Raw genomic sequence first — 56502 nt, forward strand, 5'->3', positions numbered from 1 at the left:
GCGGCCGGCGCTCAGACCGTCGGCGCGTACGTCCCGAAGCTCCAGATGTTGCCCTCCGCGTCCCGCGCCATGTAGTCCCGGGAGCCGTAGTCCTGGTCGGTGGGCTCCATCAGGATCTCCACCCCGTGCTCCACGGCCCGGCGGTGGTGCGCGTCGACGTCCTCGACGACGACGTACACCCCCGTCGGGCCGGGCTCCTTGCCCATCGCCTGGTCGAACTTGCTCCCGGTGCCCCGGCTGCCGAGCATCACCACGCCGTTCCCGTAGGACAGCTCCGCGTGCCGTACGGAGCCGTCCTCCCCTTCGTAGACCGCGACCCGGTGGAAGCCGAAACCCTCCGTCAGCAGCTTGATCGCCGCCCTGGCGTCCCGGTACGTCAGCGCCGGGCTGATGGACGGTGTGCCCGCCATGACGATCACTCCCTCTCCTGAACCCGTGAACTCCTGGACCCGAATGTGATCCGGGACACAGTCTGGCAGGATCCGCCGGTGCTCGCGGCAGCCTGTGGACGGTCAGCCGAAGGTGTTGCACCGGGCCATGTCGCCCGTGCGGTAGCCCTGGTAGAACCACTGCTGCCGTTGCGCCGCCGAGCCGTGGGTCCAGCTCTCCGGGTTCACCCGCCCCTGCACCTTCTCCTGGATGCGGTCGTCGCCCACCGCCGCGGCCGCGTCCAGGCCGTCCCGGATGTCCTCGTCGGTCAGCCGGGTGAGCAGCGGACGGCCGGTGGTCCGGTCGGGGGTGGTCGTCGCGTTCCGCGCCCACACCCCCGCGTAGCAGTCGGCCTGCAGCTCCACCCTGACGGCGTTGCTGGCCGCGCCGACCCGGCCGTCCTGGGCCCGCTGCAGGGTCCCCAGCTGGTTCTGGATGTGGTGCCCGTACTCGTGGGCCACCACGTACGCCTGCGCGAAGGGCCCGCCGCTCGCGCCGAACGTGGTCTGCAGCTCCCGGAAGAAGCCGAGGTCCACGTATACCTTCCGGTCGACGGGGCAGTAGAACGGGCCGACCGCCGAGCTCGCCATGCCGCAGCCGGTGTTCACCCGCCCGTCGAAGATGACCGTCGGAGCCGGGCGGTACTGCCCGCCGCGCCGCGCGAACTCCTGCTGCCAGAAGTCCTGGGCGCTCCTCGCCACGAACAGCATCCGGCAGTCCTCGCGGGCGTTCGCGGCCGCCCCGGTCCCGCAGGCCCGCTCCACCTCCGAGGAGGAGGTGGACGTGGAGGTGGTGGGCGGCGCGGTGTCCCCGGAGGACAGCCCCAGCTGGTCCGGCCCCACGCCGAACAGCAGCCCCAGGATCACCGCGAGCAGACCGGCCAGGCCGCCGCCGATCGTGGCCTTCCCGCCCGGGATGCGGTTGCCCCGCACGTCCTGGACGTCGGACGTGTCCACATTGGCGTCGTCGTCGAACTGCATCCCGCACCGCCCTCCGCTCAACGTGTCCGCCGCTGCGGCGAGGACCACCTCGTTCATCCTGATACGCAGGCATATGGCGCGGGTCGCGGCGAGGGCCGAACGGGGGAGGGGCGCGTGATGTGCCGCCCCTGCCTCGGCACGGTCACGGCGGTCCGGCTACGCTCGGCGCCCGCGCCGTGCCACCGCGTGCGGGCGAGGGGCACACACCCGTACAGCGAAGACCCGGAGGCTCCGCATGACCACTTCGCCGGCCACGCCCGGACCCGACCAGGCGCCGGCCGACGACCCGTCCGGACCGGGCCGGGCATCCGCCGAAGGCGCGGACGCCGCCACGAGCGCGGACGCCGCCACGAGCGCGGACGCCGCCACGAGCGCGGACGCCGCCATGGGCACGGGGGCGTCCGCGGGCACGGACGCCCCCGCGGACGCCGACGCCCCGGCCGGCCCCGAGGGCGCCACCGCCCCCGCCCCCGCGACAGCCCCGCCGCGCGCCCCGCGGACCCGCCGCCCGCCCGCCCTGCCCGCCGTTACCGCCCTCCTCGCGGTCCTGGCCGTCGGCCTCGCCGCGCTGAGCCCCGCCACGCCCTACGGCGACCGGCTCACCACCCGGGACCCCGCCGCCGGCCCGGCCGGCGCCGCGGTCGGGCCGGCGCACCCCGAGCCCGCGTACCGGCTGGCACTCGACCGCGACGCGGTGCGCGCCCACGCGCCCGGCAGCGACCGGCCCGCCTGGACCTATGCGAGGGAGGGCCGTCACCCGGTCGCCGTCCGTTCCGCCCCCGGCCACGCCTTCACCCTCTGGGACGACGGAATGGTCACCGACACCGTCCGGCAGGCCGGCACCGGCACCCCCGTGGTCCGCTGGCACCGCTCCGCCCCCGGCGCCGGCACGGACGGCAGCCTGGCCTCCCTGGGCCCCGACGGACGGATGCTGGTCGTGGTCACCCCCGGACGGGCCCTCGGCTACCGCGCCGAGGACGGCGACCTGCGCTGGATCGTCACCGCCCGCAAGGGCTGCGCCTTCCGCCCCGGCGAGGCCCCGCCGGCCGTCGACCGGCTGCTGCTGCTCGCCCAGGACTGCGCCGACCCCGACGTCCCGTGGAACCTGCGGACCGTACCCCTGGGCGAGCAGGGCCGGATCAAGCCCCCGGCCGACCGGCGGCCCGAAAAGTAGTTGCGCGCCACCGGTAGAATGAATCCCATGGCAAATCTCCTCGCGGATTAGCGGCGTCGAAGCCTCGCGTACCGCCCCCCTTCCGCCGTCCCCACCGCCCTGGAGTATTTCCGTGATCACCGCCTCCGGCATCGAGCTGCGCGCCGGCGCCCGCATCCTCATCGAGAACGCGTCCTTCCGAGTCGCCAAGGGCGACCGCATCGGCCTGGTCGGCCGCAACGGCGCGGGCAAGACCACCCTCACCAAGTGCCTGGCCGGCGAGGGCCAGCCCGCCGCCGGCGCCATCGCCCGGTCCGGTGAGGTCGGCTACCTCCCGCAGGACCCCCGCACCGGCGACCTCGACGTCCTGGCCCGCGACCGGATCCTCTCCGCGCGCGGCCTCGACGTACTGATCAAGAAGATGCGGGCCAACGAGGACCGCATCGCCAACGGATCCGGCGCCACCCGGGACAAGGCCCTCAAGCAGTACGAGCGCCAGGAGACCGAGTTCCTGACCAAGGGCGGGTACGCCGCCGAGGCGGAGGCCGCCACCATCGCGGCCGCCCTCGGCCTGCCCGACCGGGTCCTCGGCCAGCCCCTGCACACCCTCTCCGGCGGTCAGCGCCGCCGCGTCGAGCTCTCCCGGATCCTCTTCTCGGACGCCGACACCCTGCTCCTCGACGAGCCCACCAACCACCTCGACGCCGACTCGATCGTCTGGCTGCGCGACTACCTCAAGACCTACCGCGGCGGCTTCATCGTGATCTCCCACGACGTCGACCTGGTCGAGACCGTCGTGAACAAGGTCTTCTACCTGGACGCCAACCGCTCGGTCATCGACGTCTACAACATGGGCTGGAAGCTCTACCAGCAGCAGCGCGAGGCCGACGAGAAGCGCCGCAAGCGCGAGCGCCAGAACGCCGAGAAGAAGGCCGCGGCCCTCAACGCGCAGGCCGACAAGATGCGCGCCAAGGCCACCAAGACGGTCGCCGCGCAGAACATGGCCAAGCGCGCCGACCGGCTGCTGTCGGGCCTGGAGGCGGTACGGGTCTCCGACAAGGTCGCCAAGCTCCGTTTCCCGGATCCCGCGCCCTGCGGCAAGACCCCGCTCACCGCGGAGGGCCTGTCCAAGTCCTACGGCTCGCTGGAGATCTTCACCGACGTCGACCTGGCCATCGACAAGGGCTCCCGGGTCGTCATCCTCGGCCTCAACGGTGCCGGCAAGACCACGCTGCTGCGCCTGCTGGCCGGCGCCGAGAAGCCCGACACCGGCGAGGTCACCCCCGGCCACGGCCTCAAGCTCGGCTACTACGCCCAGGAGCACGAGACCCTGGACCCGGACCGCACGGTCCTGGAGAACATGCGCTCCTCGGCGCCCGACCTGGACCTGGTCCAGGTCCGCAAGGTGCTGGGCTCCTTCCTGTTCTCCGGCGACGACGTGGACAAGCCGGCCGGGGTGCTCTCCGGCGGCGAGAAGACCCGGCTCGCCCTGGCCACCCTGGTGGTCTCCTCGGCGAACGTGCTGCTCCTCGACGAGCCCACCAACAACCTCGACCCGGCCAGCCGCGAGGAGATCCTCGGCGCGCTGCGCACCTACAAGGGCGCCGTCATCCTCGTCACGCACGACGAGGGCGCCGTGGAGGCGCTGGAGCCGGAGCGGATCATCCTGCTCCCGGACGGGGTCGAGGACCTGTGGGGTCCCGACTACCGGGACCTGGTCGCCCTCGCCTGAGGCCCGGTCCGGGCCGGCCCGTCCCGCTGATCCAATTGCTTCTGGATCATTCGGCTCACTGCTGATCCATCATCTGAGTGAGACGGTCTCGTACCCTCGCCCGCGGTCCCGGTACCCCGGTCGCGCACCCCCCGGTGCCCGGCCGGGGTTCTCCGTTTCCGGCGGTGGCGTCCTGACCTGGAGATTTATTCCTGCCCCCGGAGAATGTGACAGAGGTCATGCAGCGGAAGAGAAGATTCCGTTCTGCTCGGGCGTCCACTCCGCGGGAAATGCCGACGTACGGACCTTGCTGAATGGGTGGCCAGGAGGCCCGGGAGGGGTGATCATGAGAAGTCCAGAGCGCACTTCCCATGAGGAGGCACGGGTGGCCGAGACTCTGAAGAAGGGCAGCCGGGTGACCGGCGCCGCGCGCGACAAGCTCGCGGCAGACCTGAAGAAGAAGTACGACTCCGGTGCGAGCATCCGGGCGCTGGCCGAGGAGACCGGCCGGTCGTACGGGTTCGTGCACCGGATGCTCAGCGAGTCCGGAGTCACACTGCGCGGCCGCGGCGGTGCGACCCGCGGCAAGAAGGCGGCCGCGGCCTGACACCGGGCCGGGACCGCGGAAAGCCGAGGCAACAAGCAACCAGTGACCCCCGGTCGGCCACTGGGTCGACTGGGTGGTTACTGTGCAGTCACTTAGCGGAGGCTGCACAGTACCCACCCGGAGGCCCAGATGGACCTGTTCGACAAGGACGGCGTACGGCTCACCGTCGACGACACGATCGCCACGGTGACGCTGACCAATCCGGCCAAGCGAAACGCTCAATCTCCCGCGCTCTGGCGGGCGTTGACGGAGGCCGGTCGGTCGCTGCCGGGCACCGTCCGGGTCGTCGTCCTGCGCGGCGAGGGCAAGTCCTTCTCCGCGGGCCTGGACCGGCAGGCATTCACCCCCGAAGGGTTCGAGGGGGAGCCGTCCTTCCTCGACCTGGCACGCGGTTCCGATGAACAGCTGGACGCCACCATCGCGGAATACCAGGAGGCGTTCACCTGGTGGCGGCGGAACGACCTCATCAGCATCGCCGCCGTCCAGGGCCATGCCATCGGCGCCGGCTTCCAGCTCGCGCTCGCCTGCGACCTGCGCGTGGTCGCCGACGACGTGCAGTTCGCCATGCGCGAGACCAGCCTGGGCCTGGTCCCCGACCTCGGCGGCACCCAGCCGCTGACCGCCCTCGTGGGATACGCGCGCGCCCTGGAGATCTGCGCCACCGGCCGCTTCGTCCACGCGGAGGAGGCCGAACGCATCGGCCTGGCCAACCTGGCCGTCCCCGGCAGCGAGCTCGACTCCGCCGTGCGCGACCTCACCGCGGCCCTGCTGGCAGCCCCGCGTGAGGCCGTGATCGAGACCAAGGCCCTGCTCCGGGGCGCGGCCGGCCGCGGCTACGACGAGCAGCGCACCGCCGAACGCGCCGCACAGGCACGTCGGCTCCGGGACCTCGCGGGACTCGCCGACTGATCCCGCGGGTACGCCCTGCGGCGCACGGCCCCGGCGCCGGAACTCCCTCCGGCCGGGTGCCGTACGCCGCCCCGGCGCGCCCGCCGTCCTGCCGCGCGCCCTAGAAGCCGTGCCGGGCGCCGCCGTCCACCGGGAGCATCACGCCGGTGAGGTACGAGGCCGCCGGCGAGAGCAGGAACGCCGCCGTACGGCCGAACTCCTCGGGGGTGCCGTAGCGGCGCAGCGGAATGCGGGACTCGTTCGCGGCGCGGGCCGCCTCCGCGTCACCCGACAGCGAGTCCAGTTCCCGGACGCGGTCCGTGTCGATCCGGGCCGGCAGCAGGCCGACCACCCGGATCCCCCGCGGCCCCAACTCGTCCGCCAGGGACTTGGCGAAGCCCGCCAGCCCCGGGCGCAGCCCGTTCGAGATCGTCAGCCCGGGGATCGGCTCGTGCACCGACCCGGACAGCACGAAGCCGATGACCCCGCCCTCGCCCAGTTCGGCGGCCGCCTCACGGGCCAGCCGGACCGCCCCGAGGAACACCGACTCGAAGGCCGCCGCCCACTGCTCGTCCGTGCTGTCCGCGGCGAAGCCCGGCGCCGGGCCGCCCACGCTCACCAGCACGCCGTCGAACCGCCCGAAGTGCTCCCGCGCGGCCCCGATCAGCCGCCGGGCCGCCGCCGGGTCGGCGTTGTCCGCCGCCACGCCCACCGCGTTCGGGCCCAGCCGCTCCGCGGCCCCGGCCACGCGCCCGGGGTCCCGGCCGCTCAGCACCACCTTCGCCCCGTCGGCGGTCAGTTCGCGCGCGGAGGCGTAACCCAGCCCCCGGGTCGCACCGGTGACGACGTAGACACGGTCCTTCAGTCCAAGATCCATGCCCTACACGCTAACGGGCGGGGCTCCGCTCTCCGCGGCGGGCTGCGCCGCCGCGGCCTCCCGGTCGCGCTTCTCCCGGCGCACCAGCACCAGCCACCCCACCGGCACGCCCGCCGCGAACAGCCACCACTGCACCGCGTACGCCATGTGGGCGCCGATGGAGTCGTGGTCCGGGGCGGCCACCGGCTCCGGGCTGCCGTCCGCCGGGACCGGCCCGGTCAGCTCGAGGTACCCGCCGAGCACCGGCCGGCCCAGGGTCCGTGCCTGCTGCTCGCTGTTGATCAGCATCACCTGGCGGTCCGGCAGGCCCTTGCGGTCCTTGATGCCGCTGCCGCCGCTGGTCTCGTCCGCCTTGAGCCGTCCGGTGACGGTGACCTGCCCGGCCGGCGGGGCCGGCACCGGGGGATAGGCGCGCGGATCGTCGCCGCCGGCCACCCAGCCCCGGTTCACCAGGACCGCCCGGCCGTCCGCGAGGAGGAGCGGCGTCAGTACGTGGAAGCCGACCTTGTCGTCGTTCGAGGTCCGCATCCGGACCACGACCTCGTGCGCGGCGTCGTACGTGCCGGTGGCGGTGACGGCCCGCCAGTAGTCCCGGCGCGGAACCTCGTGCCCGGGGGAGGTGAGCCCGGTCACCGGGGCGGGCGCGGCGTCCAGGTTCGCCGCGATCAGTTCGTTCTGTGCGACCCGGTGCTCGTGGCGGTGGAACTGCCAGAATCCCAGCTTGACCATCGTGGGGATGAGGACGAGGGCGACGAGGGTGAGGCACACCCACTGCCGGGTCAGCACGAAGCGGTACACGCCCTCGACGGTACCCCCAGCGCCGGGGACGGCTGCGCGCGGGGCCGGGACCCGTTCCGCGCGCGGGCCCGGGAGCCCGTCCCGCGCGCGGGTCGCGTACGGGGTCAGACGCGGTCGACGATGCCCACCTTCCCTTCCGAGCGGGCGCAGTGCGCCCCGCAGTACCAGGAGCCCTCGACCTCGACGCCCTGTCCGATGATCTGGACCCGGCAGTGCTCGCAGATGGGCGCCATCCGGTGGATCGCGCAGGAGAAGCAGTCGAAGACGTGCACCGCGCCCTGCGCGTGCACCTCGAAGGACATGCCGTAGTCGTTTCCGCAGACCTCACAACGTGCCATGCGCCACAGAGTGGGACCGCGGGCCCCGGCGGGCCAGCGGGCGCCGGGCGAGTCGGCCGCGGCTCACCCGTCTGCCGGAGCCACGTCCCGAAGCAGCTGGGTGAAGGCGGCCTCGTCGACCACCGGTGTGCCGTACGCCTGCGCCTTGACCACCTTCGAGGTGGCCGAGTCGGGGTCGTTGGTCACCAGCAGGCTGGTCAGCCGGGACACGCTCGTCGCCACGTGCAGACCGGCCTCGACCGCCCGGTCCTCCAGCAGCTCCCGGTCCACCGAGGTGTCACCCGAGAAGGCGATCCGCATGCCCTGCTTGAGCGGGCTGCCGTCGGTGAACCGCCCCGGGTTCGGGTACGGGCACAGCGGCCGCTTCCGGGAGGGCCGCCAGCTGTTGCGGCCCGCCGCGTACCCCGCCTGGTAGCCGACCCGGGGCGCCGGCGGCGCGTCCGTCCACTCCGTCAGCGGCCGGCATTCCAGCAGCGGCAGCCGTACGCCGTCGCGCGCGGCCGCGTGCAGCGACGGGCGGAACGCCTCCGCCAGCACCCGGGCGTCGTCGAGCGCGTGGTGCGCGCGCTGCTGCACCACCCCGTAGTGGGCGGCGAGCGATTCCAGCTTGTGGTTGGGGAGCGGCAGGTTCAGCTCCTTCGACAGGGCGATGGTGCAGAGCCGCTGGCGGACCGGCGCGGCCGATTCGGCGCGCGCGTACTCCCGGGCGATCATCTGCCAGTCGAAGATGGCGTTGTGGGCGACCAGCACCCGGTCCGCCAGCCGGCCGGCGAACTCCTCGGCGATCTCACCGAACAGCGGGGCGCCGTCGAGCACCTCGCTCGTCAGCCCGTGGATCCACACCGGCCCGGGGTCCCGCTGCGGGTTGACCAGCGTGTACCAGTGGTCCTCCACATTGCCCTGCGCGTCGAGCCGGTAGACGGCGGCGGAGACTATCCGGTCGTCGCGAGCGAGCCCGGTGGTCTCCACGTCGACGACCGCGTACCCCTGGGGGTACGCGGTCGGCCACGTCGTGTCTGCGGTCGTACGGTCGTCGAGCATGGTCACAGAGCTTACGGGTCCCGACCGACAGCCGTGGCCGGGTTGTCCTCTCAGCCCAGTTCCCCCACCAGTTCCCCGGCGGTCACCCGGGCGAAGGACCCGGGCACTTCGGCCGGCCCCGGGAACAGCCGGTACGCCGTGCCCGAAGCCCCCCGGGGGGGCCGCTCCGGCGTGTACCAGGGCGAGGAACACCCGCTTCCCGGAGGCCGCTTCGGCGGCGCCGGCGTCGGCGTCGCGGTGCGCCCACCGCTCCTCCGGATCCAAGAGCGCACCGATCCTGGAGGCGAAGTCGGCCACGCCCTCGTCCGGGCGGCGGCGGTGCAGCCACAGCTCGTCGACGGTCCCCGGCCCGGCGGACCGGCGCACGACGGTCACCTGGCGGGAGCGGGCGGCCGCGCGCCACACCATCAGGTCCCAGAGGGTGACCCGCGACCCGCAGCACATCGGTGGCGGTGGTCAGCCGCGCCGCGAGCAGCGGCCGCGCGGCATCCTGGGTCTGCCACCGGCTCAGCAGGGTGCCGAGTACGAGCGCCTTGGTCTCCCGGACGGGGATCTCCTGGGGCAGCCAGTCCAGGCCGGCCGGTGCCCGGGGAAGCAACAGGGCCAGGTCCTCCCGGTCCTCGGGCGAGAGCGGGGTCTGCCGGGCGAGCAGCGAGGCGATCACCCGAGCGCAGTCGGCCGGCAGGTCCGTGCCGAGCCGGAGCAGCCGCAGCGGCCCCGCGGGCACTCCCTTGGCCCTGGAGGCGCCGCGGGCGTCCGGACGCAGGAAGGGATCGGCGGGGTCGACGCGGCGGTGGCAGACCGGGCAGCCGGTGTAGTCCGCGCCGTCCCGGCAGGCACGGCAGACGAGGTGGGCGCAGGGGGCGACGGGGTGGACCGTGCCGGTCGCGCGCCACGCAGCACGCACGGCTGCTCGGGCGCCTGCAGCAGCAGGGCGAAGACCCGGTCGACGTACCAGCGCTCCGTGTCGCGCGGGATCGAGAAGGGGAAGCGGCGGAAGAGCGGCCGGTGCACCCGGTCGGAGCCCATCAGCGCGTCCACCAGGGCGAGCAGCCGCGCCCCGCGCTATCTGCCGGGAGCCGCGAGCAGGGTCGAGACCAGGGCCCGTACGGAGAGCAGGAAGATCCGCTCCGGATCGGCCGGGCGGGCCAGCGCACGGGCGAGCGCGGGGTCGTGGGGGGCGGCGGCAGGATCCCAGAGCTCGCTCTCGGCGGGGGACTGGGCGGGGGAGCGTTCGCGATTGCGCTCGACCAGGAGGAATCCGATGATCTGGAACTGGATCGCGCGCACCGCGTCGGCGGCCCGCGCGCCGCGCAGCCCCGCGGCATGCACCTCGTGCACCAGGGCCTGCTGCACGGGCAGGAACATCCGGTCGGTGAGCCCGCGTTCGTGGACCATCGCGATCAGGTGGGGGCGCTCGCGCAGTTCGCGGCGCAGGGTCCGGGCCATCGACAGGATCCGGTCGGCGGGGGTGCGGCCGGCGGGGAGGATCGCGCCCATGTCCTGGACGGTCCGCTCCACCAGGGCGTCGAGGAGGGATTCGCGGTTGCCGACGTGCCAGTAGATGGAGGTCACGGCCGTGCCGAGTTCGGCGGCGAGCTTGCGCATCGTGAGGGCTGCCGGGCCGTGCTGCTTGACCAGGGACGCGGCCGCCTCCAGTACCTCCTCGCGGGTCATCGAGTTCCTCGCCATGGGGTGGCCGCCAATCTGTCGGAACGTCAGTTCTGGTGCGTGCAGCCCTCTTTACCCCTCATCGGCTGTCGGTGTAACTGTGTTACAGAACCGACGACGAAGGGTGGTCCACCCATGGCACGCGTACGGTACGGCGCGCGGACCGAAGCCGAGACGGCGGCCTCGCGCGAGAAGAGCTCCTCCCTCCCCGACATCTGGTCCACGGGCGTGGTCGCGGTCTGGGAGACCGACCCCGACGTGGTCGCGGCCGTGCTCCCGCCGCCGCTCAAGCCCACCGGCCGGCCACTGGTCCGCGTCAACATCAGCAAGGTCGACCTGCCCGGCTACCCGCTCGGCGCCGGATCGGTGGCCGTCGCCGCCCACCACGGAGGAGTGGACGGCTGGTACCCGCTGGTCATGCCGATGACCCACGAGCGGGCGCTGACCGGCGGCCGCGAGGTGTTCGGCGAACCGAAGAAGCTCGGCGAGGTCACCGTCGAGCGCGAGGGCCTCGTCGTCTCCGCCGCCCTCGCCCGGCACGGCATCGCCTTCGTGGAGGTCCGCGGCGCCGTCGACAGCGAACTCCCCCTCCCCGCCCCCGCGCAGAAGACCGACTTCTACTTCAAGTTCCTCCCCGCCGTGGACGGTTCGGGCTTCGACGGGGACCCCGTGCTGGTCCACTGCACCCGCAACGAGAAGGTCCGCAAACTGGAGCGGATCACCGGCGACGTGGTCCTCCGCGAGTCCATGTACGACCCGGTCGCCGACCTCCCGGTGCGCCGCCTCGTCGAGATCACCATCGGCGAGAAGACCACCGACCAGAAGGGCCGGGTCGTGGAACGGGTCAGTGCCCAGACCCTGCTCCCGTACGTCCACCAGCGCTACGACGACCCGCAGCAGGCATACGACGCACCCCCTCCGGGAAGCACCGAGGGGAGCGTGTGAGATGAAGCTCGAAGCAGGACAGGTGGCCGTGGTCACCGGAGCCGCCAGCGGCATCGGCCTCGCCATGGCCCGCCGCTTCGCCGCCGAGGGCCTCAAGGTGGTCCTCGCCGACGTCGAGGAGGGCGCCCTCGCCAAGGCCGCCGGCGAACTCTCCGCGGACGGCGCCGAGGTCTTCGCCCGGGTCGTCGACGTCTCCGAACGCGACAGCGTCCTCGCCCTCGCCGACGCCGCGTACGACGCCTTCGGCGCCGTCCACGTGCTGTGCAACAACGCCGGGGTCGGCTCCGGCGCCGAAGGCCGGATGTGGGAACACGAGCCCAACGACTGGAAGTGGGCCTTCTCCGTCAACGTGTGGGGCGTCTTCCACGGCATCCAGGCCTTCGTCCCCCGCATGATCGAGGGCGGCGCCCCCGGCCACGTCGTCAACACCTCCTCCGGCGACGGCGGCATCGCCCCGCTGCCCACCGCCTCCGTCTACGCCGTCACCAAGGCCGCCGTGGTGACCATGACCGAGTCGCTGTACGCCCACCTCAAGGCCGAGGGCGCGCGGATCGGCGCGAGCGTCCTCTTCCCCGGCCCGCACATGCTGCGCACCGGCCTGTGGGAGTCGCACCGCAACCGGCCCGAGCGGTACGCCAAGGAGCGCCCGCGCAAGACCCCGTACCGCAGCCTCGACCAGTACGAGGCCGCGATGAAGCAGGCCGGCCACGAGGTGAACTTCACCCCGGTCGAAGAGGTCGCCGACCACGTGGTCGAGGGCATCCGCGCCGACCGCTTCTGGATGCTGCCGGCCAGTGAGCACAGCGACCGGCAGATACGCGCCCGGTCGCAGTCGATGCTCGACCGCGCCAACCCCGCCTACCTGGAAAGCTTCATCCTCGACTGAGGGGCCCGACGTGCCTGACGAGACGTACGAAGACCCGTACCTGATCATCTCCTCCGACTGCCACGCGGGCCTGCCCACCGAGCAGTACCGCCCCTACCTCGACTCCCGCTTCCACGCCGCCTTCGACGAGTTCCTCGGCCAGCGGGACGCCCGCCGGGAGGAGGCCACCCGGCTGGGCATCCGCAACGAGGCCTTCGCCGAGAAGTGGTTCCACGATCACGAGGAAGGCCTCAAGGGCGGCTGGGACACCACCCAGCGGCTCAAGGAGCTCGACGGCGACGGGGTCGCCGCCGAGGTCGTCTTCCCCGACGCGGACGCCGTCGACAGCCAGACCGCCGCCCCCTTCGGGGTGGGCCTCGGCCTTTCCGGAGACCAGGACCCCGACCTCGGCATGGCCGGTGCACAGGCCCACAACCGGTGGCTCGCCGAGTTCGTGTCCCAGAACCCCGAACGGCACTGCGGCGTCGCCCTGCTCCCCATCACCGGGGAACCGGAGAAGGTCGTCGCCGAGATCCACCGGGCCAAGGAGTCCGGGCTCGGCGCGCTGATGATCCCCTCGATGTGGGTGGACAAGGCCCCGTACCACGACCGGCGCTACGACCCGGTCTGGGCGGCGGCGGCCGAGACCGGGATGCCGATCGTGACCCACTCGGGGGCCGCGCCCCGCCACGAGTACGGCGACCACCTCGGCATCTACGTCTCCGAGGTCACCTGGTGGCCCTCCCGCCCGCTGTGGTTCCTGCTCTGGTCGGGGGTCTTCGAGCGGCACCCGGGGCTGAAGTTCGGGGTCGCCGAATCCGGCTGCTGGTGGCTGCCCAACCAGCTCTGGTTCATGGACCGCCTCTACCTCGGTGCCCACGGCGGAAAGAAGCTCTCCCCGTTCGCGGAGCTCAAGCGCCCGCCGAGCGAGTACCTGGACCGGCAGGTGTTCGTCTGCGCCACCAACACCAAGCGGCGCGAGCTCGCCCAGCGGTACGAGATCGGCGTGGACAACATCCTGTGGGGCTCGGACTTCCCGCACCCCGAGGGCACCTGGCCCAACACCCGCACCTGGCTGAAGAACACCTTCCACGACATCCCGGTCGCCGAGACCCGCCGCATGCTGGGCCTGGCCGCGGCCGAGGTCTTCGGCTTCGACACCGAGAAGCTCGCACCCGTGGCCCGCCGGATCGGCCCGACCCCGGCGGAGCTGGGCCAGAGCCCCGACCAGGCGGCGGTGGAAGCCTCCTGGGCGCGCTCCCGCGAGACGGGCCGCCACTGGCTCACCGGCAACGACTTCCCGGTCATGGGGGTGTCCTAGCCATGGAAGACCGCTACACGGTCATCTCGGCGGACTGCCACGCGGGCGCCGACCTGCTCGACTACAGGCCTTACCTGGAGAAGAGGCACCACGACGACTTCGACGCCTGGGCGGCCTCGTACGTCAACCCGTACGAGGACCTCCTCGCCGACACGGCGGACCGGAACTGGAACTCGGCGCGGCGGCTGGCGGAACTGGAGGCGGACGGCATCGTCGCCGAGGTCGTCTTCCCCAACACCATCCCGCCCTTCTTCCCGAAGGCCTCGCTGATGGCGCAGCCGCCGACGCGGGCCGAGTACGAGCAGCGCTGGGCCGGCCTGCAGGCGCACAACCGCTGGATGGCGGACTTCTGCGCGGACGCACCGGGCCGCCGGGCGGGCGTGGCCCAGATCCTCCTCAACGACGTGGACGCGGCGGTCGCCGAGATCCGCCGCACCCGCGAGGCCGGCCTGACCGGGGGCATCCTGCTGCCCGGCGTCCCGCCCGGCTCGCCCGTCCCCGAGCTGTACTCCGCCGCCTACGACCCCATCTGGGCGGTCTGCGCGGAACTGGACGTGCCGGTCAACCACCACGGCGGCTCCGCGTCGCCCCCGCTGGGCGACGAACCGGCCGCCCGCGCGGTCTTCATGGTGGAGACCACCTGGTTCTCGCACCGCGCGCTGTGGCACCTCATCTTCGGCGGCGCCTTCCGGCGCCACCCGGCGCTCAAGCTGGTCCTGACCGAGCAGGGCTCCGGCTGGATCCCGGGCGTGCTGGAGATGCTGGACTACTACCACGGCCGGCTGGTGGGCGCGGCGACGCGGGCCGCGACCGCCGAGTCCAAGTTCGGCGCGGGGCTGGCGGAGGCGATGGGCAAGGGGCCGAGCGAGGTCTGGCGGGACAACTGCTTCGTCGGCGCCAGCTTCATGCGTCCGCACGAGGTCCCGCTGCGGGAGCGGATCGGCCTCGACAAGATCATGTGGGGCAGCGACTACCCGCACGACGAGGGCACCACCCCGTTCTCCCGCGAGGGCCTGCGCATCGCGTACGCGGGCCTCCCGCGGGAGGAGGTCGCGGCCATGGTCGGCGGCAACGCGGCCCGTGTGTACGGCTTCGACCTGCCGTTCCTGGACGCACTGGCCGCGAAACACGGTCCGCTGGTCGCGGAGATCGCGGAGCCGTTGACGGCCGTCCCGGCCGAAGCCACCAGCCCGGCCTTCGCCCCGGGGGGCTCGGTCCGGGTCTGGTGACCCCGTCTTCCCGCCGGGGCGGCTCAGAAATCCGTTCGCCTGAGCCGCTCCGGCGGGAACTGACTCGTTCCTTCAACCCTTGTGTCCGGCCCCACGGTCACCACCAGATTGTCGAGCCGGGCCAAGGGAGCGAGGTCAATGGCACCTGTGCATTCCGAGAGTAAGAGGTGCGTGAGGTTTGGCAGAGCCGCCAGCGCGCGGAGACTGCCGGTGAACTGGCACTTACTCAAGTCCAGAGACCGAAGGCCCGTGTAGGGGAGCAGCGAAGCCGGATCGAACGCGGCCTGTCCCAGCACTTGCAGCACGGTGAGCAGGGGTGGCGGCTCTCGTTTGAGCTGGGACAACTGCTTGTCGCCGGCGAGCGTGAGCTGCGTAAGGGCTGGCCAGCGCGTGAGGCCGAGAAGATCGATGTGGCGGGCGCTGCGCCACAGCTGGAATGACTTCAGGTCGGCGTCGCCAGGAATTTCACGGACTGCGGTGATGTCTGCCGCGAAGTCGATCGACAACGTGGTCAGCGCGTTGAGGGCGGCCAATGGTTGCAGCGATGTGCCCCCCTTCACGCGTGAAAGGTGCAGTTCGCGGAGTGGAAGCACTGAGATCGGGTCGATGTTGGACAAGGCTGGGCAAATATGCAGGCCGAGCATGTGCAGCTGGTCCATGGATGCGAGTGGATCGATGCTCGTCAACCATTCATTGCGGATGATCTGCATCCGCTGTACATCCCGACGATCGGTGAGCCGCTTCGGTAGCCCCAGATCGCCGACCAAACTCACCGAGTGCAGTTGCTTGAGTCGCGGTAGCGCATCAACCTGTTCCTGCGAGGTCACCAGGAGGAAGGCCTCCGTGAGCGGGGCCCCATCCAGAACCCCACCCACGTACTCGTTTGTGTCGAAGTGCTGCCAGGCTTCGGACAGCTGGACCGTTGCGCGCAGGCGGGTTTCGTGCCGGAAGCGGCTGATGACGGCCAAGGCCCGTGGCCCACCCACTTGTGCAGCGGTCCGGATGGTGGCTGCGGCTTCCCTCTCGTCCAGAGCATCCGGACCCCTCAGTAGGTCGAGCACCAGCTCCCCGGCTTTGGCCACCTCATCCGCGTCCGAAAGGCTTTGCGGCGGCAGTAGTCGTTTGGTGCGACTCTCGATCTCCGTGCGGACGGTCGGGTCCAATTCCGGCGCGTGCTCCAGACAGGCTGCTGCCAAGAGGACCAGACGACTGCGGGCGCCCTTGACCTTGTCCGCCCGCTTCAGCAGGCCGCGCAGGATGCGGGTGCGTTCGTCCGGGCGGGCATGGCCCACGGCCATGCGGACCACGTCGTCCCAGGTGTCGTCGTGGGCGTTCTTCACCAGTACGCCGAAGTCGCGCGACTCGACGGCCGCCTTGGCGCCCAGGTAGTCCTGGAAGGTGCGGTGGACGAAGTCCACCGACCCCTTCACCGGCTCGCGCAGCAGCCCGCTGCGGATCAGCAGGTGCGTGAAGACCTGCTCCGCGTCGCCCTGCTCCCGCACCTGCGGCATCGCGTCCAGCCACTCCGCCAACAGCTCGACGGCTTCGTCCCGGCTCGCCTCGACCTGGCCGTTGCGGATCAACCAGTAGGCGAACCGCTGGAGCAGCAGGATCTGTTCGTCCCGGGTGAGGTAGACGCCCTCGACCCCGCTGATCTCCCGCTCCGTGTCGCGCCGGACCAGGAGCATGTCCAGGGCGGCGTCGTACAGCTCCTTGCGGGCCCGGGGCAGGTGCATCCGCCGGTCGCGGTTCAGGGCGCACAGCAGCGCGCACATCAGGGGGTTGGTGGCCAGCCGGCCCAGGTCCCGGCGGGCGGACACCGCCTCCAGGAGTGATGCCTCGTACGCGTCGAGGTCCTCGCCCGGACACTCCGCACGAGCGGCCCGGTGCCAGTGGGCGACGAACGCCCCGATGTCATCCCGTTCCATCGGGAGCAGCGAGTGCGGACTGAAGCCCGTTCCGGCCAGCCAGTCTTCCGGCACAGCCGAGGGGCGGGTGGTGACCACGTAGCGGGCCGTCGGGAAGGCCGAGACCAGCGAGCGCAGCCAGTGCTCCGTACGGGTGCGCAGCCGTTGCGGGACCTCGTCCACGCCGTCGACCAAGACCAGTGCCCGGCCGCTCAGCATGAGGTCCTCGACCCAGCCGGACGGAGCCGACAGGGGTACGCCCGAGGCGCGGAGGAAGTCCTCCGGCATGGGCAGCGCCTCCGCCGTGGTGAACGACCGCAGCCGCAGTACGAACGGCATGCAACTGCTCCACGCCCCGTCCGCCTGCCGGGCCGCGTTGAGCGCCAGCCACTGCAGAAGGGTGCTCTTGCCCGAGCCCGCCGGGCCGCGCAGCAGTACCCGGTCCGCGGTGCCGAGCGCCTGTTCGGCCTTGACGGTCGTCCGGTGCATCCCCGGCTCGCCGGGCAGGAGTTGCTGCTCGCCGTTCACGCTGAGGCTGACGTAGGCGAGGTCCAGCGGCCATTCCTCCCGGGCTCGGGAGGTCGTCAGGCCGAAGAGCTGCAAGCGCCCGTGGGCCTCGGCCACGTACGCCGCGTACCGCTCCTCGAAGGCGTGCGCCGCCCCGTCCGGGCGGTCCGCCAGCCGGTCCACTGCCCGCGCCAGCTCGCCCGTCCGGCGCACCAGCTCCACGTCCGCCCGGGCGCCGAACCCCGGCAGGGTGGTCAGGTACTCCACCGCGTGCGCGCAGCACAGCCGGATCAGGTCCCGGCAGGCCGCCTCGGCCGGTCCGCTCAGGCCGGCCGACGCCGGCACCGGCAGCCCGGCCGCCAGGGCCGCCGGGTCCAGGTCCGCCGCGAAGAGGGCGTCGGCGTCCACCGGGCCCAGCGCGGCGAAGGCATCGGCCGCCGCGTCCAGTGCCGCCAGCCGTTCGTGTTCCGGAAGGCGTGACGCCGCCTCGCCCAGCCGGTCCGCCAGCGCCGCGGCGAGGCGGCGGAGCTCCGGTTCGCCCAGCGCGGGCGGGCGCCGCCATGGCGGTGCGGGCCGCACCGGATCGGCCGCCACACCGGCGCCCGGGGCCCGGCCCAGTTTCGCCCGTGCCAGGGCCGTCGCCGCCGTTCCCGCCGCCCGTAAGACGGCCGTCTCGAACCCCGTCATGCACCCTCCCCTTGTACCCGCGGTAACCCGCACGGATACTGATCGGTAACAACCCCTAGCGGCACCCCGGAACCCGCCCCTAAGGTGCGCCCATGCCAAACCTGCCCGATGTCGTGCTGTGGTCCATACCCGCCTTCGTCCTGCTCACCGTCATCGAGATGGTGAGCTATCGGCTCCATCCCGACGAGGATGCCGCCGGCTATGACAAAAAGGACGCGGCCACCAGTCTCACCATGGGGATCGGCAGCATCGGCTTCGACCTGCTGTGGAAGATCCCGGTCGTCGCCGTCTTCACCGCGGTCTACGAACTGACCCCGCTGCGCGTGCCGTTCCTGTGGTGGACCGCCCTGCTGATGCTGCTCGTCCAGGACTTCCTCTACTACTGGCAGCACCGGCTCCACCACGTCATCCGCATCCTGTGGGCCTGCCACGTGGTGCACCACAGCAGCCGCAACTTCAACCTCACCACCGCCCTGCGCCAGCCCTGGACCAGCGCCACCACCTGGTGGTTCTACCTGCCGATGGTGGCGCTCGGCGTGCACCCGGCGGCGATCCCGTTCTGCTACGGCATCAACCTCCTCTACCAGTTCTGGGTCCACACCGAGCGCATCGGCAAGCTGCCCCGCCCATACGAGTACGTCTTCAACACCCCCTCCCACCACCGCGTCCACCACGCCTCCCAGGGCGGCTACCTGGACCGCAACTTCGGCGGGATCCTGATCCTCTGGGACCGGATGTTCGGCTCCTGGGTGGGGGAGACCGAGCGGCCGGTCTACGGGCTCACCAAGAACGTCAACACCTACAACCCGCTGCGGGTGGCCACCCACGAGTACGCGGCCATCGCCCGAGACGTACGCGCCGCCCGCACCTGGCGCGAGCGCGCCGGCCGGGTCTTCCGCGGCCCCGGCTGGCAGCCCGCCCCCGCCCCCGCCCCCGCCGGCGCACCGCAGCCCGCGCAGGCCGCCGCGCCGCAGCCCGCCCCCGCCGCCGAAGGCGCCCCCGCCCCCGCAGCCTCCGAGAGCGCCGCGTGACCGCCGCCGCCCGCCGGGTCCCTTCCTGGGCCGCCGCCCGTACGCCCGCAGGACTGGCGGCCGCCCGGCGCCGCGACCGGATCGGCCGGGCCGCGCTGATCGGCTTCGCCCTCGCCACCGCCGGCGACCTCGGCTCACTGCTGGCCGGCTGGGACCCCGGGCACCTGCTGTTCAAGCCGCTGCTCATGCCCCTGCTCATCGCCCACGTCCTCACCCTGGGCGCGCCCCGCCTGCTGGTGGCCGCGCTCGCCTTCGGGTGGGGCGGGGACCTGGCGCTGCTCTTCGACGCCGACGCCGCCTTCCTCGTCGGCATGAGCTCCTTCGCCCTGGGGCACGTCTGCTACCTCGTGCTCTTCGGGAAGCGGCCCGCGCCCCTGCCCCTCGGCGTGGCGTACCTCCTCGCGCTCGTCGGGACGATCTCGCTGCTCTGGGCCGACCTGCCCGCCGAGCTGCGGATCCCGGTGGCCGGTTACAGCCTGCTGCTTGCCGCCATGGCCTTCCGGTCGAGTGCCCTCGGCGTCCGGGCCGCGCTCGGCGGAGCGCTGTTCCTGCTCTCCGACACCCTCATCGCCACCGGTGTCGCCGAGTGGCCCCAGCTGCCCCGCCCCGACTTCTGGATCATGCTGACCTACCTCGTGGCCCAGTACCTGCTGGCCACCGGGGTCCTGGGCGCCGCGCCCCGGGATCCGGCCGCCCCGGCGACGGGACGGGCCACCGCCGGTGGGGGCGTACGGTAGGGAGGTCATACAAGACTGAACCACCTGAGCCGGAGGACTGCACCACCATGCGAGCCACCGTCATCCACGCCCCGCACGACATCCGCGTGGAGGAGGTGCCCGATGCCGCGATCCGGCAGCCCGAGGACGCCGTCGTCCGCGTGCTCCGCGCCTGCATCTGCGGCAGCGACCTGTGGGCCTACCGCGGCAACGCCGCGCGGCAGCCCGGCCAGCGCATCGGCCACGAGTTCCTCGGCGTGGTCGAGGAGACCGGCCCGCAGGTCACCGGGCTGCGCGCCGGTGACCTGGTCGTCGCCCCGTTCATGTGGTCCGACGGCACCTGCGACTACTGCTCCGAGGGCTTGCACACCTCCTGCGTGAGCGGCGGATTCTGGGGCTCGGTCGGGCACGACGGCGGCCAGGGCGAGGCCGTCCGGGTCCCGCACGCCGACGGCACCCTGGTGAAGCTGCCCACCGACGCCGCCTCCGACGACCACCTGCTGACCGGACTGCTCGCGCTCTCCGACGTCATGGGCACGGGGCACCACGCGGCCCTGGGCGCCGGCGTCCGCGCCGGGTCCACCGTCGCGGTGGTCGGTGACGGCGCGGTCGGGCTGTGCGGCGTCCTGGCCGCCAAGCGGCTCGGTGCCGAGCGGATCATCGCCCTGGGCCGGCACGCCGCCCGTACCGACATAGCCAAGCTGTTCGGTGCCACCGACGTGGTCGCGGAGCGCGGGGAGGCCGCCGAGGCGGCCGTCCGCGAGCTCACCCGTGGACAGGGCGCGCACTCCGTCATCGAGGCCGTGGGCACCGAGCAGTCCATGCGCACCGCGGTGAACATCACCCGCGACGGCGGTGCCATCGGCTACGTGGGCGTGCCGCACGGCAGCGGCACCGGCCTCGACCTCGGTGTCATGTTCGACCGGAACATCACCCTGCGCGGCGGAGTGGCCCCCGTCCGCGCCTACATCCCGGAGCTGCTGGAGGACGTCCTGTCCGGCGCCATCGACCCGGCTCCGGTGTTCGACCGGGCGGTGGGCCTGGAGGAGGTGCCGGACGGGTACCGCGCGATGGACGACCGCAGCGCGCTGAAGGTCCTCATCACGCCGTGATGCCCACGGTCCCCCGCAGGGCGTGAGCGGGGCGGGGCCGGGCGGGATGTTCCCCCCCCGGCCCCGCCCGTGCCTTCAGGATCAGACGGCCCCCTGACCGCCGGATCGCCGCCGTACCGCTACTTGACCGCGTTCAGCGCGTTGACCAGGCCGTGGCCGTAGTAACCCGTCTGGCCCCACTTGCTCTGGCAGGTGGTGGCGTCGATCAGGTTGCCGGTGTTGTCGTAGACCTTGTCCGGGCAGGCCAGCTTGTCGGCCTGGGCCTTCAGCATCCGCTGCAGCTGGGCCGGCGTGGCGCCGGGGTGGGCGCTCTTGAGCAGCGCGGCGACGCCCGCGACGTGCGGCGCGGCCATCGAGGTGCCCTGCTTGTAGCCGTAGCCGCCGCCCGGGACGGTGGACAGCACGCGGCCGTTGGCGTCCGGGGTAGCCGGGGTCTGCCACTTGTCGCCGCCCGGTCCTGCCACGTCCACCACGCCGAGGCCGTAGCTGGAGTAGTAGGACTTCAGGCCCTTGTCGCCGGTGGCGGAGACGGTGACCACGCCCGGGAGCTGCGTGGGCATGTCAAGGCAGACCTTGGGGTCGATGGTCCGCGGCACCGGGGTGGCGTCGTCCGGGCTGCTGTCGTCGAGGATCGAGTCGCCCGCCAGGTCGTGGTTGGAGTTGCCGGCCGAGGCGACGTGCAGGACGCCCTTCTTCTCGGCGTACCGGGTCGCCCGGGTGAGGGCCTCGACCAGGGCGCCCTGGTCGGCGTCCGCCTTGCAGTTGTAGAGCCAGGGGTCGACGTAGTAGCTGTTGTTCGTCACCTCGATCCCCTTCTCGGCGGCGAACATGAAGCCGCAGACGACCGCCTCGGTGAAGAAGAGGCTGGTGCCGGGCTCGCTCACCTTGATGCCGGCGACCTTCACGCCCGGCGCGACACCGCTGATGCCTATGTCGTTGCGGGCGGCGGCGATGGTGCCGGCCACGTGGGTGCCGTGGTCGCTGCCGTCGGCGTACGGACGCCAGGCGCCCTCGGAGGTGTCGGCGACGCCGCCCACGCAGTTGGCCGACTGCTCGCGCGAGAAGTTGGGGGCCAGATCGGGGTGGGTGTCGTCGACACCCGTGTCGATGACACCGACGGTGACGTCCCGGCTGCCATCGTTGATCTTGTGCGCCTGGTCGGCCTTGATCGCCCGGAGGTCCCACTGGTTGGCCTCGAGCGGCTCCTCGCCCGGCGCGGCCGCCGCCGCGGCCTTGGCGGCGTCGGCCGCGCTCAGCTTCTGCGTGGCGCCCTCCTCGGTGGTCTGCACCGGGGTGAGCGGGGCCGTGCGGGTGGCGCCGACCGACACGAACAGGCTCCGCTGGGCCCGCAGCTGCTTGGCGAAGTCGGGGTTCTGGGAGTGCGCGACGACGACGCCGATCTGCTCATACGCCGTCACCACCGTTCCGCCGGCCCGCTCGATGGCCTTCTTGGCCTGCTTCGCCGTCCCGTACGCGGTCAGGTTCGCCACGTAGGACAGCTTCGGGCCGGTGGCCGGTGCGGCCGTCACGCCCGAGTCTTCCGCGGGAGCCGCGGTGGCGGACACCGCGGGCAGGAAGGCGAGCGAGGCCGTGAGGGCCAGGCCGACCGGTACCGCGAGGGCGCGCGAGCGGCCGGATCCCAGATGAGCCATGGGTTCTCCACATCATCCGTGAAAAAGCCGTCCTGACGCGGGTTGCGTCGGACGGGTTCATGACAGGTGAACCTAGCTGTCGCGTTCGTGTTTGCGCCATCAGTTCGACGAAGAGTTCCTGCGGAAGTTCCGGAAGTCACAGCGGGGGGTGAACCGCCGCCGTCCGGGTTCCGTGCCGTTGCACAGGGGGGACCGCACCATCAACCCCCCCACGGAGGTCGTTTTGTCAGCCGTTCCCACCGCATCCGCGTCGCAAGGAGAACCTCCCGTGACCACCGAAGCAGCGCCGCCGCCCGGCGGCCCGGACACGCAGCCGGCCGTCCTCCCGGCCGAACGCTTCGCCGCCGTCCAGGCCGGCCCCGAGTTCGGCGAACTGCGCCGCACCTACCGCTCCTTCGCGTTCCCGCTCACCGCGGCCTTCATCGCCTGGTACCTGCTCTACGTGCTGCTGTCCAACTACGCGGGCGGCTTCATGGGGACCAAGCTGTTCGGCAACGTCAACGTCGCACTCGTACTCGGCCTCGGGCAGTTCGCCACCACCTTCCTCATCGCCTGGTGGTACTCCCGGCACGCCGCCGCCAAGCTCGACCCGCGGGCACAGGCCATCAAGCAGCGGATGGAGGCCGGAGAATGAGCGCCGCACACGCCTACCACCTGGCCGCCGGCGGGGCCTCCGAGCACCGGCCGCTGATCATCACCCTCTTCGGGCTGTTCGTGGTCGCCACGCTGATCATCACGATCTGGGCGGGCCGCCAGACCCGCGGCGCCGCCGACTTCTACGCCGGCGGCCGCCAGTTCACCGGCTTCCAGAACGGCCTGGCCATCTCCGGCGACTACATGTCCGCGGCGTCCTTCCTCGGCATCGCCGGCGCCATCGCCCTCTTCGGCTACGACGGCTTCCTCTACTCCATCGGCTTCCTGGTCGCCTGGCTCGTCGCGCTGCTGCTCGTCGCCGAGCCGCTGCGCAACTCCGGCCGCTACACCATGGGCGACGTCCTCGCCTACCGGATGCGCCAGCGCCCCGTCCGCACCGCCGCCGGCACCTCCACCATCGTGGTCTCGATCTTCTACCTGCTCGCCCAGATGGCCGGCGCCGGGGTGCTCGTCTCGCTGCTGCTCGGGATCAAGAGCGACGGCGGGAAGATCGCGATCGTCGCCCTGGTCGGCGTCCTGATGATCGTCTACGTCTCCATCGGCGGCATGAAGGGCACCACCTGGGTCCAGATGGTCAAGGCCGTCCTGCTGATCGCGGGCGCCCTGCTGATCACCTTCATGGTGCTGTGGAAGTTCAACTTCAACGTCTCCGACCTGCTCGGCGAGGCCGCCGAGAACAGCGGCAAGGGCTCCGCGTTCCTGGAACCCGGCCTGAAGTACGGCGCCACCGGGACCTCCAAGCTGGACTTCATCTCCCTCGGCCTCGCCCTGGTCCTGGGCACCGCCGGCCTGCCGCACATCCTGATCCGCTTCTACACCGTGCCCACCGCCAAGGCCGCCCGTAAGTCCGTCAACTGGGCCATCGGCATCATCGGCGCCTTCTACCTGATGACCATCGCCCTCGGCTTCGGCGCCGCCGCGCTGCTCAGCCGGACCGAGATCATCGACTCCAACCCCTCCGGCAACACGGCCGCCCCGCTGCTCGCCCAGGAGATCGGCGGCGGCCCCGACTCCACCGGCGGCGCCATCCTGCTCGCCGTGATCTCCGCCGTGGCCTTCGCGACCATCCTCGCGGTGGTCGCCGGCCTCACCCTGGCCTCCTCCTCGTCCTTCGCGCACGACATCTACGTCAACGTGATCCGCAAGGGGCAGGCCACCGAGAAGGAAGAGGTGCGGGCGGCCCGCTGGTCCACCGTGGTCATCGGCGCCGTCGCCATCGGCCTGGGCGCCCTGGCCCGCGACATCAACGTGGCCGGCCTGGTCGCCCTCGCCTTCGCCGTCGCGGCCTCCGCCAACCTGCCGACGATCCTCTACAGCCTCTTCTGGAAGCGGTTCACCACCCGGGGCGCCCTGTGGTCGATCTACGGTGGCCTGATCTCGTCGGTGGTGCTGGTGCTGTTCTCACCGGTGGTGTCCGGCAATCCCAAGAGCTCCATGTTCAAGGGCATGGACTTCCACTGGTTCCCGCTGGAGAACCCCGGCCTGATCTCCATCCCGCTGGGCTTCCTGCTGGGCTGGCTGGGCACCGTCCTCTCGAAGGAGAAGGCCGACCCCCAGAAGTACGCGGAACTCGAGGTCCGGTCGCTGACGGGAACCGGGGCGCACTGAGATCCTCCGAACACCGAGCGTGGCCGCGTCGTACGGAAGTACGACGCGGCCACGTTACGTCTCGTTCATTCGGCGACGTCAGCCGGCCACACGGGTCGCGTAGTCTCGATCTCATCGGATACCTGCCGGGACACCCCCGGAAGCACCTCACACCGGACAGGGGAGGAGGCCCACAGTGCTTCTCGACACCTACGGCCGCGTTGCCACTGACCTGCGCGTCTCGCTCACCGACCGGTGCAACCTGCGGTGCACGTACTGCATGCCCGAAGAGGGCCTGCAGTGGCTGGCCAAGCCCGATCTGCTGAGCGACGACGAGATCGTCCGGCTGATCGACATAGCGGTCACCTCCCTCGGCGTCACCGAGGTCCGCTTCACCGGCGGCGAGCCCCTGCTCCGCCCCGGCCTGGTCGGCATCGTCGAGCGGTGCGCCGCCCTGGAGCCGCGCCCCAGGATGTCCCTCACCACCAACGGCATCGGCCTCAAGCGGACCGCCACCGCCCTCAAGGCGGCCGGCCTGGACCGGGTCAACGTCTCCCTGGACACCCTGCGGCCCGAGGTCTTCAAGACCCTCACCCGGCGCGACCGGCACAAGGACGTCATCGAGGGCATGGCCGCCGCCCGGGACGCCGGCCTCACCCCCGTCAAGGTCAACGCCGTCCTGATGCCCGGCCTCAACGACGACGAGGCCCCCGACCTGCTCGCCTGGGCCATCGACCAGGGCTACGAGCTCCGCTTCATCGAGCAGATGCCGCTGGACGCCCAGCACGGCTGGAAGCGCAGCGGCATGATCACCGCCGGCGACATCCTCCAGTCCCTGCGCACCCGCTTCGAGCTGACCGAAGAGGGCCAGGAAGCCCGCGGCGCCGCTCCGGCGGAGCGCTGGATCGTCGACGGCGGCCCGGCCACCGTCGGAGTCATCGCCTCGGTCACCCGGCCGTTCTGCCGTGCCTGCGACCGCACCCGGCTCACCGCCGACGGCCAGGTCCGTACCTGCCTGTTCGCGACGGAGGAGTCCGACCTGCGCGCAGCCCTGCGCTCGGGCGCCACGGACGAGGAGGTCGCCGAGCTCTGGAAGAAGGCGATGTGGGGCAAGAAGGCCGGCTCCGGCCTGGACGACCCCAGCTTCCTCCAGCCCGCCCGCCCCATGTCGGCCATCGGCGGCTGACCGCCGCAGGCCGGTCCCTCAGGAGCCTTCCGGCTCCTCCCACTCCTCGAACCTCACGACGTCCTTGAGGAACCCGCGCACGCCCAGGAACTGGGACAGGTGCTCGCGGTGCTGCTCGCACGCCAGCCAGGTCTTGCGGCGATCCGGCGTGTGCAGTTTCGGGTTGTTCCAGGCCAGGACCCAGACCGCAGCGTCGCGGCAGCCCTTGGCGGAGCAGATCGGGGTGGCCGGTTCGTCGGCGAAGAGGTTCACGCCCCAACCCTAGAAGACGGCGTGAAGACGGGATCACCCGATACGCGCCCCCGGACATGACGACGCCGAGCAGCCACGGGGGGAGCTGCCCGGCGTCGATACGTCGCTCCGACGGGGGATGCGGAGCGCGTAGGCAGTATGTCACGCAGGACCCGGTGCGGTGCACCGGAACTTCATGATTGATCTGAGCTTTTCTTGAGGTTTCCCGCTTCGAGGGGCGGATGTACAGGTGAGGGGATGAAGTTCGAGGGCAGCGCCGGGGTGTTCTCCCGCCCCGCGTTGGCGATGACCACGGCCACGTACGGCAGCAGCGCGCCCGCGATGAGCGTCACCACCGCCACATGGCGCTCCACGTTCCACAGGATCACGGTGAGTATCACCGACAGGGTCCTGATCGACATCGAGATCACATAGCGGCGCTGCCGCCCCCGTACGTCCTCCTGGAGCCCCAACCGGGCACCGGTGATCCTGAAGACCTCGGCTCCGTTCCGCTTCTTCACCCCTCCACCGTACGCCGGGCCCCTCGCGCCGGGGAGAGGGGGTCCTCCGAACGGGGTCGCCCGAAATGCGCGCTTCGCCGATCGGCTCGAAACTGGGCCCACATGCGCACATCGCGCCCCGAGGAGGCGACATGAGCTGGTTGTGGGCGATCATCGTCGGATTCGTGCTGGGCCTCATAGCCCGGGCCATCCTGCCCGGGAAACAGCACCAGCCACTGTGGCTGACGACCCTTTTCGGCATCGTCGGGGCCATCCTCGGCAATGCCGTCGCCGGCTGGATCGGGGTGCGCGAGACGGCGGGCATCGACTGGATCCGGCATCTGCTGCAGCTCGCCGGGGCCGTGCTCATCGTCGGACTCGGCGACATGATCTACATGTCCTTCCGCGGCAAGCGCACCGCCTGACCGGCGCGGGACGCGAAGACGCAGGCATGGCGAAGGGGCCGGTACGGACGGATCGTCCGCACCGGCCCCTCGCCGTGCGTCACCTCGGGACGGTCCCGGTCAGATGCCGGTGACCTCCACCGCGGCCAGGTTCTTCTTGCCCCGGCGCAGCACCAGCCAGCGCCCGTGCAGCAGGTCCTCCTTGGCGGGGACCGCGTCCTCGGCGGTGATCTTCACGTTGTTCACGTAGGCGCCGCCCTCCTTCACGGTGCGCCGCGCGGCCGACTTGCTGGCCACCAGGCCGGTGTCGGCGAACAGGTCCACCACCGGCGCCAGTCCGTCGGCCGTGGCCTGCGGCAGCTCGGACAGGGCGGCTGCCAGCGTGGCCTCGTCCAGATCCGTCAGGTCGCCCTGCCCGAACAGCGCCCGGGACGCGGCGATCACGGCGGCGCACTGGTCGGCGCCGTGCACCAGGGTGGTCAGCTCCTCGGCCAGCGCCCGCTGCGCGGCGCGCATCTGCGGCCGCTCGGCGGTCTGCGCCTCCAGCTCCTCCAGCTCCGCGACGGACTTGAAGGACAGGATCCGCATGTACGTCGAGATGTCCCGGTCGTCCACGTTCAGCCAGAACTGGTAGAACGCGTACGGAGTGGTCATCTCCGGGTCCAGCCAGACGGCCCCGCTCTCGGTCTTGCCGAACTTGGTGCCGTCCGCCTTGACCATCAGCGGGGTCGCCATCGCGTGCACGTGGGCGTCCGGCTCCACCTTGTGGATCAGGTCGAGGCCGGCCACCAGGTTGCCCCACTGGTCCGACCCGCCCTGCTGCAGGGTGCAGCCGTGCCGCCGGTACAGCTCCATGAAGTCCATGCCCTGCAGCAGCTGGTAGCTGAACTCCGTGTAGCTGATGCCCTGGTCGGACTCCAGCCGGCGGGCGACCGAGTCCTTCGTCAGCATCTTGTTGACGCGGAAGTGCTTGCCGATGTCCCGCAGGAACTCGATCGCGGACATGCCGGCGGTCCAGTCCAGGTTGTTCACCATGGTGGCCGCGTTCTCGCCCTCGAAGGACAGGAACGGTTCGATCTGCGCCCGCAGCCGGTTCACCCAGTTCGCGACCGTCTCCGGGTCGTTCAGGGTGCGCTCGGCGGTCGGCCGCGGGTCACCGATCTGCCCGGTGGCCCCGCCGACCAGCGCCAGCGGCCGGTTTCCGGCCTGCTGGAGCCGGCGCATGGTGAGCACCTGCACCAGGTGTCCCACGTGCAGCGAGGCCGCGGTCGGGTCGAATCCGCAATAGAACGTGACCGGGCCGTCCGCGAACGCCTTGCGCAGGGCCTCTTCGTCGGTGGACTGCGAGAACAGCCCGCGCCACTTGAGTTCGTCGACGATGTCGGTCACGGTCGTGACTCTCCTTGGGATGGAGTGAGTAGGGGTGCGGATGAGGGTTCCCGCACATTCTAGGTGGTCAGACGCCCTGACTTACCGAACTCATGTTGAAATCGGGGATACGCAGAGCGGGCATCGCGGCCCTGGTGAACCAGTCGCTCCATTCGCGCGGCAGGGTCTTCTCGGTCCGCCCGGCCTCGGAGGCCCGGGAGAGCAGGTCCACCGGCGACTCGTTGAACCGGAAGTTGTTCACCTCCCCGGCCACCTCGCCGTTCTCCACCAGGTACACGCCGTCCCGGGTCAGACCGGTCAGCAGCAGCGTGGCCGGGTCCACCTCGCGGATGTACCAGAGGCAGGTGAGCAGCAGGCCCCGCTCGGTGGCGGCGACCATCTCCTCCAGCGACTTCTCGCCGCCCGCGTCCAGGATCAGGTTCCCGAAGCCCGGGGAGAGCGGTTGCCCCGTGAGCTCCGCCGTGTGCCGGGTGGTCATCAGCCGGGCCAGCTCGCCGTCCTTGATCCACTCGGTGGTCGGCACCGGCAGGCCGTTGTCGAACACCGAGGCGTCGTCGCTCGAGCTGTGCGCGATCACGAACGGTGCGCACTCCAGTCCCGGCTCGGCCGGGTCGCTGCGCAGGGTCACCGGGAGCCGCGAGAGCTTCTCGCCGAGCCGGGTGCCGCCGCCGGGCTTGGAGAAGACCGTGCGGCCCTCCACCGCGTCCCGGGCCGTGGCCGACCACATCTGGTAGATGAGCAGGTCGGCCACCGCGGTCGGCGGCAGCAGGGTCTCGTAGCGCCCGGCGGGCAGTTCGATCCGCCGCTCCGCCCAGCCCAGCCGTACGGCGAGCTCGGCGTCCAGCACGGTCGGGTCCACGTCCGAGAAGTCCCGGGTCGAGCGGCCGGCCCAGGCCGAGCGCGGGCGGCCGTCCGCGGCCGGGGCCTTGGCGTTGACCTCCAGGGTGCCGTTGGGCTGGTCGTGCCGGAGCCGGAGGCCGGTGGAGGTACCGAGGTAGCTGGAGACCAGCTCGTGGTTGGCGAAGCCGTACAGCTCGCGGCCGCCCGCGCGGGCCCGGGCGAAGGCCTCGCCCAGCGCCGGCGCGAACTTTGCGAACACCGCCGAGGAGGTCTCCGCCGGGGCCTCGGTGAAGCCCGGGGACGCCGGGGTGCCGGTGACCAGCGGCTGCGCGTCCTCGGCCGGGCCGGCCGCCTTGGCGGCCGCCTCGGCGGCGCGGACCAGCGGCTCCAGATCGGCGGCGGTGACCGCGCCGCGGGAGACCACGCCCGAGGCCGTGCCCTCCTTGCCGTCCACGGTGGCGATCACCGTCAGGGTGCGGCCGCGGGTCACCCCGTTGGTGGTGAGCGCGTTGCCCGCCCAGCGCAGGTTCGCGGTGGACTCCTCGTCGGCGATGACGACGCAGCCGTCGGCCGTGGACAGCTCCAGGGCCCGCTCGACGATCTCGTGCGGCTTGGTGTGGTTCGGCGCCATCAGCGTCCCGCCTCCTGCGTGGTGTTCAAGATGTTGACGCCGCGGAACAGCGCGGACGGGCAGCCGTGCGAGACCGCCGCGACCTGGCCCGGCTGGGCCTTGCCGCAGTTGAAGGCACCGCCCAGCACGTAGGTCTGCGGGCCGCCGACGGCCTCCATCGATCCCCAGAAGTCGGTGGTCGTGGCCTGGTAGGCGACGTCGCGCAGCTGGCCGGCCAGCCGCCCGTTCTCGATCCGGAAGAACCGCTGCCCGGTGAACTGGAAGTTGTAGCGCTGCATGTCGATCGACCAGGAGCGGTCGCCGACCACGTAGATCCCGCGCTCCACCCCGCCGATCAGGTCCTCGGTGGACAGCCCGCCCGGATCCGGCAGCAGCGACACGTTCGCCATCCGCTGGACCGGCACGTGGCCGGGGGAGTCGGCGAACGCGCACCCGTTCGACCGCCCGAGGCCCGTCAGCTTCGCGATCCGCCGGTCCAGCTGGTAGCCGACCAGGGTGCCGTTCCGCACCAGGTCCCAGCTCTGGCCCTGCACGCCCTCGTCGTCGTACCCGATCGTGGCCAGGCCGTGCTCGGCGGTCCGGTCACCCGTCACGTTCATGATCGGGGAGCCGTACCTCAGCTTGCCCAGCTGGTCGAAGGTGGCGAAAGAGGTGCCCGCGTACGCCGCCTCGTAGCCCAGCGCCCGGTCGAGCTCGGTGGCGTGCCCAATGGACTCGTGGATGGTCAGCCACAGGTTCGAGGGGTCGACGACCAGGTCGTAGCGGCCGGCCTCGACGCTCGGCGCGCGCATCTTCTCGGCGAGCAGCTCCGGGATCCGCTCCAGCTCGCCGTCCCAGTCCCAACCGGTCCCGGTCAGGTACTCCCAGCCGCGGCCGGTCGGCGGGGCGATGGTCCGCATGGAGTCGAACTCGCCGGTCTTGTCGTCCACGGCCACCGCGGTGAGCTGCGGGTGGACCCGGACCCGCTGCTGGGTGGTCACGGTGCCGGCCGTGTCCGCGTAGAACTTGTTCTCGTGCACGGCGAGCAGCGAGGCGTCCACGTGGGCCACCCCGTCGGCCCGCAGCAGCCGGGAGCTCCAGTCGGCCAGCAGGGCCGCCTTCTCCCCGTCCGGCACCTCGAACGGGTTCACGTCGTAGGCGGAGATCCACGTCCGGTCGGCGTGCACCGGCTCCTGGGCCAGCTCCACCCGCTCATCGGAACCCGCCGCCTTGATCACCTCGGCGGACAGCTGCGCCATCGCCACGGCCTGCGAGGCGACCTTGGCCGCGCCGTCCATGGTGAGGTCCACGCCCGAGGCGAAGCCCCAGCTGCCACCGTGCACGACCCGGACCGCGAGGCCGAGATCGGTGGTGTCGGAGCCGCCGGAGGGCTTGGCGTCGCGCAGCCGCCAGGAAGCGCTGCGGATCCGCTCCAGCCGGAAGTCGGCATGCTCGGCACCCAGCGCGCGGGCCCGGGCGAGCGCCGCGTCGGCGAGCGCCCGCAGGGGCAGCGCGGTGAACGCCGCGTCGATGGTTTGGGGCACGGAAAGTCCTCCCAGGTCGGGAATGGTCGCTCCGATCATGTCGCGCCCGGGGCCGCCGTGCCTACCACTTTCTGTAGGGACTCGACAGAGCCCGTCGCGAGGCCCTGTCGATGCCCGATTCCTCGAACGGCGGAGCGGACCGCTAGGTTTTCGGTATCCAGACCGCTAGCGAAAGGGTGATCCGTTGAGCCGCTCGGTTCTCGTCACCGGAGGAAACCGGGGCATCGGCCTCGCCATCGCCCGCGCCTTCGCCGACGCCGGCGACAAGGTCGCGATCACGTACCGCTCGGGGGAGCCCCCGGCCGAGCTCGCCGAGCTGGGCGTGCTGGCGGTCCGCTGCGACATCACCGACTCCGAGCAGGTGGAGAGCGCCTACAAGGAGATCGAGGAGAAGCACGGCGCGGTCGAGGTGCTGGTGGCCAACGCCGGCATCACCAAGGACACGCTGCTGATGCGCATGTCCGAGGACGATTTCACCTCGGTCCTCGACACCAACCTCACCGGCACCTTCCGCGTGGTCAAGCGTGCCAACCGGGGCATGCTCCGGGCCAAGAAGGGCCGTGTCGTCCTGATCTCCTCGGTCGTCGGCCTGCTCGGCTCGGCCGGCCAGGCGAACTACGCCGCCTCCAAGGCCGCGCTCGTCGGCTTCGCCCGCTCCCTCTCGCGCGAGCTGGGCTCCCGTAACATCACCTTCAACGTTGTGGCCCCGGGCTTCGTGGACACCGACATGACGAAGGTGCTCACCGACGAGCAGCGCGCCGGCATCGTGTCGCAGGTCCCGCTGGGCCGCTACGCGCAGCCGGAGGAGGTCGCCGCCGCGGTGCGCTTCCTCGCGTCCGACGACGCCTCGTACATCACCGGAGCCGTCATTCCCGTTGACGGCGGATTGGGCATGGGTCACTGATCAACATGAGCGGAATTCTCGACGGCAAGCGCGTCCTGATCACCGGTGTGCTGATGGAGTCCTCCATCGCCTTCCACACCGCGAAGCTGGCTCAGGAGCAGGGCGCCGAGGTCATCCTCACCGCGTTCCCGCGACCCACGCTGACCGAGCGCATTGCCAAGAAGCTGCCCAAGCCCGCCAAGGTCATCGAGCTCGACGTCACCAACGACGAGCACCTGGGCCGCCTGGAGCAGCTGGTCCGCGACGAGCTCGGTGGCCTCGACGGCGTCGTCCACTCCATCGGCTTCGCCCCGCAGGACGCCCTCGGCGGCAACTTCCTGAACACGCCGTTCGAGTCGGTCTCCACCGCCATGCACGTCTCGGCGTTCTCGCTGAAGTCCCTGACCATGGCCTGCAAACCGCTGTTCCCGGCGGAGGGCGCGGCCGTCGTCGGCCTCACCTTCGACGCGCAGTTCGCCTGGCCGCAGTACGACTGGATGGGCCCGGCCAAGGCCGCGCTGGAGGCCACCAGCCGCTACCTCGCCCGCGACCTGGGCAAGGAGAACGTCCGCTGCAACCTGGTCTCCGCGGGCCCGATCGGCTCCATGGCCGCGAAGTCCATCCCGGGCTTCTCGGAGCTGGCCGACGTGTGGAACCACCGCTCCCCGCTGGACTGGGACATGGCCGACCCGGAGCCGGCCGGCCGCGGTGTCGTCGCCCTGCTGTCGGACTGGTTCCCGAAGACCACCGGCGAGATCGTGCACGTCGACGGCGGCGTGCACATGATGGGCGCCTGACCGTCCGGTCTCCCGGGCGAGTGATCGCCCGTACGGGTCAACCCCGCGCACAGCCGTGAAGGGCCGCGCCTCCTCAGGGAGGTGCGGCCCTTCGTGTTGCCGCGGCCTCCGGCGGGAATTTCCGAGTCGATAAAAGGGGTGAATGCCTGCAAACTGGCCGGGCCGGGATCTTCCCGGCGCGCCGTGGGGAGGAGGGCCAGCGAGTGCGTGCGAGGCGGAGCCGGACGGTCCCCCTGCTGGTCACCTCGGTCGTCCTGACCGGTCTCCTGATCCCGGGGGCGCTCGCGCAGCCCCCCACCGGTGACCCCGCGCGCCGCCCCGGCGGCACGGTGCCCGGCGCCGTGGAACAGCCGCTCCAGGCGGACGGGGCCAGTGTGAACGTGGCCGAACTGCCCGTGGAACCCCCCGCCCAGCCCGCCCGCCTCCCGGTCGAGGAGCTCTTCGGCGCCGACTGCCGCACCGCCATCAGCGGCTCCTCCGTCACCGCCTACTGCCACAACCCCTACCCGGAGACCGACCTGGTCCGGCTGCACGTCGAGTGCGACCGCTGGTGGGACCTGGACGGGGACAGCGCCCCGGTGGCCGTCGACCCGGCCGCCCGGGTGGAGGTCGCCGGCCGGTGCTGGAAGGAGGTCCGCTCGGCCTGGGTCAGCCACCGGCGGGGCTGACCGGCCCTACTGCCTGCCGAGGCAGGCGAACGGGTAGCCCGCCGCCTCCGAGGCCGCGGTGTCCGCGTCCCCGCGCCGGATCGCCTCGATCAGCCGCCCGTGGTCCAGGTGCGACTCCGGCGTGAGCTCCGTGCCCACGTCCCCGCGCAGCCAGTCGCGGATCAGGTCGCCCAGGTCCGCGTACAGCTCGATCAGCACCTCGTTGCCGGAGGCGCTGACCACCGCCATGTGCAGGGCGACGTCCGCCGCGATGAACCGCTCCGCGTCCCCCGACCCCCACGCCTCCTCGCGGCGGGCCAGCAGCGCGTCCAGCTGTACGAGGTCCCGCTCGGTGCGCCGCTCCGCCGCCAGCCGGGCCGCCGAGGACTCCAGGGTCGACCGCAGCTCCGCGATGTGCCGCGGGTCCGCGCCCGCGAACCGGCGGTGCATCACCCCGGCCAGCTCGCTGGTGGCGAGCACGTAGGTGCCGGATCCCTGCCGGATGTCCAGCAGGCCGTTGTGCGCCAGGGCGCGGACCGCCTCGCGGACGGTGTTGCGCGCCACCCCCAACAGCTCCACCAGTTCCGGTTCGGTCGGGATACGGCTCCCGACCGGCCACTCGCCCGAGGTGATCTGGTTCCGCAACTGGGCGATCACCTGGTCGGCCAGCGCGGAGCGCCGGGGCGAGGTCAACGGCATGAGAGGAGTCCCCTTCGGTTTCTTCGGTGTCACTGCGGAGTCTTCGGTGTCACTGCTGACGTGTCAGTGTGGAGCTGGACAACCAATCATCCCATGATTCTATGATGGTTCAATGCGCGACGAAGAGATACCCGTTCTCGACCGGCCCTCCGCGGCCTCCGGCACCCTCGCGGCCACCTCCCCGGCCGCCCCCGCCGACCCCACCGCTCAGGCGGCCGGCCCGGCGCAGCCGGCCTGGCTCGCCCCGGTCCTCCTCGTCGGCATCGTGCTCGCCGCCCTCAACCTGCGGCCCGCCATCACCAGCCTGGGCGCCCTGTTCGAGGAGGCCCGTACCGGGCTCCACATGAGCGGCACCGTCGCCGGACTGATCACTTCCGTCCCGGCCCTGTGCTTCGCCGTCTTCGGCGTCACCGCGCCCAGGCTCTCCCGCCGCTTCGGCGCGGCCGCGGTGGTCTGCGCCGGCATGGCCATGGTCGCGACCGGCCTGCTGATCCGCCCCCTCATGGACGGCGCCGCGGGCTTCCTCGCCTTCAGCGCCCTCGCCCTGGCCGGCATCGCGCTCACCAACGTGCTGCTGCCGGTGATCGTGAAGAAGTGGTTCCCGGCCAGGCTCGGCACCATGACGGGCCTCTACTCCATGGCCCTGGCCGCCGGCACCTCCCTGGCCGCCGCCACCACCGTCCCCCTCACCAAGGGCCTCCTGCACGGCAACTGGCGCGCCGGCCTGGTGGTCTGGGCCGGGCTCGCGGCGCTCGCCGTCCTGCCCTGGCCGGCCGTACTCCGTGCCGACCGCCGCGATCGGGCCGGAGCCGCCGTTCCGGCCGGCGCCCCCGCCCCCGCGGCGGGCCCGCGCGTGCTGCGCAGCCGTACCGCCTGGGCCCTGGCCTGCTACTTCGGACTCCAGGCCACCAGCGCGTACATCACCATGGGCTGGCTGCCGCAGATCTTCCGCGACGCCGGGGTCTCCGCCGGCACCGCCGGCGTGCTGCTCGCCGTCACCATGGTGATGGGCGTCCCGCTCGCCTTCGTCATCCCCGGCCTCGCCGGACGGATGCGCCACCAGGGCCCCATCGCGGTCACCCTCGGCGCCTTCGGCCTCGTCGGCTACCTCGGCCTCTACCTGGCCCCCGTGGCGGGCGCCTGGGTCTGGGCCCTCCTCCTCGGCGTCTCCAACTGCGCCTTCCCCCTCGTCATCACGATGATCGGACTGCGCGCCAAGTCCCCGGCCGGCGTGGTCAAGCTGTCCGCCTTCGCCCAGTCCGCCGGCTACCTCATGTCCATCCCCGGCCCGCTGCTCATCGGCACCCTCTACCAGCACGGCGGCGGCTGGGACCTGCCGCTGGCCGTGATGGCCGGGCTCCTCGTGCCGCAGATCGTGCTGGGCGTCCTGGCCGGCCGGGACCGCACGATCGAGGACGAATGCGGCATGCGAGACTGACGGACATGCCCGTTCTCGAACCGAACCCCCAGAACAGCCACAGGAAGCTCGGCATTCTGCTGGGCGCGATGCTCGGCGTCACCGTGCTCATCGCCATCATCGCGACCATCGCCGCACCCTGAGCAGCCTCCGCCCGCCAGCACGGTGGGGCTGACCCCACCATCCCCTAGGGGGTCAGGCTCAGGGTGAACTCGGGTGGGACCCCGATGGGAACCGCCGCCGTGGATCCGTAGATTCGCAGGTGAAGGCGCGCGACGACGCGCGCGACCGGCGGGGGACACCAGGAGGCGGCGATGGCGGCAACGATCCGGCCGGCCCGCGGCAACGACGCGCAGGCCCGGCTCACCTGGTGGGGCATGGCCCTGCCCGCCCTGGCCTTCTCGCTCCTCCTGCTCCTGCTCCTCGGCGGCCCGGCGGAGGCGGGCACCGCCTCCGGCACCCCCGACACCTCCGTGCTCGGACTGCTCGCCCAGGAGATCCTCCGGCTCCTGCGCTGACCGCCGCCACCCCTCCCGGGACACCTGGGCCGACCCGCCCGACCCCGGCCCCCGGAGCGCACGGCCCGGCCGTCGGGCGGCCGCCCGGCCAACTGCCCCGTCGGCCGTCCCGGCCAACTGCCCCGAGGACGCCCCGGCCGCATGCCCGACACCGCCCCGACCGGAGGTCGGAGGTCAGTCCACCCGGCTGCCCGACGGTGCACGGCCCCGCTGTCCGGCTTGCTGCCCGAGGCTGCCGCGGTGGTGTGCGGCCCGGCTGTCGGGCGGTCGCCCGGCCAACTGCCCGGGCGGCCGTCCCGGCCAAGTGCCCTGTCGGCCGTCCCGGCCAACTGCCCTGAGGAGGCCGCGGCCGTACGTCCGAGGCCGCCTCGACCGGAGGTCCTCGGGCACTCCACCCGGACTGCCCGAGGACACCCGCCGGGGCGCCCCGGAGCGCATCCGCCCCCGGCGGGTGAGCTCCTTCAACACCCTGCGCCCGACGGTCGCTTTCGTGCGAAGCTGGGTCCCATGAGCGCCGATACACCCCGCAGGATCGTCATCCTCCGGCACGCCAAGGCCGACTGGCCCCAGGTCGCCGACCACGACCGGCCGCTGGCCGACCGCGGCCGGCAGGAGGCCGCGGCCGTCGGCCTGAAGCTGGCCGAGATGGGCATCGACTTCGACCTGGCCCTCTGCTCCACCGCCGCCCGGACCCGGGAGACGTGGAAGCTCGCCGCCCAGCAGCTGCCGCACCGGCCGAAGACCGTCCATGAGGAGCGGCTCTACGAGGCCTCGCTCGGCGAGCTCATCGCCCTGCTCAACGAGACCCCCGACGATGTCTCCGACCTGCTGGTCATCGGCCACAACCCCGGGATGCACGCCCTCGCCGACGCCCTGGCCGGCCGGGCCGAGGGCGACACCCTGCAGCGGCTGACCCTGCGCGGCTTCCCGCCCGCCGCCCTGGCCGTCCTCACCTTCACCGGCTCGTGGAAGTCCGTGGAGCACGGCGTCGGCACCCTGGCCGAGTTCTGGACCCCGCAGGACCACTGACCTCCGGCAGCAGGCAGCACGCAGCAGGCAGACGGAAGCCCGGACCGCCATCGTGCGTCCGGGCTTCCGGGTGTCCGGCAGTCGGCCGGCAGCGCCGGGAGCGGTGCGGTGCCCAGTCGGGTTCGGCCCGTGAGCGAGGTCGGGGCGCGAGCGAGGCTGCGCGCGCCCGTGCGGGCCGGGGTGCCCGCCTCCCCCGGCCCCGAGCTCCCGGCTTCGCTGGAACAGAGGGACCCCATGGCCCTGCGGCACGCCTGCCCACACGGCGGGCGGGGTACGGCAGCCGTGCCCGCACGGGCGTGGCAACGGCCGACACCCACCCGGCGGCGGGAGCCGACCGACTCGCCCCCGCGGACACCTGCGCGGCGGCCGCAAGCCCGGTAGCCCGGTAGCCCGGTAGCCCGGCGGCCGGGCGCGAACCCAGTGGCCGAGCGGCCCGCGGTCCTGGCGGACCCCAAGGTCCTGGCGGACTCCAAGGTCCTGGCGGACTCCAAGGTCCTGGCGGACTCCAAGGTCCTGGCGGACTCCAAGGTCCTGGCGGACCCCAAGGTCCTGGCGGCCGGGCAGGCCCAGCCGCCTCAGCGGCCGACCGGCCAGGTGGCCAGGGGTCCGGCGGCCGGGCGGACGCAGTGGTCCCTGGCAGCCGGGCGGGCTGCGCCGCTCAGCGGCCCTCCGGTCAGGCGGCCCCTCCGGTCAGGCGGCCCCTCCGGTCAGGCTGGCCCACGGCCCTGGCGGACCTGCCGGCCAGGTGTCCGTTCGGTGGCGTGGCGGACGCAGCGGTCCCGGCAGGCCGGGCGGACGCAGTGGTCCCGGGCGGCCGGGCGGACCGAGCGGCTCACCGGCCGCCGGGCTCACCGGCCGCCGGGCCCACCGGCCGGGCGGCCGGTGGCCGGGTCGGCCCCGTGGTTCCGGCTGCCGGGCGCCGAGCCCATCGCTCAGCGTGCCGCCAAGGGAGGCCCACCCACGGTCCGCGCCTCCCACAGCTCCGGGTAGAACCGTCGGTGCACCGCCGCCCGCAGGTGGGCCACCCCGCTGCTGCCGCCCGTCCCGGGAGCCCCACCGATCTGCCGCTCCACGAGCAGCGCGTGGCAGGCCCGCCACTCCGTCCAGACCTCGTCGAGGTCGACCAGCGCCTCCACCAGCTCCGACAGTTCGGCGTGGTCCGCCGGACCGCCCTCGTCCGGCAGGAGCGCGAGCCGCTCGAACGCCGTCCGCCGCTCCGCCCGCGTCTCCACCGGGAACCCCGCCTTGTCCAGCAGTGCCACGAACGCCTCCCACACGGTGGGCTCCGCCAGCCGCCCGCGCAGCCGTTCCCGTTCCCCGTGGCCCAGCCCGGCCAGCGCCCGGGCGCCGTGTTCCCCGCGCACCCAGTCGGCACCGCACAGCGCCGCGATCTCAAGGTACTGGGCGGACTGCGCGCCGCTGCTGCGGCCGAGCACCCCGCGGAAGGCGTGGAACTCCCGAGGAGGCATGCCGCGCAGCGGATGCATCCCGTCGATCAGCACCCGGGTGATCCCCGCGCACCGTACGAACCGGGCCCGGGCCGTTCGCGGATCGCCCCGCAGGATGCGGTCGCGGGCGTCGGCCAGCTCCGCCAGCAACTGGCCGAACCACAGCTCCTGCACCTGGTGCACGGTGATGAACAGCCGTTCGTCGTGCACCCCGTCGGCCAGCGGCGCCTGCAGCGCCAGCAGCTGGGGCAGCCGCAGGTACTCGGCGTAGGTGACCGATCCCGCTCGGGTGTCAGACATCGGTGTCCTCCGGTGCGCGCAGGCCGTACGAGGCGAACGCGTCCGCCACGCCCGGCAGGTCGAACGCGCCGACCTGGGCGCAGAGCCGCAGGGTGGAGCGGGAGACGGTCTGGATCCGGCCGACCCCCGCGTCCCCGCCGTAGCTGTCCGCGATCACGGCCTCCGTGCGCTCCTCGTCCAGGCCTGCCAGCCGCAGCGACACCCGCACCGGCTCCACGTCCCAGTCCAGCGCCGCGCGGATCATCGCGGGCAGTGCCCGGGCCGCGAGGACGCGACGGCGCCCGTCGAGCCTGGCCCACAGCTCCAGGAAGAAGGCGGAGAAGAACCGGTGGTGGCGGCCCTCGTCCTTGGCGTGGTCGCGCATCAGCTCGCGGACCGTGCTCACCACGTTCGGGTCCTGCGGGACCTCGTTGAGCACCGCCGTGATCAGCGTCTCGAACACCACCGCCTGCAACTGCCCGGCGAGGACCGGGTCCTCGGGCAGCAGCCGCCGGCCGCTCTCCTGCAGCGCCGTGACGAAGCCGCCGTAGTCGACCTCGGGCACGGCGATGCCGGTGACGGCGGCTATCTGGTCGGCCAGGTCGAGGCTGTAGAGGGCGTGGTAGCCCTCGTCGCAGTACACCTTGAAGGCGTCCATCCGCAGGGCGGTGGGGAAGTGCAGGCCGGTGGTGCCGTTGGCGACCGGCTCGGCGGCCCCGTTGACCACCCGGGTCTCCAGATGGGTGGTCGAGTGCAGGAACTGGTAGAGGTGGCGTACGCAGACCTCGCGGACCCGCTCCGGGGCCAGCGCCTTCACCTCGGGGTGGGACAGGTGCGGGACCAGGGCCTCGGGGAAGAACACCCGGCCCTGTTCGGCCTCGGCGTGGAAGATCCGCCGTACTCCGCCGCGTACCCCCGCGGTCTCGTACCAGCGGTCGAGGGGACCCGGTGCGGTGCTCATGCGCGGTCTCCGTTCGGTGCGGCGGTGCTCGGCGTGACGGTGTTCGGCGCGGCGGTGTTCGGTGCGGACAGGAGGACGGGGGCGGTGCGTACGGGGCGGGGTGCGGCCGGGGTGCCCAGGTGTGCGGCGATCCGGCGGACCGCTTCGGCGATCAGCGGCGCCTCGACGGCGTGGCACAGCCGGAACCAGCCCGGTTCCGGCGAGCGGAACGCCCCGCCCGGCAGGATGCTGACCCGCGCCGTCCCGAACAGCTCGCGCCACAGTCGCTGTTCGGCCTCGAAGCCGGCGCCGGGAAGCCACCGGCGCAGGTCCAGCCAGACCGAGAAGCCGGCGTCGGCCGGGGCGTACGGGATCCCGTACGCGTCGAGCAGGCCGCACAGGTGCCGGTACGAGCCGGCCAGCCGCTGTCGGCCCGCCTCCAGGAAGGCCCCGACCCACTGGGGGTCGGACAGCAGCCCCGCGAGGGTCTCCTGGGTGGCGGTGGAGACGGGCGCGAAGTAGGCCATGGCGCGTGCCGCCGCCAGGACGCCGGGGCTGCGGGTGTGCAGGACCCCGGCCTTCAGGCCGGGCAGTCCGAAGTCCTTCGCGAAGCCCCAGACCACATGGGTGCGGTGCGCCCAGTGCGGGTTGACGGCCGGGTCCGCGGCGCTGGTGAAGCCGGGTCCGCCGAACACCGAGTGGGCGTAGATCTCGTCGGAGACCAGGTCCACGTCGTGTTCCCGGACCACGCGCAGCAGCTCGGCGAGGACCTCGGGCGGGTGGGCCTCGCCGACCGGGTTGGAGGGGGAGGAGAGCGCGACCGCGCGGACCGTGGTGCCCGCCGCCCGGGCCTCCTTCAGCGCCCGGTCGACGGCACCGGCGGTCAGCCGGAACCCGTCGGCGGGGGAGAGCGGTGCGGGCAGCACCCGGGCACCGGAGCGGCCGCCGAGGTCGGTGTCGAAGGCCCCGTAGTAGGGGGCGGGCACCACGATCGCCTCGCCCGGATCGCACAGGACGGAGGCGATGGCGTCCAAGGCCCCGGTCGCCCCGCTGATCACGACCAGCTCGTCCGGGTCCAGGGGCGTACGGAAGCTGCCGGAGAGCAGCGCGGCGACGCGTCCGCGGAGGACTGCGGAGCCGTGCAGCGGGGCGTAGCGGGCGGTCGCCTCGGTCATCGGGGGCAGGGCGGCCAGCCGGTCCCGGAGCAGGTCCCAGAGCAGGCGGTTCTCCGCGGTGCCCAGGTTGAGGTAGCCGTCCGGGTTCCGGCGGGCGTCGTACGGGTCGGCCTCCGCGCGGAAGTGGGCGTCGGCGATGGCGGGGGTGTCGGCGAGCAGCCGGGCGGCCTGGCGGGACACCATCAGGACCTCCCGCTGACGGTGCCGGCGGCGGTGAGCAGGCCGGGGTTGACCCCGAGGCCCATGGAGGCGTCGATGACGGCGCCGTGCAGCGGAGCGGAATGCTCGCCGGCCAGCCACCACACCTGCTCCGCGATCTCCTCGGAGCGGATCATGCGGCTGCCGGGCAGCCGGGCGGTGAGGGCCTCGCGCTCCTGGTCGGAGAGCCGGTCCAGGGTGCTGGCCTGGAACATCGTGGTCTCCACGGCACCCGGGCAGAGGGCGAAGACCTGCACCGGGGTGTGGGCCAGTTCGGCGGCGAGGTGCCGGGTCAGATAGGTGAGGGCGGCCTTGCTCATCCCGTCGGCGGGGTGGAAGCCGGGGAACTGGAAGATCCCGCCGCCCACACTGGAGATGTTGATGATCTTGCCGAAGCCGCGTTCCAGCATGCCGGGGAGGAGCTGCTCGGTGAGCCAGAGCGGGCCGACGGCGTTGATCTGGAAGAACGCGGAGGCCGTGGTGTGCCGGGGGCCGTCGGCGTACTGCTCGATGGTCTTGGAACCGACGGCGGCGTTGTTCACCAGGACGTCGACCGGCCCGGGTAACTCCTTCAGGAGCCGCTCGTGGTCGGCCCAGTCCCCCTGGTCGAAGGGGAAGGCCTCGACCTTGGCGCGTCCGGTGAGGGCGAGCTCCTCCACCAGTGCCTCGGCCCGGTCCCGGCCGTTCCGGTAGGTGAACCAGACCGTCCAGTCGTCTTGTTGGGCGAATTTCTGCACGCAGGCCCGCCCGATTCCCCCCGAACCCCCGGTGACGAGCATGGTTCGAGTCATCATTCCGCCCCCTGAACGATCAAGAAGGATCGTTGACCTCTACCGCGGTCGCGGCAGCGCGATCACAGTATTTCTCGCGAGGGGCGAGGGAATAGGGCGACTTTGGCCACCACTTGTCCGAATTATCTCTTGTGCTCAGGCGGCTTCGTAGGGGTTTGAAACCGCCCGACGCGGCCCCCCGGGGGGAGCCGAACCGGCCGGGCGAGTGGCCGGAACCGAGGAGCGCCCGACCGGAAGTCCCGGTCGGGCGCTGCGGTAAAAACCAACCACCCGGTGTTGTAATCCCTGGTGGGTGAAGGGGCCCTACGCCAGATCGGCGGCTTCGACTTCCTCGCGGGTGATCCCCAGCAGGTACAGCACGGCGTCGAGGAAGGGCACGTTCACGGCGGTGTGCGCGGCCTCCCGCACCACCGGCTTCGCGTTGAAGGCCACACCCAGTCCGGCGGCGTTCAGCATGTCCAGGTCGTTGGCCCCGTCGCCGATCGCCACCGTCTGCGCCAGCGGCACGCCGGCCTCCTTGGCGAACCGGCGCAGCAGCCGGGCCTTCCCCGCCCGGTCGACGATGTCGCCCGTGACCCGGCCGGTCAGCTTGCCGTCCACGATCTCCAGCGTGTTCGCCGAGGCGAAGTCCAGCCCGAGCCGCTCCTGCAGGTCGTCCGTCACCTGCGTGAACCCGCCGGACACCACACCCACCTGGTAGCCGAGCCGCTTCAGCGTCCGCACCAGGGTGCGGGCACCGGGCGTCAGCCGGACCTCGGAGCGCACCTTGTCCACCACGGACGCGTCCAGACCCTCCAGCAGGGCCACCCGGGCGTGCAGCGACTGCTCGAAGTCCAGCTCGCCGCGCATCGCGCGGGCCGTCACCTCGGCCACCTGCTCCTCGCATCCGGCGTGCGCCGCGAACAGCTCGATGACCTCGTCCTGGATCAGCGTCGAATCCACGTCCATCACCACCAGGCGCTGCGCCCGCCGGTGCAGACCGGCCGACACCACGGCCACGTCCACCCCGATCTGGGCGGCCTCGGTGGCCAGCGCGGTCCGCAGCGGCTCGGTCTCGGCGCCCGAGACGGCGAACTCCACGGCCGTCACCGGATACTTCGCGAGCCGGAAGATACGGTCGATGTTGCCGCCGGTCGAGGTGATCCGGGCGGCGATGGCGGCCGTCGACTCGGCGGTGAGCGGGTGGCCGAGCACCGTCACCAGGGAGCGCCCGCTGCCGCGCGGCCGGTTGTCACCGGTGCCCGAGATGATCTCGGCCTGCAGTTTCAGGGACTCGGCCCAGCTGTGCACGGTCGCCCGCAGCTCGCCCTCGGAGCCGGCGGCCGGCTTGGTGACGAGGGCGCACAGCACGATGCGGCCACGGGTGACCACCTGCTCGATGTCGATCACGTCGACCGAGTAGGCGGCAAGGGTGTCGAACAGCCCGGCGGTGATCCCGGGACGGTCCTTGCCGAAGATCTTGACGAGGAGGGTGGGGACGTCGAAGGTCTGCGAAGCGCTCATGGTCCGCTCACCGTATCCCGTCCGCCCGCGGAGTGGTCACCCCGTCTCACTCCTCGTCGCCCGAGCGGTGGCCTCACCGGCCCGGCCCCGCCGACCACTCCGCTGCGGCTTCCCCCGGACTCCGTCCGGGGGCCGCCTTCGCCCGTGGAACGCCTGCCCACACCGGGGCGGGGTGGGGCTGCGGCGCAGCCGCACTCGTCAGGGGCGCGGGGAACTGCGCGACCGGCCCCACCGGCCGACAGGCCCGGTACGACGGGGTCGCCCGGACCGGGGGTGGGGTCTGGGGCCGAGGCCACCGTTTCGGGGAGGGCCGGGGTGGCGGAATCGCCCCGCAGGGCCCGTCAGCCCGCCGCCGCCGACTACGGCGGTGGTGGCGGCGGTGGCGGTGGCGGTGGCGGTGGTGGTGGCGGTGGCGGTGGCGGCGGAGCGAACGCCGGCCGCCGTACCGGCCATGGCCGAGCCGTGACCGTCACCGTCCCGGGAACCGTCAGGTTCCGGAACAGGCGGAGGCTTCGGAGCCCGGCTCCGGTGACGGCCCGGAGTCCGGCTGCGGTGACCGCCCGGACCTCGGCTCCGGTGACGGCCCGGAGTCCGGCGTCGGTGACGGCCCGGAGCCCGGCTGCGGTGATCGCCCGGACCGCGGCTTCGGCAGCGGCCCGAGCGCGGCTCCGGCGATGGCCCGGAGCCCGGCTGCGGCGAAGGCCCCCGCCGTGAGCGCAGCCGTCGTCCAGCGGGCAAGCGCCCCCGCGCCCGGAAGCAGCCCCCGAGGTCGACCTCGCCGTGCCCGGGCGCCCCCGCCTTCCCGGGCACACGGGGCAGACCTGTCGGCGCGGGCGCCGGCAGCGCCGGTCCCTCCAGGGCACCGCGTCGAGCCCGTCAACCCAGGGCCGCCCACCGACGCGGTGAACACCACCGCCACCGCCATCGCCCCCGCCCGCGCGGCGAGTCCACCGGTCCGGCCGGTACGTACCGACCGCGAGAACAGCCCCGCCGGCACCAGCGCGCCCACCGGCGAGCCGCCCAAGGGGGTGACGTCCAGGGGCACTTCGGCGGTTGCACCCGAGCTCCCGGGCGCTGGCACCGAGACCCGCGCGCCAAGGCAGTGCCGAACTGCCCGTCGCGGGCACCACCACGGCCGCGGTCCGCGCGAGCGGCGAACCGCCCGCCGCGTCCGCACCCATCAGCCGCAGTCCCGGCCCGGCGGTCACCGCCGTCGCCACGACCGACCACCGACCAGCCCACCGGGGCCACCGACGACAGCGCGACTCCGCCCAGGCGGATCCGGCCCGTCAACCACCCCCGGCTGCCGTGGCGGTGCGAGAAGTCCCCTATCGCACTTTCCGGGCGTCTTTCGACGGCGTCAACAAGGCCCGGATTCCACTTGTGCTCGCGGGCCTGGAATAGTTCCCCCGGATGTTCGCGATCCCTAGACTCCCTGACGCAGGGGGATTTCTCGGGGGACAACAAGTGGGGCTGGAGTGCCGGAACTCGTACTGGAATTGAACGGAAGGACCTGGACCCTCGACGCGTCCAGGTCGTACACACTGGGGCGCGACCCCCAGGGTGACGTGGTGATCGACGACGCCCGCGTCTCGTGGCGGCACGCCACCATCACCTGGAACGGCCGGGGTTGGGGGATCGAGGACCACGGCAGCACCAACGGCACGTACGTGCGGGGGACCAGGGTCCAGCAGACCGAGATCACGCCGGGAACGCCGGTGCACCTCGGAAACGCCAACGACGGCCCCCGGCTGAACTTCAGCGCTGCCGCTCCGGCCGCGCACGCGGCCGCGGCCCCGCAGCAGCACCAAGCCGCGCACCAGGCCGCCTGGCCCGGCGCCCAGCAGCAGGCCCAGCAGGCCCAGCAGGCCCCGCAGGCCCACGAGGCGTACGCCCAACAGGCGCAGCAGCAGGGGCACCAGCACCAGCAGCAGGCGCACCAGCAGCCGCAGGCCTACCACCAGCCGCACGTGCCCCAGCAGCAGGGCCACCGCCCCGCCGCCCAGGGCCCGGCCGTCGGCGGCGCCCAGGGCATCGGCGGCTACGCGGACCGCAGCCCGACGACCTTCCACCAGATCGCCGTCGGCCGCGTCATGCGGATCGGTCGTGCCCTGGACAACGAGCTGGTCGTCTCCGACCTCCAGGTCTCGCGCCACCACGCGGAGTTCCGCGCCACCGGCGGCCGCTTCGAGATCCACGACCTCGGCAGCCACAACGGCACGTACGTCAACGGCCAGGCCCTGCCCAAGTCCGGCAGCGCCCAGCTCGGCCCGAACGACATCGTCGGCGTCGGCCACTCCACGTTCCGGATCGTCGGCGACCGCCTCGAGGAGTTCGTCGACACCGGTGACGTCTCCTTCTCGGCCCGCCACCTCACCGTCACCGTCGACGGCGGCAAGCAGATCCTCAAGGACGTCACCTTCGGCGTCCCGGAGAAGTCGCTGATCGGCGTCATCGGCCCCTCCGGCTCCGGCAAGTCGACGCTGCTCAAGGCGCTCACCGGCTACCGCCCCGCCGACCAGGGCGACGTCCTGTACGACAACCGCAACCTGTACAAGCAGTTCGCGGAGCTCCGTCAGCGCATCGGCCTGGTCCCGCAGGACGACATCCTGCACAAGGAGCTGAAGGTCGCGACGGCCCTCAAGTACGCGGCCAAGCTCCGCTTCCCCGGCGACACCGCCGAGTCCGAGCGGGCCGCCCGCATCGACGAGGTGCTGCGCGAGCTCAAGCTCGACATCCACAAGGACAAGAAGATCACCGCGCTCTCCGGCGGCCAGCGCAAGCGCGTGTCCGTCGCCCTTGAGCTGCTCACCAAGCCGTCGCTGATCTTCCTGGACGAGCCGACCTCCGGCCTCGACCCGGGCATGGACCGCGACGTCATGCAGCTGCTCCGCGGTCTGGCGGACGACGGCCGCACCGTCCTGGTGGTCACCCACTCCGTCGCCGAGCTGTCGCTGTGCGACAAGCTGCTGGTGATGGCCCCGGGCGGCTCGGTCGCGTACTTCGGCCCGCCGGACGAGGCGCTGAACTTCTTCGGCTACCAGACCTGGGCGGACGTGTTCTCGGCCTTCGAGAACTACCGCGACTACGACTGGGCCGGCCGCTGGAAGGGCTCGCAGCACTACCAGCTGTACGCCGCCGACCTGGACGCGCAGGCCCCGCAGTCGGTGACCATGCCCTCCCCGCAGCAGCTGAACCCGAAGAAGGCCCAGGGCTGGGGCGACCAGCTGTGGACCCTGATGCGCCGCTACGCCTCGGTGATCGCGTCCGACAAGGGCTTCATGGGCCTGATGCTGATCCTGCCCGCTGTGCTGGGCGTGGTCTCCATCGTGATCCCGGCCGACTTCGGCCTGGCCCCGCCGAAGCCGCCGTCCCGCTTCAACGGCGACGCCGGCACGATCATGCTGATCCTCGTGATCGGCATGTGCTTCTCCGGTGCCGCCAACTCGGTCCGTGAGCTGATCAAGGAACGGGTCATCTACGAACGCGAGCGCGCCACCGGCCTCTCCCGGTCGGCGTACCTCATGTCGAAGGTGATCGTCCTCGGCCTCATCACGGCCATCCAGGGCGTGATCATCTGCGGCATCGGCTTCGCCCCGCGCGAGCTGCCCGCGGAGGGCCTGTTCATGAACCCGGCCGTAGAGCTCTGCCTGTCGGTGATCGTCCTCGGCTTCACCTCGATGATGTTCGGCCTGGTGATCTCCTCGCTGGTGAAGACCGCCGAGAAGACCATGCCGCTGCTGGTCATGTTCGCGATCGTCCAGGTCGTGTTCACCGGCATCCTCTTCCAGGTGTACGACTCCCCGGGCCTGGAGCAGTTCGCCTGGCTGATGCCGTCCCGCTGGGCCGTCGCCGCGGCCGGCACCACCCTGGACCTGGCCCACCTCATGCCGCCGTGGGACAAGCAGGACCCCACCAACCTCGACCCGCTGTGGGAGGCCACGGCCGGCCAGTGGACGCTGGACATCATCGTCCTGCTGCTCATGGGCGTCGCCTGCGGCTTCGCGGTCGCGCGCCTGCTGCGCCGCCACGAGCCCGAGGTCATGCGCAAGTAAGCCCACGAGGGCAGGTACGAAGGGCACGCGGAGCGTGCACGAACGCCGCAGGGCGGCACCCGGTCTCCGGGTGCCGCCCTGCGGCGCATGGGGGTGTGCGCGGCCGGGTGGCCGGGGTGCTGCGTCAGCAGCCGGCGGCGCTGCTCAGACGCCGCTCGGACGCCGTTCCAGTGCCGGTCAGTAGGCGCTGTTGACGTTGTCCATCGAGCCGTAGCGGTCGGCGGCGTAGTTGCAGGCGGCGACGATGTTGGCGACCGGGTCGTACTGGTCGAACTTGGTGCCCTTGACGTGGTACGCCTTGAAGGTGGGGGCGATGACCTGCAGCAGACCCTTGCTGGGGATGCCGTTCTGGGCGTTGATGTCCCAGTTGTTGATCGCGCGGGGGTTACCGGAGGACTCCCGCATGATGTTGCGGTGGATGCCCTGGTAGGTGCCCGGGATGCCTTCCTTCTTCATGATCCAGAGGGCTTCCTTGATCCAGCCGTCCAGGTTGTTCGCGAAGAGCGGCTTGCGGACGGCGGCGCGGCTGGCGGCCTCCTTGGCGGCGCGGGCCTTCGCGGCGGCCTCGGCCTTGGCCTTCGCGGCCGCCTTCGCCTTGGCGTCGGCCTCGGCCTCGGCCTTGGCCTTCACGGCGAAGGCCTTCTGGGCGACGGCCTGGTCGGCCAGGCTCTTGGTGTGGGCGGCGGCCACGACCTGCTCCATGGCGACCGGGGCCGCGGAGACGGCCTGGGCCTCCTCGACCCCACCGGGGACGAGGGAGAAACCGAGGGCGGCGGCGCTGAGCGTGGCGACGCCGGCGATCGACATCTTGTGGGCCTTGGTCAGACGCTTGAGACCGGCATAGCTGGACGCAGACATGGAGCACACCTTTACGAAGAGCGGGGGGCCGCAGGAAAGCGCCACGCGGATCCGGGATCCAGTGGCGCTGTGCGACGGCAGCCATTCTTAGCGGCGGCAAAATCCTGTGGCAAAGGTGTGACGTACGAAGGGAGATAGTGGATCACGGGCGTCCGCAGGGTCCGTAATTTCGCCGTAAGTGTGGCTCTGAGCGGCATCGACGGCGCTCTTACGTATCCACTACGGACGTTCGTAAGTGATGTGGGTCCTATGCGCGGGCTCACATCGACCACGTAACAGTCTCACCGTAAGTTGCAACAGCAATGCAATCAGTGACCGTCCTCCTCCTGGAGTAGCAGGTGGAGGTCTCCGAACTCGTGCCAGAGGCAGAGACGGGCCACCGCCTCGGCGTACCCGCGCTCCACCGCGGCCCGCCCGGCGACCGCCTCCAGCATCAGCAGGTGCGAGGCCTCCGGCTCGTGCAGCCCGGTCAGCAGCCCGTCCACGACCCGCACCCCCCGCTCCGGAGTCACCACCAGGTCCGTCCAGCCCCGGGCCGCCCGGACCACCCCTTCGCGGTCGGCCGCCGACTCCAGTGCCCGCACCGCCGTGGTCCCCACCGCCAGCACCCGGCCCCCTCCGCTCCGGGCCGCGTTCACCAGCCGGGCCGTGGCCTCCGGCACCTCGAACCGTTCCGGGTACGGCGGCTCGTGCGCCTCCGCCGACGCCACCCCCGTGTGCAGGACCAGCGGGGCGAACTGCACGCCCCGGCTCACCAGGTGCGCCACCAGCTCCGCGGTGAAGGGCCGAGCGGCGCTCGGCATCTCCGCGGAGCCCGCCCCGTCCGCGGCCGGCCGTGCGAACACCGTCTGGTACGCCGACAGCGGCTGGTCCCGCTCCGTGTAGGCGTACCGGATCGGCCGCCCGTGCCGCCGCATCACCCTCTGGACCCCGTCGCGCCCCTGCCGTACCCCCCGCGCCCCTGACGGCCGCGCCCACCACAGCCGGTCCGCCCCCGCTGCGAGCGGCTCCTCCAGCACCAGCCGCAGCCCGTCCGGAAGCTCGACCACCGTTCCCGCGGGTCCACCGGGCCGCGGCCGGGTCGTGCCGGAACCGTCGCGGTCCCGCAGCTCCACCGCCCACCGGCCGTCGTCGCCGCACGTCGAGAAGTGGACGACGATCCCCTCCGGGCCGCCCGCACTCCCCGCGCCGGCCACTCGCCCGTCCACCGCGGCCGGCAGGGTGGCCGAGGTGTTCACCACCAGGACGTCCCCGGCCCGCAGCAGCTCCGGCAGCTCGCGGAACCCGTGCAGCGACACCTCCGTCCCCCTGGACACCAGCAGCCGTACGTCGTCCCGGCCGAGCCCGGGCCCGCGTTGCTCGGCCGGAACCCGCGCCGAAAGCCCCGGAGGAATGTCCGTTATATAGGGAGAGCGGACTATATGAGCGGACCGCTCTATATAAGGAGTGCGCCCTCTCACTTCGAGCCCCCCGCAGCCCCGGCCGACGCGGCCCCGTCCGCGACCGCCTCCGCGGCCCCATCCGCGACCGCCTCCGCGAGCCCCTCCGCCGTGTACCGCCCGCTCGGCAGCCGCTCCTCCACCAGCCGCAGCAGCGCCGGCACCACCTCCTCGGGTGCCGGCAGCCCCGCGAGGTCCTCATCCGGCTCCGCCGCCGCCATCATCCGCGTCGCCATCGACCCCGGATCCGCCCACCACACCCGCAGCCCCGGTTCCTCCTCGGCCAGTGCCCCCGACAGCAGGTCCACCCCCGCCTTGGTCGCCCCGTACGCCCCCCACGTCGCGTACGCCACGACCGCCGCGTCCGAGCTGAGGTTCAGCACCGCCCCCCGGACCGAGGCCCGGAGCAGCGGCAGGGCCTCCTGGACCAGACCCAGCGGCGCCACCAGGTTCACCTCCAGCGCGTGCCGGAACCCCTCCAGCGGGTGCTCCGCCAACGGCACCAGCGGCTCCGCCCCCAGCACCGCCGCGTTGTTCACCAACAGGTCCAGCCCGCCCAGCTCCCGCGCCGCCGCCACCAGCTCCGCCCGGTACGCCGCCGAGGACACGTCCCCGGCCACCGCCACCACCCCGCCGCCGCCCCCGTCCGGCCGGTCCCCGAGCCCCGCGAGGGCCGCCGCGTCCCGCGCCCCCGCCACCACGTCCCAGCCGCGCCCCGCCAGCTCCCGGGCCAGCGCCCGCCCCAGCCCCCGCGAAGCCCCCGTCACGATCGCCACCGCCATGGCCGCTCCCGCCTTCCTTGCGTTCCTCCGGTCGATGCCCTCACCGTAGGAACGCGGCCGCTGCCGGCACCTCGGCCGACGGGACCGGCCCGGCCCGGCCTTTGGTCCTGGTCCCGACACCGGCAGGACCTAGTCCTCGCGCCCGATCCCGCAGGTCAGCGGCCGCCGGTACGGTGATCACATGCACAAGGGACCGGAACGCACCGGCCTGGCCGCCGTCAGCACCGCGCTGCTCGCCATGAGCCGCCACCTGGAGGTCCGCGACGTCCTCCAGACCATCGTCGTGTCGGCCCGCGAACTCCTCGGCGCCGAGTACGCGGCCCTCGGCGTCCCCGACGACCACGGCGGCTTCGCCCAGTTCGTCGTCGACGGCGTCAGCGACGAGCAGTGGCGCCGCATCGGCCCCCTGCCCCGCCAGCACGGCATCCTCGCCTCGATGCTCCACTCGCCCGGTGTCGAGCGGCTGGCCGACGTACGGCAGGACCCGCGCTTCGAGGGCTGGCCCTCCGCACACCCCGACATGGCCGACTTCCTCGGCCTGCCCATCCGCGACGGCGACGAGATCCTCGGCGCGCTCTTCCTCGCCAACAAGCTCTGCCCCCGCCCCGGCGGCGGCTGCGGCTTCACCGAGGAGGACGAGACGGTCCTCGGCATCCTCGCCCAGCACGCCGCCATCGCCCTCACCAACGCCCGCCTCTACGAGCGCAGCCGCGAGCTCACCATCGCCGAGGAGCGCTCCCGGCTGGCCCACGAGCTGCACGACGCGGTCGCCCAGAAGCTGTTCTCCCTCCGGCTCACCGCCCAGGCCGCCACCACCCTGGTCGACCGCGACCCGGCCCGCGCCAAGGAGGAACTCCACCAGGTCACCGTGCTCGCCGCCGAAGCGGCCGACGAGCTCCGCGCCGCCGTGGTCGAGCTCCGCCCCGCCGCCCTCGACGAGGACGGCCTCGTCGCCACCCTCCGCAACCAGGTACGGGTCCTCGACCGCGCGCACCGCGCCAAGGTCGCCTTCGGCAGCGAGGGCGTGAAGGCCCTGCCGCGCGCCCAGGAGGAAGCCCTCCTCCGGGTCGCCCAGGAAGCCCTGCACAACGCCCTGCGGCACGCGGACGCCGACCAGGTGTCCGTCACCCTCACCCGGCACTGCACCGGCCGCGTCGTCCTCCGGGTGAGCGACGACGGCACCGGATTCGACCCCCAGGCGGTCCGCCGCGCCGGCCGCCACCTCGGGCTGGTCTCCATGCGCGACCGCGCGAGCCGGGCCGGCGGCCGCCTCACCGTCCACTCCGAGCCCGGCGCGGGCACCACGATCGAGATGGAGGTCCCCGGTGTCTGACGACCGGAGCGGCGAGGACGACCGGACCGGCCAGGACGACCGGACCGGCCAGGACGACCGGATCGGAGAGGACGACCGGATCCGGGTCCTGCTGGTCGACGACCACCAGGTGGTACGGCGCGGCCTGCGCACCTTCCTGGAGATCCAGGAGGACATCGACGTGGTCGGCGAGGCGGCGGACGGACAGGCCGGCATCGACCGCGCCGAGGAACTCCGCCCGGACGTGATCCTGATGGACATCAAAATGCCCGGCCTGGACGGCGTCGACGCCCTGCGCCGGCTGCGCGAGCTGGAGAACCCGGCCCGCGTCCTGATCGTCACCAGCTTCACCGAGCAGCGCACCGTGGTCCCCGCGCTCCGGGCCGGCGCCGCCGGATACGTCTACAAGGACATCGACCCCGACGCCCTGGCCGCCGCGATCCGCTCGGTCCACGCCGGCCACGTGCTGCTCCAGCCGGAGGTCGCGCTCGCCCTGCTGTCCGAGGAGGGCCAGCCGCCCGCCCCGACCCGCGGCTCCACCCTCACCGACCGCGAACGCGAGGTCCTCGCCCTGATCGCGGACGGCCGCTCCAACCGGGAGATCGCCCGCGCCCTGGTGCTCTCGGAGAAGACGGTCAAGACCCACGTGTCGAACATCCTGATGAAGCTCGACCTGGCGGACCGCACCCAGGCCGCCCTCTGGGCCGTCCGCACCGGTAACGCCGCGGACTGAGATTCATACCGTCGGGTGTATGTCGCCCACATGGCGTATCCCGGCGGGGGCTCCGGCGTTCTCCATGGCATGTCGCGGCGGACGGCCGCGGCGAACGCTCATGGAGGCTGTGAAAGTGAAGAACCTGAAGAAGGCCGCTGCCGTCACCGCGATCGCCGGCGGTCTGGTCGCCGCCGCCGCCGGTGTCTCCGCGGCCCACGGTGGCGCGCAGGCCGACGGCCAGGCCGTCGGTTCGCCCGGTGTCGCCTCCGGCAACCTGGTGCAGCTCCCCGTGCACGTGCCGGTGAACGTGGTCGGCAACTCCGTCAGCGTGATCGGCCTGCTCAACGGCGCCTGGGGCAACACGGCCGTCAACGACTGACGCCCTCCCCGGCAGCCCGCCGCTCCCCGCGCGCGGCCGGCCGTCCGGCTCCGGCCCCGCCTCCCAGCTGCTCTCCCCGGGAGGCGGGGCCGGCCCGTCCCCTCCCTCCCGCGGCCCTCGCACTGCTCCGCAGGCTTCGGACCGCTGGGCCGGGCTCCGTCCGGCCGGGTCCCTCAGCCGCGCCCGCGCTCCCGGTCCTCCACGTAAGCGTTGTACGCCGCCACCTGCGCCCGCCTGGCCACCCGTTCCACCGGCCGCAGCGCGAACGCCCGCGCCTCCATCTCCGAGGCCGACACCGCCCCGCCGTGGCCGCGCTCGTACGCCATCCCCACCAGCAGCCCGATCCGCTGCGCCAGCTCCAGCACCCGGACCGCCCGCGGCGGGTACCCCGGAGCCAGCACCTCACGGCCCGCCTCGGCCCTCGCCCGGTACGCGTCCAGCGCCGCCTCAGCCACCGGACCCGAGGCCGCCACGTCCAGCCGGGTCAGCGTCACCGTCGCCTCCCGCAGCGCCTCCGCCAGCTCCCGCTCCGCCTCGCCCAGCGAGGGCACGTCCGCCGGCGGCGCCTCCCGCACCGGCAGGCACTCCCACAGCACCGACACGTGCAGGTCACCCACGGGCCCCGCCTCGGACACGGCCGGCACCAGACCGAACGCGGCCCCGGTGCACACCACCGCCTCCTCCGCCTCCAGCGCCTTCGCGTTGAACTCCGGCGGACCGCTCAGCCCCAGCGGATGCCCGGGAGCCGGCAACGCCACCCGCAGCCCGGTCACCCCCATCGCCCGCAGCCGCCCCAGCGCCAGCGTCAGACCCACCGGCGCAGGCTCACCCGGCAGCCCCGACACCCGGTGCACCGAGTCCTCGCCCACGACCGACAGAGCCGCCTCATCGGGCGAGACCAGACCGGCCAGCAGTGCGTTCCCCCAGGCGGCCAGCCGCCCTGAACGTGGTTCGATCAGCATCCCCCCACCTTACGGACCTCACGAGTGGCGTAGGTTTTCCCTGGGGCTGCGCCCACCGGCGCGGTGAGACCAAGACTGCAAGGGGAGACAACAACCTCATGAGCGACGTTCTGGAGCTGGTGGACGTATCCGTGGTCCGCGAGGGCCGGGCTCTGGTGGACCAGATCTCCTGGTCGGTCAAGGAGGGGGAGCGCTGGGTGATCCTCGGGCCGAACGGCGCCGGGAAGACCACCCTGCTCAACGTCGCCTCCAGCTACCTCTACCCCACCAAGGGCACCAGCACCATCCTCGGCTCCACCCTCGGCAAGGTGGACGTCTTCGAGCTGCGCCCGCGCATCGGCATGGCCGGCATCGCCATGGCCGACAAGCTCCCCAAGCGCCAGACCGTCCTGCAGACCGTCCTCACCGCCGCCTACGGCATGACGGCCACCTGGCACGAGGAGTACGAGGAGGTCGACGAGCAGCGCGCCCGCGCCTTCCTCGACCGCCTCGGCATGACCCCCTACCTCGACCGCAAGTTCGGCACCCTCTCCGAGGGCGAGCGCAAGCGCACCCTGATCGCCCGCGCCCTGATGACCGACCCCGAGCTGCTGCTCCTCGACGAGCCCGCGGCCGGCCTCGACCTCGGCGGCCGCGAGGACCTCGTACGCCGCCTCGGCCGGCTCGCCCGCGACCCGCTGGCCCCCTCCATGATCATGGTCACGCACCACGTCGAGGAGATCGCGCCCGGCTTCACCCACGTCCTCATGATCCGCCAGGGCAAGGTCGTCGCCGCCGGCCCCATCGACCTGGAGCTGACCTCCCGCAACCTCTCGCTGTGCTTCGGGCTCCCGCTGGTCGTCGAGCGCAACGAGCACGACCGCTGGACCGCCCAGGGCCTGCCGCTGCGCTGACGCGGACCACCCCACACGGTCGCCGACACGTCAGAAACCCTCCCGGGCACGCCAGTTCACCCCGCCCGGGACCTTCGTACCCTGTCCCGACCGCGCCCGCCCGACCTACCATGACCATGTGGACATCGACGCATGGGTGTGGTGGCTCATCGGCGCGGTCGGACTCGGCATCCCGCTGGTCCTCACCGCCATGCCGGAATTCGGCATGTTCGCGGTCGGCGCCGTCGCCGCCGCGGTCACGGCCGCCCTCGGCGGCGGCCTCGTCGCGCAGGTCCTCGTCTTCGTGATCGTGTCGGTCGCGCTCCTCGCCGTCGTCCGCCCGATCGCCAACCGGCACCGCGACCAACGCCCCCAGCACCGCAGTGGAATCGACGCCCTGAAGGGCAGGACCGCAGTCGTCCTGGAACGGGTCGACGGCACCGGCGGCCGCATCAAACTCGCCGGTGAGGTCTGGTCCGCCCGCAGCCTCGACGCGGGGTTCAGTTTCGAACCGGGCCAACAGGTCGACGTGGTCGAGATCGACGGCGCCACCGCCGTCGTCATGTAACAGACAGCCAGAAGGGCACGGGGAACCGCATGCAACCGATCATCATCGTCCTGGTCATTCTGGTGGTGCTGGTCTTCATCGCACTGGTCAAGACGATCCAGGTGATCCCGCAGGCCAGCGCCGCCATCGTCGAGCGGTTCGGCCGCTACACCCGCACCCTCAACGCGGGCCTCAACATCGTCGTCCCGTTCATCGACTCGATCCGCAACCGGATCGACCTCCGTGAACAGGTCGTCCCGTTCCCGCCGCAGCCGGTCATCACCCAGGACAACCTGGTCGTCAACATCGACACCGTCATCTACTACCAGGTGACCGACGCCCGCGCCGCGACCTACGAAGTCGCCAGCTACATCCAGGCGATCGAACAGCTCACCGTCACCACCCTCCGCAACATCATCGGCGGCATGGACCTGGAGCGGACCCTCACCTCCCGCGAGGAGATCAACGCCGCCCTGCGCGGAGTCCTCGACGAGGCCACCGGCAAGTGGGGCATCCGCGTCAACCGCGTCGAACTGAAGGCCATCGACCCGCCGACCTCCATCCAGGACTCCATGGAGAAGCAGATGCGCGCCGACCGCGACAAGCGCGCCTCCATCCTCCAGGCCGAGGGCGTCCGCCAGTCCGAGATCCTCAAGGCCGAGGGCGAGAAGCAGTCCGCCATCCTCCGCGCCGAGGGCGAGGCCAAGGCCGCCGCCCTGCGCGCCGAGGGCGAGGCCCAGGCCGTCCGTACGGTCTTCGAGGCGATCCACGCCGGCGACCCGGACCAGAAGCTGCTCTCCTACCAGTACCTCCAGATGCTCCCGAAGATCGCCGAAGGCGATGCCAA

The 56502-nt window shown here is 72.3% G+C and carries 54 protein-coding genes (1 of these 54 cut by a window edge); 29 read left to right on the forward strand and 25 right to left on the reverse strand.

The features are described from left to right. Positions 1-11 precede the first annotated feature (11 nt). Both AC067U_RS32670 and ypfJ read right to left on the reverse strand, forming a co-directional pair. A complete protein-coding gene (locus AC067U_RS32670) occupies positions 12-410 on the reverse strand; it encodes a VOC family protein (protein WP_478833436.1) in 399 nt (132 codons plus the stop codon). Positions 411-512: 102 nt separating this feature from the next. Continuing rightward, positions 513-1409 (reverse strand): KPN_02809 family neutral zinc metallopeptidase, encoded by an 897-nt coding sequence (gene ypfJ, locus AC067U_RS32675; protein ID WP_478833497.1) that lies wholly within the window; start codon positions 1407-1409, stop codon positions 513-515. A gap of 235 nt (positions 1410-1644) precedes the next feature. Between ypfJ and AC067U_RS32680 the strand changes: the two genes are divergently transcribed. From AC067U_RS32680 to AC067U_RS32695, 4 genes are all read left to right on the forward strand, one after another. Then, the gene (locus AC067U_RS32680) at positions 1645-2583 is read left to right on the forward strand and encodes a hypothetical protein (RefSeq protein WP_478833437.1); all 939 of its coding nucleotides are present in this window, start codon (positions 1645-1647) and stop codon (positions 2581-2583) included. A 112-nt stretch (positions 2584-2695) separates the two neighbouring features. Next, positions 2696-4294, forward strand: coding sequence for an ABC-F family ATP-binding cassette domain-containing protein (locus AC067U_RS32685; RefSeq protein ID WP_478833438.1), 1599 nt, complete (start codon positions 2696-2698; stop codon positions 4292-4294). Between the two features lie 364 nt (positions 4295-4658). After that, the gene (locus tag AC067U_RS32690) at positions 4659-4880 is read left to right on the forward strand and encodes a helix-turn-helix domain-containing protein (RefSeq protein ID WP_007263382.1); all 222 of its coding nucleotides are present in this window, start codon (positions 4659-4661) and stop codon (positions 4878-4880) included. 129 nt (positions 4881-5009) lie between these two features. Then, entirely contained in the window at positions 5010-5789 is a 780-nt protein-coding gene (locus AC067U_RS32695; protein WP_478833439.1) for an enoyl-CoA hydratase/isomerase family protein, read from the forward strand. A 100-nt stretch (positions 5790-5889) separates the two neighbouring features. Here AC067U_RS32695 and AC067U_RS32700 read toward each other — a convergent pair whose 3' ends face one another. The 6 genes from AC067U_RS32700 to AC067U_RS32725 form a co-directional block, all read right to left on the reverse strand. Next, positions 5890-6645 carry an SDR family oxidoreductase gene (locus tag AC067U_RS32700; protein WP_478833440.1) on the reverse strand — a complete coding sequence of 252 codons (756 nt, stop codon included), beginning with the start codon at positions 6643-6645 and terminating at the stop codon, positions 5890-5892. Positions 6646-6648: 3 nt separating this feature from the next. Further along, complete coding sequence (locus AC067U_RS32705) at positions 6649-7443, reverse strand: SURF1 family cytochrome oxidase biogenesis protein (protein WP_478833441.1); 795 nt, start codon at positions 7441-7443, stop codon at positions 6649-6651. Between the two features lie 104 nt (positions 7444-7547). Continuing rightward, positions 7548-7781 (reverse strand): hypothetical protein, encoded by a 234-nt coding sequence (locus AC067U_RS32710; RefSeq protein ID WP_365112359.1) that lies wholly within the window; start codon positions 7779-7781, stop codon positions 7548-7550. Positions 7782-7844: 63 nt separating this feature from the next. Further along, positions 7845-8828 (reverse strand): DEDDh family exonuclease, encoded by a 984-nt coding sequence (locus AC067U_RS32715; protein ID WP_478833442.1) that lies wholly within the window; start codon positions 8826-8828, stop codon positions 7845-7847. A 76-nt stretch (positions 8829-8904) separates the two neighbouring features. After that, positions 8905-9729, reverse strand: a complete 825-nt coding sequence (locus tag AC067U_RS32720) for an RING finger family 4 domain-containing protein (RefSeq protein WP_478833443.1) — start codon at positions 9727-9729, stop codon at positions 8905-8907. A gap of 158 nt (positions 9730-9887) precedes the next feature. Then, positions 9888-10514, reverse strand: coding sequence for a TetR/AcrR family transcriptional regulator (locus AC067U_RS32725; RefSeq protein WP_478833444.1), 627 nt, complete (start codon positions 10512-10514; stop codon positions 9888-9890). A 114-nt stretch (positions 10515-10628) separates the two neighbouring features. On the opposite strand from AC067U_RS32725, the gene AC067U_RS32730 reads away from it, so the two are divergent. From AC067U_RS32730 to AC067U_RS32745, 4 genes are read left to right on the forward strand one after another with little or no spacing between them, the layout of a single operon-like run. Next, positions 10629-11438 (forward strand): acetoacetate decarboxylase family protein, encoded by an 810-nt coding sequence (locus tag AC067U_RS32730; protein WP_478833445.1) that lies wholly within the window; start codon positions 10629-10631, stop codon positions 11436-11438. Position 11439: 1 nt separating this feature from the next. Beyond that, positions 11440-12324, forward strand: coding sequence for an SDR family NAD(P)-dependent oxidoreductase (locus AC067U_RS32735; protein WP_478833446.1), 885 nt, complete (start codon positions 11440-11442; stop codon positions 12322-12324). Between the two features lie 10 nt (positions 12325-12334). Then, positions 12335-13624, forward strand: coding sequence for an amidohydrolase family protein (locus AC067U_RS32740; protein ID WP_478833447.1), 1290 nt, complete (start codon positions 12335-12337; stop codon positions 13622-13624). A 2-nt stretch (positions 13625-13626) separates the two neighbouring features. Next, the gene (locus AC067U_RS32745) at positions 13627-14853 is read left to right on the forward strand and encodes an amidohydrolase family protein (RefSeq protein WP_478833448.1); all 1227 of its coding nucleotides are present in this window, start codon (positions 13627-13629) and stop codon (positions 14851-14853) included. A 23-nt stretch (positions 14854-14876) separates the two neighbouring features. On the opposite strand, the gene AC067U_RS32750 is transcribed toward AC067U_RS32745, so the two are convergent. Continuing rightward, positions 14877-17954: an NACHT domain-containing protein gene (locus AC067U_RS32750; RefSeq protein WP_478833449.1), complete on the reverse strand. Its 3078-nt coding sequence runs from the start codon at positions 17952-17954 to the stop codon at positions 14877-14879. A 92-nt stretch (positions 17955-18046) separates the two neighbouring features. Here AC067U_RS32750 and AC067U_RS32755 point away from each other — a divergent pair, with 92 nt between their 5' ends. Genes AC067U_RS32755 through AC067U_RS32765 form a run of 3 tightly spaced genes read left to right on the forward strand, consistent with a single transcriptional unit; the run spans position 18047 to position 20813 of the window. Then, a complete protein-coding gene (locus tag AC067U_RS32755) occupies positions 18047-18985 on the forward strand; it encodes a sterol desaturase family protein (protein ID WP_478833450.1) in 939 nt (312 codons plus the stop codon). A 53-nt stretch (positions 18986-19038) separates the two neighbouring features. Next, positions 19039-19722, forward strand: a complete 684-nt coding sequence (locus AC067U_RS32760; RefSeq protein ID WP_478833498.1) for a lysoplasmalogenase — start codon at positions 19039-19041, stop codon at positions 19720-19722. 47 nt (positions 19723-19769) lie between these two features. Further along, the gene (locus AC067U_RS32765; RefSeq protein WP_478833451.1) at positions 19770-20813 is read left to right on the forward strand and encodes a zinc-dependent alcohol dehydrogenase family protein; all 1044 of its coding nucleotides are present in this window, start codon (positions 19770-19772) and stop codon (positions 20811-20813) included. Positions 20814-20932: 119 nt separating this feature from the next. On the opposite strand, the gene AC067U_RS32770 is transcribed toward AC067U_RS32765, so the two are convergent. Continuing rightward, positions 20933-22465, reverse strand: a complete 1533-nt coding sequence (locus AC067U_RS32770; protein ID WP_478833452.1) for a S8 family serine peptidase — start codon at positions 22463-22465, stop codon at positions 20933-20935. Positions 22466-22733: 268 nt separating this feature from the next. Between AC067U_RS32770 and AC067U_RS32775 the strand changes: the two genes are divergently transcribed. The 3 genes from AC067U_RS32775 (at position 22734) to moaA (ending at position 25892) form a co-directional block, all read left to right on the forward strand. Then, positions 22734-23099, forward strand: a complete 366-nt coding sequence (locus AC067U_RS32775; RefSeq protein ID WP_478833453.1) for a DUF485 domain-containing protein — start codon at positions 22734-22736, stop codon at positions 23097-23099. Continuing rightward, complete coding sequence (locus AC067U_RS32780) at positions 23096-24727, forward strand: solute symporter family protein (protein ID WP_478833454.1); 1632 nt, start codon at positions 23096-23098, stop codon at positions 24725-24727. The genes AC067U_RS32775 and AC067U_RS32780 overlap by 4 nt, the downstream gene beginning before the upstream one ends. A 175-nt stretch (positions 24728-24902) precedes the next feature. Next, a complete protein-coding gene (gene moaA / locus AC067U_RS32785) occupies positions 24903-25892 on the forward strand; it encodes a GTP 3',8-cyclase MoaA (RefSeq protein ID WP_478833455.1) in 990 nt (329 codons plus the stop codon). Between the two features lie 18 nt (positions 25893-25910). On the opposite strand, the gene AC067U_RS32790 is transcribed toward moaA, so the two are convergent. Continuing rightward, positions 25911-26144 carry a hypothetical protein gene (locus tag AC067U_RS32790; protein ID WP_478833456.1) on the reverse strand — a complete coding sequence of 78 codons (234 nt, stop codon included), beginning with the start codon at positions 26142-26144 and terminating at the stop codon, positions 25911-25913. A gap of 173 nt (positions 26145-26317) precedes the next feature. After that, a complete protein-coding gene (locus AC067U_RS32795) occupies positions 26318-26644 on the reverse strand; it encodes a DUF3099 domain-containing protein (RefSeq protein ID WP_478833457.1) in 327 nt (108 codons plus the stop codon). A 131-nt stretch (positions 26645-26775) separates the two neighbouring features. Between AC067U_RS32795 and AC067U_RS32800 the strand changes: the two genes are divergently transcribed. After that, on the forward strand, positions 26776-27048 hold the full coding sequence (locus tag AC067U_RS32800) for a GlsB/YeaQ/YmgE family stress response membrane protein (RefSeq protein ID WP_478833458.1): 273 nt from the start codon (positions 26776-26778) through the stop codon (positions 27046-27048). Between the two features lie 99 nt (positions 27049-27147). Here the strand turns inward: AC067U_RS32800 and tyrS are convergent, their stop codons facing one another. From tyrS to AC067U_RS32815, 3 genes are all read right to left on the reverse strand, one after another. Then, on the reverse strand, positions 27148-28416 hold the full coding sequence (gene tyrS / locus AC067U_RS32805; RefSeq protein WP_478833459.1) for a tyrosine--tRNA ligase: 1269 nt from the start codon (positions 28414-28416) through the stop codon (positions 27148-27150). 67 nt (positions 28417-28483) lie between these two features. Next, positions 28484-29887 (reverse strand): metallopeptidase TldD-related protein, encoded by a 1404-nt coding sequence (locus AC067U_RS32810; protein WP_478833460.1) that lies wholly within the window; start codon positions 29885-29887, stop codon positions 28484-28486. Then, a complete protein-coding gene (locus AC067U_RS32815; RefSeq protein WP_478833461.1) occupies positions 29887-31410 on the reverse strand; it encodes a TldD/PmbA family protein in 1524 nt (507 codons plus the stop codon). Before AC067U_RS32815 ends, AC067U_RS32810 begins: the two co-directional genes overlap by 1 nt. Before the next feature lie 184 nt (positions 31411-31594). On the opposite strand from AC067U_RS32815, the gene fabG reads away from it, so the two are divergent. From fabG to AC067U_RS32830, 3 genes are all read left to right on the forward strand, one after another. Next, positions 31595-32314, forward strand: coding sequence for a 3-oxoacyl-[acyl-carrier-protein] reductase (gene fabG, locus AC067U_RS32820; protein ID WP_393579008.1), 720 nt, complete (start codon positions 31595-31597; stop codon positions 32312-32314). A gap of 5 nt (positions 32315-32319) precedes the next feature. Beyond that, positions 32320-33090: an enoyl-ACP reductase FabI gene (gene fabI, locus AC067U_RS32825; RefSeq protein ID WP_478833462.1), complete on the forward strand. Its 771-nt coding sequence runs from the start codon at positions 32320-32322 to the stop codon at positions 33088-33090. Positions 33091-33293: 203 nt separating this feature from the next. Then, positions 33294-33758 carry a hypothetical protein gene (locus tag AC067U_RS32830; RefSeq protein ID WP_478833463.1) on the forward strand — a complete coding sequence of 155 codons (465 nt, stop codon included), beginning with the start codon at positions 33294-33296 and terminating at the stop codon, positions 33756-33758. 6 nt (positions 33759-33764) lie between these two features. Here the strand turns inward: AC067U_RS32830 and AC067U_RS32835 are convergent, their stop codons facing one another. Next, positions 33765-34436 (reverse strand): FadR/GntR family transcriptional regulator, encoded by a 672-nt coding sequence (locus AC067U_RS32835; RefSeq protein ID WP_478833464.1) that lies wholly within the window; start codon positions 34434-34436, stop codon positions 33765-33767. A gap of 112 nt (positions 34437-34548) precedes the next feature. Between AC067U_RS32835 and AC067U_RS32840 the strand changes: the two genes are divergently transcribed. From AC067U_RS32840 to AC067U_RS32855, 4 genes are all read left to right on the forward strand, one after another. Beyond that, complete coding sequence (locus AC067U_RS32840; protein ID WP_478833465.1) at positions 34549-35874, forward strand: CynX/NimT family MFS transporter; 1326 nt, start codon at positions 34549-34551, stop codon at positions 35872-35874. Between the two features lie 5 nt (positions 35875-35879). Continuing rightward, positions 35880-35996, forward strand: coding sequence for an SGM_5486 family transporter-associated protein (locus AC067U_RS32845; RefSeq protein WP_478833466.1), 117 nt, complete (start codon positions 35880-35882; stop codon positions 35994-35996). 171 nt (positions 35997-36167) lie between these two features. Then, on the forward strand, positions 36168-36371 hold the full coding sequence (locus AC067U_RS32850; protein ID WP_478833467.1) for a hypothetical protein: 204 nt from the start codon (positions 36168-36170) through the stop codon (positions 36369-36371). Between the two features lie 507 nt (positions 36372-36878). Further along, entirely contained in the window at positions 36879-37400 is a 522-nt protein-coding gene (locus AC067U_RS32855) for a SixA phosphatase family protein (protein ID WP_478833468.1), read from the forward strand. 932 nt (positions 37401-38332) lie between these two features. On the opposite strand, the gene AC067U_RS32860 is transcribed toward AC067U_RS32855, so the two are convergent. From AC067U_RS32860 to serB, 5 genes are all read right to left on the reverse strand, one after another. After that, positions 38333-39148 (reverse strand): tryptophan 2,3-dioxygenase family protein, encoded by an 816-nt coding sequence (locus AC067U_RS32860; protein WP_478833469.1) that lies wholly within the window; start codon positions 39146-39148, stop codon positions 38333-38335. Then, positions 39141-40088: a diiron oxygenase gene (locus AC067U_RS32865; RefSeq protein ID WP_478833470.1), complete on the reverse strand. Its 948-nt coding sequence runs from the start codon at positions 40086-40088 to the stop codon at positions 39141-39143. The genes AC067U_RS32860 and AC067U_RS32865 overlap by 8 nt, the downstream gene beginning before the upstream one ends. Then, entirely contained in the window at positions 40085-41425 is a 1341-nt protein-coding gene (locus tag AC067U_RS32870; RefSeq protein ID WP_478833471.1) for an aminotransferase class I/II-fold pyridoxal phosphate-dependent enzyme, read from the reverse strand. The genes AC067U_RS32865 and AC067U_RS32870 overlap by 4 nt, the downstream gene beginning before the upstream one ends. Further along, positions 41425-42234: an SDR family NAD(P)-dependent oxidoreductase gene (locus AC067U_RS32875; protein ID WP_478833472.1), complete on the reverse strand. Its 810-nt coding sequence runs from the start codon at positions 42232-42234 to the stop codon at positions 41425-41427. The genes AC067U_RS32870 and AC067U_RS32875 overlap by 1 nt, the downstream gene beginning before the upstream one ends. Before the next feature lie 300 nt (positions 42235-42534). Then, complete coding sequence (serB, locus tag AC067U_RS32880) at positions 42535-43734, reverse strand: phosphoserine phosphatase SerB (RefSeq protein WP_478833473.1); 1200 nt, start codon at positions 43732-43734, stop codon at positions 42535-42537. Between the two features lie 1478 nt (positions 43735-45212). Between serB and AC067U_RS32885 the strand changes: the two genes are divergently transcribed. Beyond that, positions 45213-47789, forward strand: coding sequence for an ABC transporter ATP-binding protein/permease (locus AC067U_RS32885; RefSeq protein WP_478833474.1), 2577 nt, complete (start codon positions 45213-45215; stop codon positions 47787-47789). 177 nt (positions 47790-47966) lie between these two features. Here AC067U_RS32885 and AC067U_RS32890 read toward each other — a convergent pair whose 3' ends face one another. The 3 genes from AC067U_RS32890 to AC067U_RS32900 all read right to left on the reverse strand — a co-directional run bounded on the left by AC067U_RS32890 (position 47967) and on the right by AC067U_RS32900 (position 50868). Continuing rightward, positions 47967-48647 (reverse strand): transglycosylase SLT domain-containing protein, encoded by a 681-nt coding sequence (locus AC067U_RS32890; protein WP_478833475.1) that lies wholly within the window; start codon positions 48645-48647, stop codon positions 47967-47969. Positions 48648-48955: 308 nt separating this feature from the next. Beyond that, a complete protein-coding gene (locus tag AC067U_RS32895) occupies positions 48956-50068 on the reverse strand; it encodes an S-adenosylmethionine:tRNA ribosyltransferase-isomerase (RefSeq protein WP_478833499.1) in 1113 nt (370 codons plus the stop codon). Between the two features lie 35 nt (positions 50069-50103). Further along, positions 50104-50868 carry an SDR family oxidoreductase gene (locus tag AC067U_RS32900; protein ID WP_478833476.1) on the reverse strand — a complete coding sequence of 255 codons (765 nt, stop codon included), beginning with the start codon at positions 50866-50868 and terminating at the stop codon, positions 50104-50106. Positions 50869-51049: 181 nt separating this feature from the next. Here AC067U_RS32900 and AC067U_RS32905 point away from each other — a divergent pair, with 181 nt between their 5' ends. The 3 genes from AC067U_RS32905 (at position 51050) to AC067U_RS32915 (ending at position 53274) form a co-directional block, all read left to right on the forward strand. Continuing rightward, the gene (locus AC067U_RS32905) at positions 51050-52201 is read left to right on the forward strand and encodes a GAF domain-containing sensor histidine kinase (protein WP_478833477.1); all 1152 of its coding nucleotides are present in this window, start codon (positions 51050-51052) and stop codon (positions 52199-52201) included. A gap of 61 nt (positions 52202-52262) precedes the next feature. Then, complete coding sequence (locus tag AC067U_RS32910; RefSeq protein WP_478833500.1) at positions 52263-52913, forward strand: response regulator; 651 nt, start codon at positions 52263-52265, stop codon at positions 52911-52913. 115 nt (positions 52914-53028) lie between these two features. Then, the gene (locus AC067U_RS32915) at positions 53029-53274 is read left to right on the forward strand and encodes a chaplin (RefSeq protein WP_393578979.1); all 246 of its coding nucleotides are present in this window, start codon (positions 53029-53031) and stop codon (positions 53272-53274) included. Positions 53275-53447: 173 nt separating this feature from the next. On the opposite strand, the gene AC067U_RS32920 is transcribed toward AC067U_RS32915, so the two are convergent. Further along, on the reverse strand, positions 53448-54236 hold the full coding sequence (locus AC067U_RS32920) for a hypothetical protein (protein ID WP_478833478.1): 789 nt from the start codon (positions 54234-54236) through the stop codon (positions 53448-53450). 98 nt (positions 54237-54334) lie between these two features. Between AC067U_RS32920 and AC067U_RS32925 the strand changes: the two genes are divergently transcribed. The 3 genes from AC067U_RS32925 to AC067U_RS32935 form a co-directional block, all read left to right on the forward strand. Further along, positions 54335-55129, forward strand: a complete 795-nt coding sequence (locus AC067U_RS32925) for an ABC transporter ATP-binding protein (RefSeq protein WP_478833479.1) — start codon at positions 54335-54337, stop codon at positions 55127-55129. Positions 55130-55247: 118 nt separating this feature from the next. Beyond that, positions 55248-55676: an NfeD family protein gene (locus AC067U_RS32930; RefSeq protein WP_478833480.1), complete on the forward strand. Its 429-nt coding sequence runs from the start codon at positions 55248-55250 to the stop codon at positions 55674-55676. Positions 55677-55705: 29 nt separating this feature from the next. Further along, positions 55706-56502, forward strand: the 5' portion of a protein-coding gene (locus AC067U_RS32935) for an SPFH domain-containing protein (protein ID WP_478833481.1). Its footprint extends 154 nt past the window's final position; the window shows 797 of its 951 coding nt (coding positions 1-797); the start codon lies at positions 55706-55708; its stop codon lies off the right edge, out of view.

It is taken from the genome of Streptomyces sp. NPDC043853, from assembly GCF_056436025.1.

What these genes read in the sequence shown, in the direction of transcription:
- AC067U_RS32670 (WP_478833436.1), bottom strand. Translation starts at nt 410, where the DNA reads ATGGCGGGCACACCGTCCATCAGCCCGGCGCTGACGTACCGGGACGCC.
- ypfJ (WP_478833497.1), bottom strand. Translation starts at nt 1,409, where the DNA reads ATGCAGTTCGACGACGACGCCAATGTGGACACGTCCGACGTCCAGGAC.
- AC067U_RS32680 (WP_478833437.1), top strand. Translation starts at nt 1,645, where the DNA reads ATGACCACTTCGCCGGCCACGCCCGGACCCGACCAGGCGCCGGCCGAC.
- AC067U_RS32695 (WP_478833439.1), top strand. Translation starts at nt 5,010, where the DNA reads ATGGACCTGTTCGACAAGGACGGCGTACGGCTCACCGTCGACGACACG.
- AC067U_RS32700 (WP_478833440.1), bottom strand. Translation starts at nt 6,645, where the DNA reads ATGGATCTTGGACTGAAGGACCGTGTCTACGTCGTCACCGGTGCGACC.
- AC067U_RS32710 (WP_365112359.1), bottom strand. Translation starts at nt 7,781, where the DNA reads ATGGCACGTTGTGAGGTCTGCGGAAACGACTACGGCATGTCCTTCGAG.
- AC067U_RS32725 (WP_478833444.1), bottom strand. Translation starts at nt 10,514, where the DNA reads ATGGCGAGGAACTCGATGACCCGCGAGGAGGTACTGGAGGCGGCCGCG.
- AC067U_RS32730 (WP_478833445.1), top strand. Translation starts at nt 10,629, where the DNA reads ATGGCACGCGTACGGTACGGCGCGCGGACCGAAGCCGAGACGGCGGCC.
- AC067U_RS32735 (WP_478833446.1), top strand. Translation starts at nt 11,440, where the DNA reads ATGAAGCTCGAAGCAGGACAGGTGGCCGTGGTCACCGGAGCCGCCAGC.
- AC067U_RS32745 (WP_478833448.1), top strand. Translation starts at nt 13,627, where the DNA reads ATGGAAGACCGCTACACGGTCATCTCGGCGGACTGCCACGCGGGCGCC.
- AC067U_RS32750 (WP_478833449.1), bottom strand. Translation starts at nt 17,954, where the DNA reads ATGACGGGGTTCGAGACGGCCGTCTTACGGGCGGCGGGAACGGCGGCG.
- AC067U_RS32755 (WP_478833450.1), top strand. Translation starts at nt 18,047, where the DNA reads ATGCCAAACCTGCCCGATGTCGTGCTGTGGTCCATACCCGCCTTCGTC.
- AC067U_RS32765 (WP_478833451.1), top strand. Translation starts at nt 19,770, where the DNA reads ATGCGAGCCACCGTCATCCACGCCCCGCACGACATCCGCGTGGAGGAG.
- AC067U_RS32770 (WP_478833452.1), bottom strand. Translation starts at nt 22,465, where the DNA reads ATGGCTCATCTGGGATCCGGCCGCTCGCGCGCCCTCGCGGTACCGGTC.
- AC067U_RS32780 (WP_478833454.1), top strand. Translation starts at nt 23,096, where the DNA reads ATGAGCGCCGCACACGCCTACCACCTGGCCGCCGGCGGGGCCTCCGAG.
- AC067U_RS32800 (WP_478833458.1), top strand. Translation starts at nt 26,776, where the DNA reads ATGAGCTGGTTGTGGGCGATCATCGTCGGATTCGTGCTGGGCCTCATA.
- AC067U_RS32810 (WP_478833460.1), bottom strand. Translation starts at nt 29,887, where the DNA reads ATGGCGCCGAACCACACCAAGCCGCACGAGATCGTCGAGCGGGCCCTG.
- fabI (WP_478833462.1), top strand. Translation starts at nt 32,320, where the DNA reads ATGAGCGGAATTCTCGACGGCAAGCGCGTCCTGATCACCGGTGTGCTG.
- AC067U_RS32835 (WP_478833464.1), bottom strand. Translation starts at nt 34,436, where the DNA reads ATGCCGTTGACCTCGCCCCGGCGCTCCGCGCTGGCCGACCAGGTGATC.
- AC067U_RS32840 (WP_478833465.1), top strand. Translation starts at nt 34,549, where the DNA reads ATGCGCGACGAAGAGATACCCGTTCTCGACCGGCCCTCCGCGGCCTCC.
- AC067U_RS32845 (WP_478833466.1), top strand. Translation starts at nt 35,880, where the DNA reads ATGCCCGTTCTCGAACCGAACCCCCAGAACAGCCACAGGAAGCTCGGC.
- AC067U_RS32850 (WP_478833467.1), top strand. Translation starts at nt 36,168, where the DNA reads ATGGCGGCAACGATCCGGCCGGCCCGCGGCAACGACGCGCAGGCCCGG.
- AC067U_RS32855 (WP_478833468.1), top strand. Translation starts at nt 36,879, where the DNA reads ATGAGCGCCGATACACCCCGCAGGATCGTCATCCTCCGGCACGCCAAG.
- AC067U_RS32860 (WP_478833469.1), bottom strand. Translation starts at nt 39,148, where the DNA reads ATGTCTGACACCCGAGCGGGATCGGTCACCTACGCCGAGTACCTGCGG.
- AC067U_RS32865 (WP_478833470.1), bottom strand. Translation starts at nt 40,088, where the DNA reads ATGAGCACCGCACCGGGTCCCCTCGACCGCTGGTACGAGACCGCGGGG.
- AC067U_RS32870 (WP_478833471.1), bottom strand. Translation starts at nt 41,425, where the DNA reads ATGGTGTCCCGCCAGGCCGCCCGGCTGCTCGCCGACACCCCCGCCATC.
- AC067U_RS32875 (WP_478833472.1), bottom strand. Translation starts at nt 42,234, where the DNA reads ATGATGACTCGAACCATGCTCGTCACCGGGGGTTCGGGGGGAATCGGG.
- serB (WP_478833473.1), bottom strand. Translation starts at nt 43,734, where the DNA reads ATGAGCGCTTCGCAGACCTTCGACGTCCCCACCCTCCTCGTCAAGATC.
- AC067U_RS32890 (WP_478833475.1), bottom strand. Translation starts at nt 48,647, where the DNA reads ATGTCTGCGTCCAGCTATGCCGGTCTCAAGCGTCTGACCAAGGCCCAC.
- AC067U_RS32900 (WP_478833476.1), bottom strand. Translation starts at nt 50,868, where the DNA reads ATGGCGGTGGCGATCGTGACGGGGGCTTCGCGGGGGCTGGGGCGGGCG.
- AC067U_RS32905 (WP_478833477.1), top strand. Translation starts at nt 51,050, where the DNA reads ATGCACAAGGGACCGGAACGCACCGGCCTGGCCGCCGTCAGCACCGCG.
- AC067U_RS32920 (WP_478833478.1), bottom strand. Translation starts at nt 54,236, where the DNA reads ATGCTGATCGAACCACGTTCAGGGCGGCTGGCCGCCTGGGGGAACGCA.
- AC067U_RS32925 (WP_478833479.1), top strand. Translation starts at nt 54,335, where the DNA reads ATGAGCGACGTTCTGGAGCTGGTGGACGTATCCGTGGTCCGCGAGGGC.